Source organism: Vibrio sp. 2130-1 (assembly GCF_033339515.1).
On sequence record NZ_JAWOUT010000019.1, the window covers coordinates 1 to 57,671 of the forward strand.

A 57,671-nucleotide genomic window follows, 5' to 3' on the forward strand; every position below is an offset into this window, starting at 1 on the left:
TAGCATGAGTAGTTTTACAGGCAAAGCCGAAACGGATGATAACCACCTACTGAAGTAGGTGGTTTAGGGCTGAAAATTAAAAACCGCCCGAAGGCGGTTTGTGTTCATTCACGATTAGAATTCGTAGCCAACGTTGAGATAGTACGCTCGCTCTGCAGCAGGGTAACCTTTTGCCATCTCATACTCTTCATCAAGTAGATTATCGATACGAGCGCTAATAGAGGTCGACTTATTCGGATAGTAAGTCACTGCCGTATCAACCAACGAGTAAGAAGAAAGCGTGATATCTTGTGAAGGCCAAGTGCTGTAATCCACATCTGGACGCTTACCGACGTACTGATAGCTAACCGACCAATCCACTTTATCGAAGCTCACTAAAGCATTCCACTTATACATTTCTTTAGCGCGGCGCTGCAACTGATGCCCTTTATCGTCTTCAGCATCTTTGTAATCTGCACTCAACTGGTGCTGCACAATCCCTGTATCAAACTCAGCAACAAGCTCCACACCTTGGATATGTGTTTCACCATCGACATTCAAATATTTGTATGTGGTTGGATGGTAATCGATAAGATTCGTGATTTTATAGTCATAACCCGTTACGGACCAAAAAACGCCTTGGACATCACCGCTGAATGCTAGCTCCCAAGCATCTGACTCTTCCGGCTTAAGATCTTTCTCACCGTATGTTGGGTCATACTGTTGATATAGGTTTGGAGCCTTAAACGCAGTACCAAAAGAAGCTTTAACCCCAAACTCTGGCACAAACTGGTAACCAGCCGCTAAGCTGTAAGTGAACTCACTACCGTATTCTTCGTTATCATCAAGGCGAGCACTGCCCTCAAGCATTGCTTTATCAATACTGGTGGTTGCCATACCAAACAGAGCGCCATTGGTACGATCAAACGTTTTATTCGCACTCTTGTCTTTATAAGACTCGTTGCGCCAATCAATACCACCAGCCAACGTCGTATTGTTGTTTAGCAAGTAACTGTTGGTCCACTGGACATTTTGCTGCTCAAGTTCATCTTCAGTACCTGAGTGTTTGCCTTTTGCTTGCTCATAGTTCCAAGACTTCTGTTTCTGTGCCGTTACTTGTAGTTCTGACATCACATTATCAGACTGATACTTACCGCCCAGAGTGACAGAAAGATCATCTTTTTCTGCTTCGTAGTAACCGCGACTGCCGTAGCTGCTGTCATATTGATAAACATTTTCGTAAGCACGTAGGTTACCAAATGCAGACCACTGGTCATTGAAGTTATGCACGTAACCTAGCAGACCATTCTTTGTATCAAAGCCATGGCGATCACCGTCATTAACTCCCGGTACAGGACGAACGTTATAACCATCATCACTTTCACTACCAAGCGCGATATTTAGCTGGCCGCTCTCTGTGACTTTAATACCAGATGCCACACTCAATTCTTGATAATCTAAACTACCTAAACCCGCACTTAACTTCGTTCCTTCTTCGTCAGCACGCGCAATGGTGATGATATTGATCACGCCACCAATCGCTTCTGAGCCATAAAGTGACGCACGCGCACCACGTACGTACTCAATACGTTGAACGTAAGTAAGTGGGATTTGGTTAAAGTCCACAGCGCCCTTCGCTGCTCGTGCAAAACGTACGCCATCAACCAGTACTAAAACTTGGTCGGAACTGGTTCCACGAACAAATAAAGACGCTAACTGACCACGACCACCATTTTGTGAAACTTGAATCCCCGTAAGGCGACGCAATACATCTGGTAGGGTTTTCGCTTGAATGCGATCGATGTCTTGTCGAGTAACTACTTCGACATCTGCCAACGTACGGCTTTCGGCTTGCTCAAAACGGTTTGCAGTAACAACGATGGTTTCGTCAGTGGAGGTTTCTTGGGCCTGTAGATAAGAGACAGGTGAAAGCAGCGATGCCAAAGTGATCGCCAGTGCGGATTTTCTCATTGTATTGTCCTAAATCGCGTAATTCCTTCCGAGCCCTGTCATCATGACAGTCCAGTGCTGTGGCTCAGTTGTTGGCAGGTATTCGGACTCAAGAGCACGGGTGTACCGCCTACTTGCTCGACTTCCCACATAAACTAATGCAGTGTCTGATGAGCGTTCGTTCTCTTTTACCGCTGCGCGTCAGTTCTGGATTCACACCAGATTCCCATTTCAGCCATCTAGATTGCTAGATAGCACCAACTTGAGGCAAATATTATTCAGCTATTGATTATTTGTCCAGCCAATATTGCCCTTAGAAGTTGTAACGTTTTGATTGATTTTGCTTTCTACTCTGCCTGTACGCACTATCTTTAAATCAATTCCAGTACAAAACTGGACATCCTATTGAGATTGAATAAAATCTGCGCTCTTAAATTGAATGCACCATAAAAGGTAAGATCATGGCTACTCTTGATGTAAACCCACAACGCTACCAAGAACAACTGGCTGAAAAAGTCGAACGTCTCACGGATATGTTCGCGCCATACAACATGCCAGAACTGGAAGTGTTTGAATCACCAGAGCAGCACTACCGCATGCGTGCTGAGTTCCGTGTTTGGCATGAAGGCGAAGATCTTTACTACATCATGTTCAACCAAGAAACTCGTGAGAAGTACCGTGTTGACCAATTCCCTGCAGCAAGCCGTCTGATCAACGACCTGATGCCGCTATTGGTTGAAGCGATGAAAGACAACGACTCACTACGTCGTAAACTGTTCCAGGTGGATTTCCTGTCGACGCTAAGCGGTGAGATTCTGGTTTCACTCCTTTACCATCGCCAACTTGATGAAGAGTGGATTGAAAACGCGAAAGCCCTTAAACAGCGTTTAAATGATGAAGGCTTTAACCTAAACATCATTGGTCGCGCTCGTAAGATGAAGATTGTCCTAGACCGCGACTACGTGATCGAGAAGCTCGATGTAAATGGTCAAAGCTACATCTACCAACAAGTGGAGAACAGCTTCACTCAGCCGAACGGCAAAGTCGCAGAGAAGATGCTGGAATGGGCGGTCGACTGTACCCTAGAAAGCACTGGCGACCTACTAGAGCTTTACTGTGGTAACGGTAACTTCTCGCTGGCGTTGGCACAGAATTTCGACCGCGTACTGGCAACTGAGCTAGCGAAGCCATCTGTGGTATCTGCACAGTACAACATCGCCGCCAATAAGATTGATAACGTACAAATCTTACGTCTATCGGCAGAGGAATTTACTCAAGCGATCGAAGGTAAGCGTGAATTCCGTCGTCTACAAGATGCAGGTGTAGATCTGAAGAGCTACAACTGCAACACGATTTTTGTCGACCCACCACGTGCTGGGATGGATGTCGATACTTGTAAAATGGTGCAAGGTTACGAGCGCATCATGTACATCTCTTGTAACCCTGAGACTCTAAAAGAGAACTTGGACACTCTATGCGAAACACACAACGTAACGCGTTTTGCTCTGTTTGACCAATTCCCTTATACCCACCACATGGAAGCGGGTGTGCTTTTGGAGCGTATAAAATAAGGGAAAATCAGGATCTATAACATCAAAAAAATACCTTTGGGTACGGCCCTGGGTACGGATAGAGCTTAAGACTTTAAAACAAAAAGAGGATGCGCTTGGCATCCTCTTGTTAGTTCATACTAAAAGACATAGTTTAGATTAATACTCATATGGATTACGCTTTTCGTCTTGTTCAGCTTGTCGTTCATATCGCTCAGCAAACTCTCTCATTTCAGCCGCAAACCTCGTGTATCCGTTCGCATCTAAGGCCTCCGCTTTATCCCTATAACCTCTTGCTAGGTTACGTTCCTCTTGCCCATGCGTAAATCCATAAACTCCACGATCATTGAAAAGTTGATTGGTAAAGCCTGAGCGCATGTCTCCTGTATCACGATAATTTAAGACCGTCGCAACCGCTTTATGAATCCATAAACCATCAGGGTCTGGGGGAGCACAGGTTAATACATGGCCAACCTGAATCAGAGCAACTTCTGCATGTCCCGATTCTTCTGTTAATTTACGCACTTCACTAAACCAAGTATTAAATGATTCAGTAATAAACGTCCCATCCTCTTGGGTTCCAGGGCAACGCTTCCATTCAGTAAGAAGTTTATAAGCATTTTTTGCTAAGCTTTTTTTATGTTCATCGAATTGTTCATTATCTTCTTGATGAGACTTTTTCGAACGATAAACAAGCCCAACAACCTCCGCAAAGAAACCTGGTTCAGACGCCAATCGCTTTTCTAACGTAACTGGTGAGCCGGATGAGAAACGATCTAACCATGGAAGGAAATTCCATTCGATTTTGAACAAGGCATCCTGATCTGCGGTTTTAGATTTTTGAAGATGTGTTATCAACTCGACAGTTTGATGAGCATTCAGCTCCGAGATTCCACTACCTTTTTCAATAACATCTAACAAAGCTTGTATCGCTAGGGATTCATTAAATTGAGAACTTCGGTCAGCCATTCTAGAAACGCACGTTACTGCCGAACCTCCACGCCCGTATTTTAACAAATTTTCAATCGCTACAGTCAAATCTCGAGCTGGACCATATGGATTCACAACCACATTTTTCCAATACAGTGACTCTTGCTCATCTAAGAACGATGAAACCCTCTCCCATATATTCTCTTCAAAAGGAAGATGAGTTAAAAACTTAGCTTTTTGCTCAATAGTCCAAGCTCTTTGAAGGATTTCATCAACCCACTCTATTTGAAATTTCCAGTATCTAGACCAAACATAACCAGCAACAAGTCGAGCAGATATATCATCGTTACGTTCTAAAAAAGAAGGAAGAATCGACAGCTCCAAATTATCTGACGCAACAGTTCCTAGTACCCGTCCAACTTCATTGGGAACAGTAACGTTTGAAGCAAAGTGAAACACGGCATCACTATCGTCATCATTTATAATCTCTATGATAGCTCTTTCGCGTAATGAATCGAGTCGCTTTTGTTGCTCATCAAAATCTCCCTTTTCGTCATAAAGGTCAATATCTCTGCCACTAAAAAGGTGCCGATATTTTAGCTCAGGCAATGTAGGAGCAAGTATTTGTGCTGTATTCGCTATTTTGTTAACCGTATTTTCAGGTAACGCCCAATCGGCATCAGCGAACTTCCTGTGGTGCCGAACTAGCTCATCAACACACTCCCAAATAGGTAGACGCTCTACTTCTGGTAAGGACACAATTAAGTCGGAATTCAAATGTTCAAGTAAACTGTCGTGAGCAGGCTCTGGTAAGTCAGATAACCTCTTTATTAACTCACACAACTTCTCTGAATCACTTTTAGCTAAATTAACAGCGAGAACCGTAAATGCATCAATCTGCTCCCAATACTGACTTTTTAAAACGCCATCTTTCCAATCTCTAGGAATAAATTCACGCCAGACAGGGCGATGGCACCCACTTGTAAAGCCATGGTTGTGTGGCAAAAGTGCAAGAATAAGCTGCCATCCAACCACAGGGTGCTCCCTAATCACAGACTCAATAGCAGCTTTGCGTTTATCAAAAGTAGCCGTAGTCTGTACATGCCATGGTAAAAAAATGTCAGCTAAAGAATTAGAAGGACGATTTGACCATTGCCCGCCAGTATCAAATGAAGCAATATCAGCCAAGATAACTGATACACGAGACAAATATTCCGGACTCCAAGCCAATGTTTCCAACGCCCAGAGCAAGCCAACCATATAATTCTCGCCACCTAAGGCCCCACTTCCCTCTTCACTAAAAATTTTATGAAATGGTGTGTCTCGCAGATCCATAAGGACAGAATCTAATGCATCAAGGAACTCGTCAGGAGCAGCTTCTGCTAAAAGTGGCATGAGAGAGTCTAAACTTGCCCAACGTTTCCAGTCTGCTTTATTTAGTAACTCACGTACAACAATAACAGCCGTAGAAGTCGCTTTTCCGAAGGAGCATGAAGTCAATGCTTGAGGGCGACAACCAATTAAAGCTAGCGTTTCGGCAATACCCTTTCTAACTAGGGAAGAATGTGTAAGGACTTTTCCATGAACACTGGCAGCAAACCGATCTTCCTTAGCAAGTTCAAACTTAGGATCTTCCTCTCCTAATACAAAAAGGGCGGTCTTTTCAAACCTTTCTAGGTCATCATCAGTAACTCGCGATCCTAGAGCCCCCCAGGCTTCACCACGCGCGACAAATCTCCACTTCTCATCATGTTGAACTAGGGGAGAGTCCGAGCGAAGTGTGCCAGGCCTAAGAGTTTCGATCCACTCCCCGTAATCTTTTCCCAGCAGCATCTCAATTAAAGCTCGATCTGAAGGATTAGAACCGTCCCATTTTCCAACTAGCCCAGCCTGAGCCAGATGAGTTGCAGTGCCCCAGGTTGCATATGGTGGTAAGGCCCCATATCCTCTTAAGTAACGTCGAAGTGCAGAAAGCCTCTCACCACCGACTCTTGCAAGTTCTGTCGCTCTTCCTTCGGTATAACCAGATTCTTTTAGAACCGATTCAATTTGTGATTGTGAAGGGCTTCTTAGCTTTAAAATTTCTGGATTATCACCAGACCAAGCACCACATAGAGGAACAACGACAGCATGACCTTTACGACGAGCTAAAGCTTGGAGAGTAGCACCTTCATCTGTTTCTAAACCAAGGCGGGGATCTGCAACTAAAACATGTGGGGAACGAGTTTCAACGATGCTACGCCAAGCTTGTTCATCACTAATGTAGAGACAACGATTACTGTATGCTGCTGATGCTTCCGGCTCTAATTCTGCAATAAAAGCTGAGACGAAATCAGCTACATCATTCGGACTCTCCGCAAAAAGCATTAATACCGGTGTCCTTCCTTCAAATAGTGCCTGCAGCGCTTCACATGCACTATTTCTTCCTATAGTAAATAGCTTAGGCGGGAGAGCTTCACCATCCTCACACTCGGAGTTTACATTTTCCCAATGTTCAATCGCAGTCGCGATACCTCCTAAATTGGCAGTCAAGTTCAGCTTCTTGGCCATCCATTTTCCAATAGCTGGATATTCTCTTAACCAATCAGCAAGCTTAACTCCGTCTATTATGCGAATCAGTTTCCACCCTGTATCTTTTCGTGTCTCCAACCATTGAGTTTGTGCTGGCTCACTCCATCCACCAGCTCCTGATGATCGCGGAGTTACAAAAACAAAAGACGAGCTTGCACGTTCGACATCATCAATTTCCTCTGTTCGTTTTTTAAAATCATCTGTAGCCTTAGCTCTTGGATTAGAGTTTGTACCTATCTCCCAAAAAGATTTACCACTTGGAACAAATTCGAGAAAACCTTCCTCAACTTCAACCATACCATCCCAACCTGGTTGATTGACGGCATCACCATACGGAATTCGACATAAAACGAGATTGGAACAAGATTGGGTCACAAGCCAATAAATTAGTTCCGGAATAACTGACTGACTTTCTCTTGTTGGAGCAAATCGGTCTAGATCGCCAGCTTGGACTATATGAGTGTGATCCATGCTCATGCTTCCTTGATTGAAAAGTGCTTCATGTAGGTAGTTCTCATATTTGATATACTGATTACCATTGAGCTTCTATCCGACACCCGATAGGGATGTAGTCTGATTCATTAATATTTACTACATTGAAGTTCAATATTCAGAATGAATACCAGATTGCCATACCCAAATAACCTCTTGATATTTAAATCAAAAGCAATCCATTAACACTTTTCAGATCGAAGTACCCCTCCCCCCTGAAAAATGCACCAGATTGCTTAATAGATTAGCAAAACTAGCACTTAAGCGTATATAGGCATAAGACACAAATCGAAACCATAAATTCCTTTGCTCTTCGTTTCTACAACAGGGGCATCCTCTCATCTCAACCTCAGAACCTTCAGTATTCGTACAAATTCCATCTAAAGATGATAAACGTTGTTTCTGCGCACATTTAACCTCAACTGTTGCAAATTATCAGCACAGTGCCCCCTCGGCCATGTGGCGAGAGGTGCTTAAATCAAAAATTGAAGTGTTCCGTGATAAATATGATTGTTTACAAAACGTAGAAAAGCATTGAAGAAGATTACGAAAGTTATAACAAGTCAACACACAAACATCTCAACGTATAGAGAGCTACTAGAAGCCCTTATGCGGTAACATGCACAGATTCTCTGATAAAAGGTACTTTGTTTCTTGTTAACGAATAGCCATTCCAATGATGCTGCCCAGCTGCGGCAGCCAAGAATAGATGATGTTGCCTACAGTCCCCTCAAGTGGTCCCTTCAGTAGAGATAGGAACTCAACTGCAAGTTTTGGGTTATCCATATGGAGCTGTTTAACTATGCGCTCTAATTCTTCTTTTTGAATATCCGCTGCACGCTCATCGAGCTTCTTCGCTAAACCTAACAGTTCCAACTCAACATCACTATTACGGCCATATTTATCTATCAGCATCGACACCTGTTCTTGAGCAATCCGGTATGAAGTTATGCTCTCAGATAGCATGTGTTTAAGGTCTGCAACCTGCTCTTCCAGGCTAAAGATTCGCTGGTCATAGTTAGACTTGGTTAGCGCCAGAATACCCTGTTGATGTTTCACTTCCATAGCGGCCATATCTAGCTTATTTTGAAGAGCCATTAATTGAATCTGGTCTGTCATGAACTGATCTGGATGACGAGTACCATTGAGGACTTCACCATACTCATTAAGTAGAGTTTCAACCTTGTGCTCAGTACCTGTATCAGACTTAATCCTAAGTCTGACTTTCTCACCATCTTGTTCAATGGTAACTTTGCTATTTGCTTCAGAACACTTCTGTTTAAGCACTTCACTAAAGTAAGAAAGTAGCCCAACGCCAGCTTGTATCTGGTGAGGTTCAAATGTGATAGTTCTACGAATTACCTTGTCTGAATCGATAACCTCTATATCAGAGTAATCATAAGAGCAACCCAGAACCAGAAAGCTATTTCCTTCAACAATATCAAGGTACTGTATTCGCTGAACCACATAGTCGAAACTCATCCGGAAAGAACTGTTCTCTCCAACATCCAAGGGCATTATTAAGATCGGAATGAAGCCCAAAGAAGATACAGATTTAGATCTAAATGTTACCCAACTATCTAAGCTTGTAGGCATATTCATTCCAATATCGATCGCAACCTCACCTTTCAAAGCTCCCATTTGGATCATCTTCGGCTTAGATGGCGCTGCTTTGAACTCTTTGAAACTTGCTCGGCCTCCTGCCAAAAGCTTTTGACACCGCCACTCCATTTCGTTCAGGTTGCTTAAAACCCCATCTTTCATCTCTTTAATAGAGTCAACATACCCCAAGTTAGCTAAAGCTACTTGTAACTCTGACAACTCGATTGCGTTGTTTGCCCGCAACGCATCCCAAGCATCACCTACATTAAAAACTTTATTGATATACAAGCTAATATCCCATTTCATTTCATCCTTTCAAGCATGATAACCGACTGATTGAATAACTTGCTATCTAGGTCGGATGTATCGGCTCTAATTCACACTAAGGTTATGATGGTATGATGAAGCTTGCCGCAGTTTTTGTGGCTAATTTAGTTTAGCTCTTGCAGAAAGTACTGTATTTTGAAGTAGCTCGACCGTCTCAATTATATTCCTTCCACCAGCAACTAAACGGTGCAGCTCTTCAAAATCCACCTGCACATACTTGTTCTTCCTTGGATTAAAAATAATGCCATGTTTCCAAGTCACAACGTCAGGATTACCCAGTGAGAATGAAAAGTTTAAAAGCCAGTAAAGCAAAACCTGCCTGTAATCACTCGCTGAAAAGTTCTTATTGGTGCACTTAACCTCTATCAAGTAGCCTTCAAAGCAAAAATCTCCATAGCTAGAAGAAATCCACTCTAATCCCGCTATGCTAGGTGCAATGGTTATCGCCTTACCATTAGCTAACTCGGTCAATCCCGATGCTAGGTTACTAGCCACACTTTCAATTAACCTTTTGTCCTGCTCCGTTAACAGACTAGGGAGCTGCGCGTCAAAAAAACGAGACTGTCTTTTTAATGCTATTGCCAAGTAATCTTCCTCTATTAACTCTCTTCCATCGAGCAAAAACTCCGCCCTAACGCTAGCTATCTCATATAGCATAGCAGGAGCTAAACTCATCCTACTCAATGCGACTTCAGAAACAGCAGCGATACTTTCTAGCTCCATCCATGTTTGATTTAGCCCTGCGACCATACCTGGAACTAAGCCGGGGAATAAAATTTCAGAAACACCAGGAATGTCTCTAGCCAGGGTACGAGGATCAGTAAATGGGAGTCTTAAAAAGCGCATGAAGCCGACCAGTCCTTATATAACTCAGCGAAGGCTTTTGAACCTTCAATTTCAAAACCTAGAGACCAAGTATTTTCTATTTTCTTCTTAACTCGCCCTCTAAAATGTTTACCTTCATCCCCAAACTGATATGAAGCTAACCAGAACATTCTCTGTAACTCTCCATGGCTCACATCGTAACGATTACTTGCAGCTAAAAACTGTGAGCGACTTTTCCAGTGCCTCCAACAATCAACGCTTGCTCGCTTCACTGTTTCAAATTCAGAACTATTGAAAATACCCATCACAAATTGAGAGCGTGTTGGGGTTGCTTTAAATCTTATAGCTCTCATAAAGTGCAGGCAGTTAGCCTCAGGCAACAACAAGTGTTCACAACTCTGTATAACACCGTCCAAGCTACTGTCTATGCTAGAGTGAATTTGGGAGAATTCACTGTCTGCTCTAATCTTTGATATTCCCCGCATAATCTTAGACCACGATCCTCTAAAAGCATTTAAGTTACTAGGCTTGAGCAAGGTTTGACATAACTGAGCGGCTGCGTATGGGCTTTGAAACACCAATGTACGACTAATCTGGGCAACGAGATATGAATCGGGCTGACTTTTAAAGGTTTCCGCCTGTAGGAGGCTAACAACATCAATTTCATTGACCGCTTTCTGTAGCTCTTCATATTCTGCATGCGGATCATCGGTATACGGATCAAAGTACAAATCAATTTCCTTCAACTTCCCAGCCTGTTCATCATCAGAGCTAAGCTGAGCCGTAACGAAATTCTTGTAATGCAGTGAGGATAAAAAGGTAGTTTTAGTTCGATTAAGTGACAATCCATAATCAGCCAAGTATCTTGATAGAGTTGATAACGCTTTGTAAGCATCTGACTGACTCTTGGCAATCAAGGTGAAGTCATCTACATATCGATGCCAAATCAAACCAGATGAAGTCAGCAACTCATCAATAGCGTGCATAAGCACTTCAGCTAATACTCTGGAGCACTGCCCACCTACTGGGAGGCCAAATGATCTTCCAGCACTCATTTGATTGAGTATTCTATCTAGCTGAGCGGAAACGGTGGAATGTTCAGAGAATAAGTCTCCAATCAAGTTTTCCAAACGGTGGTGGTAAATATGCTCATAGAAGCCTGATACATCCGTTTGAACCACCACTGACTTGCTATCTGCCAACAAAGACTCTTCAATTGTTGCTGCTTTGTATGAGTACCAAGAGTGTTCACGTAAAAATAGTCGACTCTGTTCATCGGAGTGTCGGTAAGAGTGCGCACTATCAAATCTTTGAGGAGCTAACTTTTCAGAAATAGCAATTGCAAGCCCATTTATATAAACATTCCAAAACGGGTGTATCTTCGTCGTAATACGAAACCCACTCATCCCACTAGGTACAAGCAACCGTTCATGAAAAATCGACAGAGAATCGATTGTTTTTCTGGCTTCGTTTTTCCCTGACTCATCCAATACCTTAAACAACTCATAGGCAATCTCAGCAACGCCTTTGTGACACTCTGAAATAAAACGGTTATCCAAGTCAAAGGGGAGGGTGTCATTATCTCCATGAGCGCCAATTTCTCTAGCAGCTTTCTCAAAGTGCTCTAAAGTTACCTCTTTCGCCATCTCACTACCTGCAATCTAAATTTGAAGTGTGCGCAGTCCGACACACCTTTCATTGAAGTTATTGTTTATTTTCCGTGCACCTTTTGCTTTCCAGTAGTAGTGCTTAATTATTCTACACTAGGCGATTGATTTTTTAGCTATCAGTGTTGTTTTTGAGATGATGAGTATTAATGTTCAGAAATAGAGAAGGCCCCCTGTTGGGGGCCTTCGAAGAGATATTTAATTGGTCACTTCCACCACAGCAGGGGTGACAACCTCAGCCTCAATGATAGTTTGCACTTCGGTATACAAATCCACATCTACTTCAGGTACGGATAATGATACCACTAACGCATATCGGGCCTTGGAGTCATATCTCTCATGAGCTTTTCGAGTTTTCCACCAACCACTAGCGGGGTAAATAGCTATCTTTCCTCGAGCTGCGAGATCTGCAGCACTACCACGCCAAATGTCTTTGTGAATCGATCCCCTGTGACGTTGCTGCTTTCCTAACAACCAATTGCTGTCTTCTAATGATTCCGATTTTTCGCCTTCAGCTTTAGCATTGATTCTTCGCATGAATTGCTGATCTGACTCCCCTTGGTGCTTGACGTCAAATCTCAACTGATGACTGGCATAACTGTATTTATTTAATACATTGCGGCTTGATGGATTTGGCTCAACAAAGTATGACAGGGTAATTGTTAGCTCTACATCAGCTTCACCGATTTTTTGCAGCTCATCAACGGGCCAAGGTAGATCATGTAAATGCATATCCTTGGTCTTGGTATCTCTAGACTTTGGCTTTGTATAGGGCTGCAGTTCATCCTGAATCACCAGCGACAGAGAGTTACTTGCACTATTTAGAGCTTTCTCCAAGTCAGGAACACCAAAGCCAACTTTGCGTACCAGCTTGGCCATATCGGATTTTTTCGTATTGCCATCACTGCGTTCAGCAGAAATCAACGAATACATTTCATCCGTCCAGTCGGCGGAATGAACGGTTAATGCTCTGACAGTTTCAGGCCACAGCTCAGGGTACTTAGACTTAATCTGAGCAGTAAATCTGGCAGCTAAGGCAGTAGCAGCACTGGTAGCATTTGCACATCGAAAATGTCTTTGAGAGAAGTCATGATTGGTTGTTAGCAGTTCTAAATCTTGCATTCCAGCACAACCGACTTCATCTTGACCAACATTTCCCCCTTCAAACACAACCTCTGGCTTAATCGGAGTATTTTTCCTTTCCCATTCAAGGGAAGTGGTCGAATAAGGTGATAGGCCACCTTTTGGTGCTAATGGTTGATAGTCGCTTGACTCTGTAATGACATCCTTCTCGGTATATGCACCAACAGTTAACACATTCCAGGCTTGAGCAGGATCATGGACATCGCTTAGATAATTAAGCTCTGGGTACACTACACTCCCAACAGGCTCCGTATTCCCCGCACATACAGTGAACAATCGAGGAAACTCACCTTCACCAAGAAAGTCTACCGCAAGCATATCCATTGCACTTGACCACGATGACGGCCTACCTCTGTCCGTCCCTTTCCCTGATGACAATGACATCGAATAGATACGTGAACGCTCAGGTTTATAGTTTTCTATTTCTGAAACCGCATTTTCGGTCACTATCCCCAGGGGCTTACCAGCATTATCACCATTAAACCTAATGGTTTTAACTGACTCTAACCGGTGGGTAACCGTTTCAATATCTGTCGAGCTTAACCTATCGGCCAAATCTCCCCACATAGCTAAGCCAGCCATACTTGTACCATGACCTATCACATCAGTAGGATCACTATCATCTGTTATCGTTCTTTGGTCTCCTAAATCGGAAAAAGAGGACAGCAATGGATGATCTACGTTCACTCCGGAGTCGATTATGCAGATATATGGGGAATTATCTGTATACGTATGATTTAGGCGATGGAGAAGCTCATCAGACCATTCTCGTTGCTCAACAGGCTCCATTGCATCAAAAAATTCAGCCGTAACTTTCGGGTAACGAATCTCTGCCACCCTAAAAAGAAGAGTTGCATTTTCTTCAAGCTTTCTTTGGCTAGCCTTTACTTGAATAACGGTATGTTCAGGAAAGCGAAGCTTATGCTCAGACACTTCAATTTCAGCGAGATTCGCTAATCGAGAAAAATCTGAGAGTATTTCAAGGTAGTGGTTATGGGTTTGACGGCTCTTCCTCGGTGTCGCTAACCATACTTCCCACCAAACATCCGCTCCTTTGTCTTCAGGTAGAAGACTGATATCATCAGCCCAGATAGCAGAGAAAGCAGCACGCTTGATAGATTTAATTGAATCAATAAGTTTTTGATGATCAGCCGCATCACCATTCTGCTTTGTTTTGTATCCTTCGTAATCATTCAGCTTTTTTTGGTAGAAGCTTAACTTTCCTTCCGGCACAAAAGCTGTCGCAAGAGTCGTTTTCTGTCCATCCTGCTCCACTGTTTTCACATTGTGTAGCACAATTCCTTGAGGATCATTGGCAAGGCTCTGAACGGCCATTTCAACGTCAGGAAAACTTTCAAACTCAACTTGGATACCAACCCCCATCGTGAGCTCCGATACAGGAATGCTCTGCTTTAGATCCGTCAACTCAGTAGCAACATTTTGAATTTCTTGACGTAACTTACTGCTGTGAGAAGCTCTGTTTTTTGCAGGGATTACTATTTTAGATCCGCCACCTCGAGTAGGAGACGTAAATTCGTGAGAGCTGCCGGAAGAATTAAAAAAGAAGTGAGGTTTATTAAATTCGTTTCGAGCCATTCAAGTTCCTTCTTACTCCATAAAGTGCTGACTAATGCTTTTTCTATCCTCAATGGCCTGCTGAAGCATTGTGGTGGTAATCGAGTTATAGTCATGAATAAGCATTTCTTTAATTGCATCATTTGCAGCTAAAGTTATCTCTGCATTACTCAAGCCTTCTGCAATTGCAGGAAGTCGCTTCCAAGAAAAATTCTTCGCTACATACGGCTGTAATCGAGTGCGGAACAGCTTGATGATTTCATCTTCTGAAGGGAGCTCGTACTTAATTACATCATCAAAACGGCGAAACAGCGCATGGTCTAACGCTTCAATATGGTTCGTAGCACAGACGATGACACTATTGGAGTCATCTTGCTCGATCATTTGCAAAAAGCTATTGAGGATACGCCTAGCTTCTCCCACATCGTTTCCTGAACCACGGTGTGAGCCTAGAGCATCAAACTCATCAAAAAAGTACACCCCCCTAACTTCTCGGATGGTATCGAATATTTGGCGTAACTTAGCAGAAGACTCGCCAAGATACTTGGTAATAACAGCATCAAGGCGAACCTCAAATAAAGGGAAGTTTAGTTCACCAGCTAAAACCGACGCCGTGAACGTTTTTCCCGTACCGGGCTTTCCAGCCAATAAGAGCTTTCTACGTGGCGAGAGACCATGGTTTTTAAGTGTAGTAAGGTGCTTTTGCTCTTTCACCAATCTCTCTAGCCTACCTTTAACAGAACTAGATACGATTAAGTCAGCAAAACGCAAGCTCGGGTGAGTTGTAACCAATAAACCTGATGTGTCTTTAACGCCAGTTGCTATCGACACTGGTAGGTTTTTTACGCTGTTCTTCTTAGCCTTTTCAACTAACCCTTTGAGCTCTTGAGCAAGCTTCCCATGACCATTTCTCGCCTCATGAGCGGCAACCTGAAGCGCAACAGATAAGAACCTGTCGTCATCTTTATCGATATGTGATTGCATCAAAGCTTTAATTTGAGTCGAACTAGCCATGGGTAATTTCTAAAATTAGGTAAAGTGGTTACACGATAATCATACATTGAAACTTAAATTTCTTCTATCAATGAAAGTGTCATAGCTCACATCACGAAGTAGTACTTCTCTCCTCGAACACAATAGTTCAAAACCAAACATCAACCTTAAAACACTGTTTTTACTAACATACTACGCTCAATACCAGCTAACTATCAATGCTCTCCACCTTGCTCATCATCCAATCTTCAACATCACTCTCAAGCCACTCCTTACGCTTACCTGATACGGTGAAGTTTTTTGGAAACTCCCCATTTTTCATTAGCTCATAAATAGTGCTTTTACATAGTGTTGTTTTGGTTACAACTTGCTCTAAATTAAGAAAATTCAACATTTTAAAACCTTGTTATGTAGTTCAACTCATGACAAAGGCCGCTGCGTTATTTTTTACTTTTCCTATTCGCCTACTCTGAGGCTACAGCTAACAGCACCTGTATAGAGCAGCACATAAAGATGAATCACTTGCTGGTACTGCCAGCAAGTGATTCATTGTCATTACAACAGACGTTTCGTCGCCAGGACAGCGTATCTATAAGCGGCATCTTTTCCTGCGGAACAGGCAGCGACTTTTCTCACCTCAACACGCTTCTCCGCGCTTCTTTCATCCACCAGCCGCCAAAGATCTTCATTAGCTATCGGTTCTTTATTTGCCTTACACCAGTCTCGTCGCTTCCAGCCATCTAACCACTCATTAAAACCCTTGACGCAATAATCGCTGCTTGAATAAATAATATCGCCATCTCTCGCTCGCTTTAATCCAAAAGCAAGCGCTGACAGCTCTAGGTAAGCCTGGTCAGTAACATAGTCAACAGGATCCCAATCTTCATCATCAATACATCCATCAGCATCGAGTGCTATGTACGCAACACCACCAACAAGACGACCTCTTTGTTTTCTCACCATGGCCGCTTCTACATAAATTTCTATACTCATTCTCATACTCTCCAGAGACTAAAAAGCCGATACATTCTTTGATTCGGCTTGGTTGTTAATAACTTGCTTTACAGCGATTTCTACATAACAACGGCAAGTAAGTTATTTTTTACCTGTCTCTGGGCACGCTTGCTTTCTACCCTCCAGTTCCTAACAAGCCTGATTTAAAACACTTTCAGATATATTTCATCAGTACGCATAACCAAACAGAGACCCCAAGGAGCCCTTATGCGTACCCCAAATACTGACCATGACTACCCCTTTGAGACTTCAGAACTCAATGAGCTGCTAGAGCGTGCAGCCGAAGCTCTAGCTACGAAATACAAACGTGAAGGCACGTTTACTAACCCAACCAATGTCAAAGAGTACTTAAAGCTCAAATTAGGAGCACATGACCGAGAAGTGTTTGCTGTGATGTTTCTTGATAACCAACATCAATTGATCAGCTTCGAAGAGTTGTTCTTTGGCACGATTGACGCCGCTTCGATTTATCCCCGTGAAGTATTAAAAACGGCACTAAATCACAACGCTGCCGCCGTGATTTTTGCCCACAACCACCCTTCCGGCATTGCTGAGCCTAGCCAAGCCGACAAACGCATTACTCAGCGACTTATCGACGCTCTAAAGCTCGTGGATATCCGTGTCTTAGACCACATCGTTGTTGGTGAAGACTGTGTCTCATTTGCTGAAAAGGGATTGATATGAGTGAGTTTATTGTTTCCGGGCTTAATGATGAGCTCGTTACTCCAATGCATTGCTTTCTTGATGCCCTGCTATTGGACAGCACCATTCCTAATACAGTTGAACGATTAGCGTTAAACATACGCTCTCAAGAGACTGACCAACGATTTCAGCCCATTGAAATTCAATTAGAACGCACATCCAGTGATTCGCCCTGGCAGCTTCGCTTTATCGCAACCTTTGATGTTGTCGTCACAGGTACGCCACAAAAAGAGTTATCGCTGTATTTCAACTTCGCGGGTTGTTGGTTCTATCACCCTGAAATCAAGCAGTGCAGCTTACAAAGGCCAGAAGTACAAACCTTACTCGCCAGTTGGCTTAAAGCAGTCACTCGATCGCTCATCGCACACTCTGCAATCTCAATCGACATTACCCCCATTCGCTAATCTCCATTTCTCTCAAAGAGGTCACTATGAATCAAGCTGCTAACCTGGCTATGTTCGCATGCAAGCGAGCCAAGCCTTCACTCCAACTCAAAGACTTAATCAAACGCTCTATTCATGATGTTAATTACCGAGGACGGCTGACTATCCGTTTTAAGGACACCAGTTACCACCCGAAAGAAGGCGGGTTTCATCCTGTATCTATCACTATCGATATGAAAGACAGCCATATAGCCATTAGGGAGATAACGGACCGCGTTTATGTGGGTGACGTGACACCGGAACTGGTTCCCGACCTGACTTTTGATTTTGCTAACAACGTCGCTTTCGCTCGCTTTAGCGGCTGGCTGGGCATGCACCTGCAAGAAACAACCGAGCTATATGAAATGTGGGAGTGTAACTTTCTAGCTTATGTGGCAATGGACGCTTACAACCAAATTCAGATTAAGTGTGGTTATTAATCAGAGCCAATCCACTTACTACCCCAGAACACTCCCCTTCCCTTACCAAACATTCAACAAAACCACCCACATAGAGCTAAGCCGATGTCTGCTTCCCATATTGTTAAAACGGGAAGCTTCAATCCCTTATTGCACAAGAGGTTCTCGATATCGTCGGCTCTGTACTTCCCAAAACATCCTTATACAGACAAAAAAGGAAGCAGATTATGGCTGAGGTCCAAGCAATCAAAAACGATGACACCATACGCCTGATTGGTCATTTGCTGAGTATTCGTTGTCATCCACAAATGGCCGATGTATGGAATATCGGATTAAACCTGGCACTGAGGATTTCTGATTTGTTATCGATTCGCTTTGAAGACATTCATGGTGACCGACTTATTATTCGTGAAAGTAAAACTGGCAAACTGGCAAACATTCAGCTCAATACCAAAGCGCAGCAGCATATTGCTAGATTAAGGGAGCAACATCCCGACCACATCTATTTGTTTCAATCCCACCGATGCCAACAGTTGAAAAACAAACCACCGCAGCCAATCACGCGACGTGCTGTGTCCATGGCATTTCAACAAGTAGGCCAAGAGCTAAATATCGCGTTAGGTACTCACTCGATGAGAAAGACACGAGGCTACTTTCTTTACCAATCCACAAAAGATATAGGCCGTGTCATGAAAATGCTTCGTCACACATCTGAAGGCGTCACGCTTCGCTATATCGGTATCACTCAAGATGAAGTCGATAAAGACTTTGTTTCTCTTGAGCTTTAAGCCTAGTCATTTCGTGAGGGGGCGGGACCGCCAATCCCTTATAAACATTAGGCTCAGAGCCTTTTGAGTTTCGCCATTATTACATTTGAGAGCAAATAACATGAACCCATATAACGCGATAGGAAGCTTTCTAGTTGGCAGCTTATCGAAAAGTTTAATCCAAAACTTATTCTGGAATACCAATCACCCAGTCAGAGGTAGCATTGTGTATTGCGATCTCGCATTTGGATATGCTGAACATTCAGGTGTCTACGTGGGAGATGGACGTATCATCCACCGTAATGGCAAAGGTCTTATCGAAGCCGTATCAATTCATCAATTCCTAGCAGATACCACAGCCCTTTCCATTTACGTGAGTTGCAATGCGCAAGGTAGAGCCATGGGTAGTGAGTTTGCTGCTCAAATTGCAGAAGCCATGCTTGGTGTACAAACTGACTATTCCCTGCTAAATGAAAACTGCCATCAGTTCTGTAGCCACTGTCTAAGCGGTGATATCTTCTCTAACACTTTCACATTGACTCAGCTTAAAGGTGACGCTCGTACGCACCTTCAAGCCAGTCAGTGGCGTGTATGGGACTTAAGGCATCGTCATAAAGGATAAGCAAATCATCTTTCTCAGCTAAACAAGTCCGCTTGCTATATTCCATAGCAGACATTGTTTGTCACCGGTCTTCCAGCGCATAAAAAGGCTAGGTCTCCCTAGCCTCATTACATATCAACTCAAAATTACCTAACATTCACTGCGCTCTGCTAAGCGAGCTTCCATCCACTCATTTATCTCAGATTCCACCCATGCCACAGCTCTACCACCAAGAGGTACGCTTTTAGGGAATGAACCCTCAACCATAAAATTGTAAATGCTTGAACGCCCTAGACCTGTCATGTTAATCACTTCTTTTAATCTGATAAATCTCACTGGGAAATCTCCTATGTTCTTCTTCCTCGTAGGATTCCGTGTGATGTGATTATTTAATGGATTCTCTAGCCAACCCCATGATTAAGCTAAAAGCACAAGTACGACGATTGGTACGTGATTCCTAATAGGAGTTTAAGGCTTTCGTCTCGCAGAGCTCATTTATGGTTCTCTCTTGATCCTGCTACATCCAAATGAGCGTACCCCTTCTCCAAAATTCTTCGTCTCTCTTTTGGCCAAATAACACATTCGGAAAAGTAAGGCGTCATAGTTACTCTTTGTGTCATACCTATTTTGTACAACTCTGAATTTATTATTATTAGGGAAATGAACTAAGCCTCTCATACCACAATATGAATACCCTAGAGCGTCAGACCACGCTTCTTGAACCAATACCGCTAAGCTTTTTTGGGGCTCAGGGCTGGTAGAATAGTGCCCTAAAGATCGGAAGTTTTCATTACTCATTAGAATAAACATATGATAGTGATCATTATTGCCACGATCCCTTTCTCTGCACCAGATATTAAAAGCCTTATTTCCTTTCTTAACATGATGAACTCTAGTTTTTTCCTTTTTTTTCTCTTCCAAAGTAAAATCAATCTTCCTCTGAAATATCCTTCTAAACTTTGTTATATATGAAATATCTCTATCCTGCTCAAGATCTTGAGGAAATCGTAGAACAAAACTAAAAGCAATAACCCGATTGTGTTCAGTGGTGACATAATCAAGAAGTTCTTTCGACTTTATCAGGTAAGGCTCGTAGTATTCCCTTTTTGGATTAAGTTTTATATCGTAAAAGAACTCTCCCTGGTAAATTTTCGGTTCCCTTACTCTTACCCTTTTCTCTTTCTTCATTCTTACACCTATTAGATTATCTATCTCATAGGTTAGGTATATTGGTAATAATTTATTAGTTTTGTTAATACTGCTTAAGAATAAAACATATATAACTATATACCGACGGTTTATCAGCGACACTAAACTATATCAGGCTAGAGGCTTCGGTGCTTTATTAAGCCATAAGCTGCTCGGATACTCTGTCTAATTGTTTCCACATATAGTACAAGACAGTGTCACCTTTGAACCTCGCTAGACTCAATAAAAAGCAGCGCATATCCATACATAGTACCACCCACTAACAGACTTCCCCTTTTAAAAAGAAGACTTACCACAAGAAACAACTTCAATAAACCATTGTAAAAACAACTTTAAATCACGATAATAACCAATTAAAAACACATAGAAAACTCAATAATAACTCTGTGTAATTTTAACATTTATATAACAAGGAGTGAGTGATGGATAGCAAGTTATCAGTTGAACCACCCAAGGCCCAAAGTGACAGGGAAGCAAATTCATACATCTCTTTACTACTTAAAAAGAGAAAGTTACACCGATATCAAGCTAAAAACTTTATCGATTTAGATATAGAAAAAAAGAACTCCCTCGTAAGAAAAGCATTCAAAGGATTAGAAAAAAACGATGCGAAATTTTTGAAGGATGAATTAATCAAAGAATATAATGAAAATGACTTGCTAGAAAAAATAAGATGTAACTTTGACCAAAAAGATAGTAGAAAAATAAATTGGCTATGGGGATTTATTATCTATAACTGTAGATATATAGAAAAGGAATTCCTTGACGATGCTAAAAGTGAAACAAGTGTATTTGAAACATTAGCTGTAGATAAAGAAACAAAATATAATCAGGTAATTAATTACATAGATAAATTAAACATCACCCCTCATAACTCAGTTAATTTTTACAACGACTTAATAAAAGAGTGGAACTTTATAAGTAAAGACAACTCACTCAATAAGTTCTTAGAAAGAGATCAAGATAGATTAAATGAAAAGTCTACAGAATTAGTGAGGTTCATAAGTAAAAACCATAGATTATATCCTGAAATTAGAGTATTCAAAAATATTGAAAATACTCATCCTTATGACACTTGCTTAGCAGTGTACGACCTTATTAATGATGAGATAATTAAAGAAAACCTATTATTAAAATTTAGTAAGACATGGAGTCAGTATAAATACAGAACCAAAAATAGTGGTAAAAAGCAATACACTTTTATTCTTCCACCTGACGCCAAAAAGAAACTAGATAGAATAGTTGATCTTTCTGATAAAAACATAGGCGACACTCTAACTGATATCATTGAGAAAGCCTACCGAGAGCTTAGTTAGATATATCCGTTTTACAACTAAATCAAAGCAGTAGAGATGCAGTTCCTCGAATCATTAGAAAGAGGCTGCATCTTCCTTACAAGTTGGACTAAAACTCAAGCCGATTTCGTCGGTGATAAAGGAACAATATTCTCAACTGTCAAAGTCTGAAGCTTGTCGCCCCACGCCTGTAAAACGGCTAGTTGCTCATCAAGATAATCATGGTGATTATAAACTCGAAGCATACCCGGTAACTGGTGACCGACTGTCTTTTCAATCGCCACGATATCTAACCCCATTTCACTACAACGGCTGATAAAGGTACGACGCAAATCGTGGGGTGAAAAACGCTCTAGATCGGCTGGTAAGTTACGTTTGATCAATGCCCGTACTGCCGCAGGCTCTTGAGCTTTATCTACAGTGAGCTGAGGCCAAACCAACTTCCATTTACTTGGAACATTTTCACGTTGCTCTTGCAACAACTCAATAAGATAATCACTGAGCGGTACTTTGCGACTGTCCGGACTTTTAGTATGTCGCTCTGCTGAACTGGCTGGTAGAGTCCAGACCTTGTTTTCTAAATCTAACTCACCCCAGCACATTTCTAGGACAGCACTGATACGTTGACCGCATCCCAACAAGAAACGTATTAAACGCACGTTAGAAGGAGCTGTACGCCACTCTCCTAAGCTAATTAGCAATATCTTCAACTCAGAAAAGCTAAGGTTTCGTTTTGTTACTTTAGATCCCCCTCCAACATCCTTTGCTTTAAGTTGTGGGGCCGGATGAAAATCAAGCATATTGAGGGCTAAGGCATGGTTAATCACTTGATTGATGATTTTATGGCAAGCACCGATAGCACCAGCCATACGCTTACCGTCTTTATCAACCTTCGCATCAAAAACCTTATTGAGATCATATATGCTTAAATCCGCCAATTTAACATTACCGATAATTGGCTTTATATCTCGATTGTAAATGGTTCTCGACTGAACGCCTCGTAATTGCTTAGAAAGACGCTTCTCATCAAAACTTTCAAATGCATCGTGAAAGGTCTTTGCCTCATCTTGTGCACGTTTTTCTTTATCAAGTTCAACTTTTGGATTCTTATTGTTCTCCAACCAACTCCGATAACGACCAGCTTCCACTCTTGCCTGCTCTAATGTCATACCCCGCTCAGGTTTTGACTGAACATATCGCCCCATAGAGATTTTTTCGTGTTTCTTTCCAATCTGAAACCGAAATGTCCATGTCATTGTACCGGTAGGACGAACGCGTATATTTAGCCCTTCAATTTTTTTATCTGGGATTAAGTACTCTTTATCTTGTGGCTTCAGAGCTTGTAGCGTGGCATTGCTGTTTATTCGTTTTGTCATTATAAGCAACTCTCTAAAATTCTGGGTACGGCTCGGGGTACGGCAATGATGAGGTTTTTATTGTACCCATAAAGACTTTAATGGACAATGAATCTAAACAAACCAACATAAGCCATTGATTTATATAACAACAACAAACATTAGTGGACGTTAATGGAATTATGTCACCATATACCCACCACATGGAAGCGGGCGTGCTATTGGAACGCAAAGCGTAACCCACTGCGTCAAATACAAAAAAAGCGAGCTCAATGGCTCGCTTTTTTGTATTTGATTCGTTTTGCTTATTCCGCAGAAGTCTTCTTGCTGACAAAACCTAACTTCTTACCAATCCATGCGAGTAAGATCATTGAAACCATGATCGCAAAGAAGTTTGAGCCTGCTTCTGGGTATTGCGCCTTAATAAACGCAGAGTGGCCAAACGCACCTACGAAGAAACACGCCAAGCCAACTAATGGGATATCTTCTGATACCGGATTATTTAGGTACTCTTGGTAAAGAGCTTGTACAGCCAGTACGAGTGCAATCAATGGGAAGATTGAAAAAGACACTTCACTCATGGTCAACCATGACAACAAAGCATCACCACACATACCTGCAACCAGTGCCAAAATCAGCGTTTTCTTTTCAGATTTATTTCCATTCGACATTATTCTATCCCGCCTTTTAATCGGTTACGTTCACGTTCTTTGCGATACCAATAGGCCCCTTTGGCTATCATTCGCAATTGCATGATCAATCGCTCGGCGAGTTCATCGCGCTCACGTCGATCTAAATCTAAAGCTTCAGCCCCCGAACTGAAAACCAAAGTCACAGACGCTTCTGCTTGAGTATACGCCTCTTCTCTGGTCACGCCGGTGCTCATTAAATACTCGGTTAATTCTGCCGCAAAATGCTGGATTTCTCGAGCAACAGCGGTACGAAATTCAGCAGAAGTGCCGGAGCGCTCACGCAACAACAAACGAAAAACGTTCGGACTACTTTCAATGAATTCCATAAAGGTTTCGACCGAGGTACGAATTACGCTACCTTCTTTCACAATACGTTGACGCGCCTGACGCATCAGTTGGCGTAGTAGCAAACCGCCTTCATCAACCATGGTTAAGCCTAGCTCATCCATATCTTTGAAGTGACGATAAAAAGAAGTCGGTGCAATCCCTGCCTCTCGGGCGACTTCTCGCAAGCTAAGGCTGGAAAAGCTGCGATCCGCACTTAACTGACTAAATGCCGCATCGATCAATGATCGACGTGTCTTCTCTTTTTGCTGTGCGCGGATTCCCATCGATTTCATTCTTAACTTGCTCTTTTTCTATAGGGTACAAGAGCCTCAATATAACGCAATTTGCTCCTACGGAGAAAGATATGTTGCTTCGCTCGCTCTGAGCGCGGAGAACGTTACTATTGGCATGCATCTAATTGCAATGTTCTCGATGCAATTTATAGACATACAACATACCAAATCACCCTTTTGGTCGATTCTGCGTGATCACTTCCACTCTCTAACAGGCATTACGTGTACCAATAGAGTAAATGAGTTAAAATCGCGCTAAAGCAATGTTAAGCAAATATAACAAGGAAGGCATCATGGCGCATGTTAATCACTATGACGTGATCGTAATCGGTAGTGGCCCTGGCGGAGAAGGGGCTGCAATGGGATTAACCAAAGCGGGACTGAATGTTGCCATTGTCGAGAAAGAAAGCAGTGTCGGCGGCGGTTGTACTCACTGGGGAACTATTCCATCTAAAGCACTGCGTCATGCCGTTAGCCGCATCATCGAATTTAATAGCAACCCGCTATTTTGTCGAAACAACACTAGCGTTCATGCAACATTTTCTGACATTTTAGGTCATGCTAAATCGGTCATTGATAAGCAAACTCGACTTCGTCAGGGCTTTTATGACCGTAACTCATGCACACTTTTGTTCGGAACCGCGCGATTTATCGATAACTACTCAATTGCAGTGATGCAAAGCGACGGTACAGAAGAAATCTATTCAGCGGATAAGTTTGTCATCGCGACGGGTTCTCGCCCGTATCAGCCTGACGACGTAGATTTCTTGCATGAGCGCATCTACGACAGTGATTCCATTTTGAGCCTGAAACACGACCCTCGCCATATCATCATTTACGGTGCGGGCGTTATCGGTTGTGAATACGCTTCTATCTTCCGCGGCCTTGGAGTGAAAACCGACCTTATCAATACCCGCGACCGCTTGTTGGAGTTTTTGGATAACGAAGTGTCAGATGCGCTGTCTTACCACTTCTGGAACAGTGGTGTGGTAATTCGTAATGATGAGACCTATGAAAAAATCGAAGGCACGGAAGATGGCGTGATTATTCACCTACAATCTGGCAAGAAGATGAAGGCAGACTGCTTGTTGTATGCGAATGGTCGAACAGGTAACACCGATAAGTTGAATTTGGGTGCAGTGGGTCTGGAAGCGGACTCTCGCGGACAACTAAAAGTAAACCGTAACTACCAAACCGATATCGAACACATTTACGCTGTAGGCGATGTCATCGGTTACCCTAGCCTTGCAAGCGCCGCTTATGACCAAGGGCGATTTGTCGCACAAGCCATTACGAAAGGTCAGGCAGAAAACTACCTGATTGATGATATTCCAACGGGTATCTACACCATCCCAGAGATTAGCTCTGTGGGTAAAACCGAGCAAGAGCTAACAGCTGCGAAAGTACCGTATGAAGTAGGACGCTCTTCGTTCAAGCATCTAGCTCGTGCACAGATCGCAGGAAAAGACATCGGTAGCTTGAAGATATTGTTCCATCGTGAAACCAAAGAAATTTTAGGGATTCACTGTTTTGGCGAACGTGCCGCGGAAATTATCCACATCGGTCAAGCCATTATGGAGCAAAAAGGCTCAGCGAATACCATCGAGTATTTCGTCAATACCACCTTCAACTATCCAACAATGGCCGAAGCGTATCGTGTCGCTGCGTTGAATGGTTTGAACCGCTTGTTCTAATCGATGCTTCTTGATAGCAGACAGAAAAACAGCAGGCTTGGACCTGCTGTTTTTATATCAACATTGTGTTAGGAAGGTATCCTTGTGCCATTGGTAGAGAAAGATAACCCCTAAACCAATACCCCGCATCAACATAAAGCTCGTCATTGCAAACCACAGCGCGTGATTTTCCCACTCGGCAAACAAGTAAAAGACAACGAAGAAACTGCTGGTCGCGACAAACATACTATTGCGCATGTCTTTGCCTTTGGTTGCACCGACAAAAATGCCATCCAATAGAAAGCACCACATCGACGCAAGTGGCATCACCACCAGCCAAGGTAGATACACCGCTGCTTGCTGTTGTACCGCCTCAATTGAAGTGATCATGGCGATCAACTGCGATCCCGCCAAACCAAAGAGCGCGGTCAGTCCTAAACAAATAACCAAACTCCAAAAGAAAGTGCCGACAAGCGATTCACTCAATTGTTGCCTATCTTTGGCACCAATCGCCTTCCCGACCATGGCCTCCATTGCGTAAGCAAAGCCATCCATGCCATACGAGATAATCATCAGGAAGCTCATCAGAACCGCATTTGCAGCGACAACCTCATCACCAAAGCTCGCACCTTGGAACGTCATAAAGCTAAAAGCCGCTTGCAGACACAAAGAGCGCAAGAAAATATCGCGATTCAATTTCACGAAGCGCCCTAAACCGTGTTGAGTGCTGGCTAGCAACTTTTGAGGTGATGGTAATTGTCTCTCTCGCCAGGTTTTCCAGACACACATGAGACCAAAACCCATGCCTGAGTAGTCAGCAATCACTGATGCCAGCGCAGCGCCTTCTACTTTCCACCCCAAACCAATCACAAACAACAAATCGAGGGCAATATTAGTCACGTTGGTGATGATCACCATCCACATTGGTGCTTTGGAATTTTGCGTTCCGAGCAGCCACCCCAACAACACAAAGTTCATTAGCGCTGCGGGGGCACTCCACACACGGATAGAGAAATATTGCATGCCGTAGTGTTTTACCTCTGCGCTGGCGTCACTCCAGCCAAAGATCAAATCAGCAATCGGGTTATGGGCAATAAGGAAGACTAACGCAAACAGCAGCGCCATAAGTGAGCCTTGCATAAACACCAAGGCAAGTTGCTTTCGGTCTTCACCGCCATAGGACTGCGCCGCCAACCCAGTAGTCGACATACGCAAAAAACCAAGCAGCCAAAACGTCACGCTGATCATGGTGCTGCCCAACGCAACACCACCCAAATACCAAGCGTGGTCTAGATGACCAATCACCGCAGCATCGACCAAACCGAGCAATGGAACAGTAATATTCGACAGCACCATAGGTATCGCTAAAGCTAAGACTTGGCGATGAACTTTTGGGTTAGATAAAGGAGAGAAGATTGAATTTGTCACAGGCACCTCATCAGTAAGATCGACGAGTGTACCTGAGCGCTTAACGACTAGCCAATTACCACTTGATGTGAACGAGGACTGGCGTGAGGCGATGCTTCAACATTGGAATCTTATTAAGCCAACGCTGCCAAGCTTTCCAACGAGAACAGAATCTATCGAATGGCGAGAAAGCTTTCACCCACTGTGCCCATGGTAACCATTGCAATATCTGTGCTGCAGGCGCTTCAAAGCCATGAGCATAACGATCAGAGCCAAGCTTTTGCCCCCACTTGGTTTCCGTTAAATCTCCTGCCAGCACCATACATAGTTCAGCAGAAACAAAATGTCGACCCAAGGTTTGAATAAATTTCGCGACTTGACGCTCTGTGCAATCGAGCAGTGCCATTTCACATAAAATGAGCACCGGTGCTTGCTCTGGAATGGCTAACGTCTCTAGCCACGACATTTTATCCACACTGCCACAGCGATGTTCATAGCGTTCATTTTTGTGGAACAAGCGCTGACGCCATACCAAATTTTCCGTCACATCCAGCTCTATCCAATGGCAGCGTCCATTATCCAAGCGATAAAAGCGGGTATCCAGCCCCGCTCCGACATTGATTATCCAAGCATCGGGATACTGCTGTAAGAAGTGACTAACCTGCTGGTCACAAAGCTGAGTCAGCGTCACGTGCAGCAATTGCTTCTGCGCAATATCACCACTCAAACAATCCGGCGCCATCTTACAGCTCAAACACGCTTTAGCAGCTATCGGATCGTACACCAAGCCATTGTCGACCATGCTTTCACGGCTACGCAATAACAGTGGCTTTAATAAATGGTTAGGAACTTGATGTTTAGACTGAGACATGGGCATTTCCTGCGCCAGAGAGAAAACATAGACATTGAAATAGATGATAATGAATATCAATTACATTATCAAGCTTATAAATTGGTCAAAACAAACAAGGTCAAGATGATGATCAAGCTTTTGGAGGAAGTAGAAAAAGAGAAAAGAAGAGAAAAGACAGCCCAGATCAACTGGGCTGCTTAAACACACTTACATCCAATCGGTATTGCGAATAATACCAACGGCTAAGCCTTCAATCGTAAGGTGCTGAGACGTTAAGTCCACTTGAATTGGGGCAAACTCTTCATTCTCAGCATGCAGTAATATGGTTGAACCTTTGCGCTCCAAACGCTTCACAGTCACATCATCATCAACACGCGCAACGACAACTTGACCGTCTCTCACGTCTTGGGTTTTATGCACCGCGAGCAAATCGCCATCCATAATCCCGATGTCTTTCATACTCTCGCCATTTACACGAAGTAAGAAATCCGCTTGCGGTTTGAACATCGCAGGATCGACTTGGTAGTGCGCCTCTACGTGCTCTTGAGCCAAGATTGGCTCACCCGCTGCGACTTGACCAATCAAAGGCAAACCCTGCTCATCATTGGCTGCGTCTTCAAGCAGGATACGAATCCCACGAGAAGCGCCTGGAATAATTTCAATTGCTTGCTTACGAGCAAGCGCTTTTAGGTGTTCCTCTGCGGCATTCGCAGAGCGGAAGCCAAGCTCACGCGCAATCTCTGCACGAGTTGGTGGCATTCCGGTGTCATCGATTTTACTTTTAATCAAATCGAAGACTTGTTGTTGGCGTGGCGTTAACGGCTTCATGTCTCACCTGTCTTTTTATACAGTTAACTGTGAGTATATCCAGTAAATGCTCAAATGAAAACCCAATTGGTTGTTTTTTAATTTATTTGTGGGGAGCTTTCAGCTTACCGATTAAGTTCATTCTTTATTCGTTTAAAACACCGACTTTTCAGTTAATCAAGTCAAAGCAATAACTTAGGGGTTCGACTAATTTACAGCCAATAAAATTAAAAGGTTTGACCAGTTTCTGGTATCCTTGCAGCGCTTAAATTTTATCGCCTAGGCTTATTTCTATTGCCGTACTCATCTCTTTTTATAGAGAAGACATGCAAAGCGGAAACTGAAATAAGGTTAGGCCTGTTTGAATACCTATTGAGGCTGTGAACTTTATGTCTTCTGGACAATCATTTTCACGTTCATTACTAAAACTACCTTTATCGGTACTGGTAAAGGGCACCACAATCCCGTCGAACCCGATTGAAGATCTGAACATCGACCTAACTAAACCGATTGTATATGCCCTGCCGTTCCGCTCGAACGTGGATTTGCTGACACTGCAAAAACAAGCCATGAGCCTTGGTCTACCCGACCCGCTCAGCCCGCTGGAAATCAATGGCAAAACGCTGAACCGTTTCGTCTTTATCGCTGCGCGTCCAACTGTGATGAACAACGATAATGATGTCCCAACAGATTCTGTCTCTCTGTTCACTGACTTACTGGAACTGCACAAGCTGGATAGTGAGTTGGATGTTCAAATGATCCCTGCAACCGTGCTTTGGGGTCGTAAGCCAGGTAAAGAAGAGAACCAAAAGCCTTACCTTCAACCGATGAATGGTCCGCAAAAAGCCAAAGCGGTAATGGCGGCGGGACGCGACTGCTTAGTTCGCTTTAGTCCTGTGGTATCTCTGCGTTATATGGCAGACTCTCACGGTACCGACAGCGCAATTGCGCACAAACTGGCTCGCGTGGCGCGTATCCACTTCTCACGCCAGAAACTGGCTGCTTCAGGCCCAAACCTGCCACAACGACAAGTGTTGTTTGCTCGTTTACTAAAATCTCCAGCTATTGAACTGGCGATTGCTGACGAAGCCAAGAGCAAAAACATCTCGATTGATAAGGCACGTAAAGAAGCCCACGACATCATGGATGAAATCGCCGCCGACTTCTCCTACAGTCTGGTGAAAAACGGCGACCGCATCCTGAGTTGGTTATGGACAAAACTATACCAAGGTTTGCACATCAATAACGCCTCGACTGTGCGTCGTTTAGCGCAAGACGGCCACGAAATTGTGTACGTTCCGTGTCACCGTAGTCACATGGACTACCTGCTGTTGTCTTATGTTTTATACCATGAAGGCATGGTGCCTCCGCACATTGCGGCAGGCATTAACTTGAACTTCTTCCCGGCCGGTCCGCTTTTCCGTCGTGGTGGGGCGTTCTTTATTCGTCGTAGTTTTAAAGGCAACAAACTGTACTCAACCATTTTCCGTGAGTATCTAGCTGAGCTGTTTGCCAAAGGCTATTCAGTCGAGTACTTCAGTGAGGGTGGTCGTTCACGTACAGGTCGCTTACTGCAAGCGAAAACGGGTATGCTGGCTATGACCATCCAAGCAATGCTACGTGGTCTAAACCGCCCAGTAACACTAGTGCCGGTCTACATCGGTTACGAGCACGTAATGGAAGTAGGCACTTACGCGAAAGAGCTGCGTGGCAAACGCAAAGAGAAAGAAAACGCAGGGCTTGTACTGCGTACTCTGCGTAAACTGCGTAACTTTGGTTTGGGCTATGTGAACTTCGGTGAGCCAATTCAGCTCAACCAATACTTGAACGAGCATGCTCCTGAGTGGACGAAAGACATCGACAGCATGGGTGGTAACAAACCACAATGGATGAATCCTGTGGTGAACGACCTCGCTAATAAGATGATGACGCACATCAATGATGCGGCGGCGGCAAACGCGTTGACCTTGTGTGCAACCGCACTGCTTGCTTCTCGTCAACGTGCACTTTCTCGTGACTCGCTGATCAACCAGATCGAGTGTTACTTAAAGCTACTCAAAAATAATCCGTACTCAAGCACCTCCACTATCCCTACCGAAAGTGCTGAGGAGTTGGTCGATCATGCAATTTCGCTTGATAAGTTCGTGATTGAAACCGATAGCATGGGTGACATCATTTCGCTGGACCGTAGCCAATCGATCCTGATGACTTACTATCGCAACAACATCATTCACTTGTTCGCTCTGCCGTCATTAATTGCCCAAATGCTCATTCGTCAGCGCAACCTTTCGGTAGCCAAGATTCAAGCTAATGTCGCGCAAATCTACCCATTCTTGAAGAAAGAGCTGTTCTTAAGTTACCAAGAAGACGAGTTGGATGAATTGGTCGTTAAAACACTGCATGAATTTGCCGATCAGAAAATGATTAGTCTTGATGGTGATAAGCTGGAAATCAATCAATCGAACAACCAGCCTTTGGTTCTGTTAGGTCGTACGATAACTGAAACGCTGCAACGCTACTCTATCGCGATGAACTTGCTTGTTGCTTACCCTGAGCTGGGTAAATCGGACCTAGAGCAGAAGAGCCAAGATATTGCTCAGCGCCTAGGGCGTCTGCACGGTATTAATGCGCCAGAATTCTTCGATAAAGGTGTGTTTACCGCGATGTTCAATACGCTCAAACAGCAAAAATACCTCGATAACGATGGTAACTGTGACACGAAGAAAACGCAGCAATTTGCACGGCTACTGTTCACTCTGCTTTATCCAGAAGTGAAACTGACGATCGAAGAGAGTATTCACCAACTTCGGTCGTAACCGTTTTATCTTCTTTCAATAAGAAAAAGGCATCCAATCGGATGCCTTTTTCTATTTCTTCGCTTACCAAAATGCGACCAGTAACCCTATCGCTATCACCATGCCAACATAATTGTTGTTAAGGAAAGCCTTAAAGCACAACTCACGCTCACGGTGACGAATTAAGTGCTGCTGATAAACAAACAACGACGCTGCAATCAAAAGGGTCCAGTAGTAACTTTGTCCCAATTGATAGAACTGCCCTAACCAAACCAACATCGCGAGTGTAATCAGTTGCAACACACCAATAATAAGCTTGTCATGACGACCAAACAGAATTGCCGTCGATTTAATGCCAATCTTTAGATCATCATCTCGGTCTACCATCGCATATTGAGTGTCGTACGCAATGGTCCACAAAGCGTTAATGAGGAACAAAAACCAAACAATCAATGGTAATTCCCCAGTTTGTGCAGCCCAAGCCATTGGAATCGCCCAGCTAAAAGCCAAGCCTAAAAATAGCTGTGGAATATGAGTGTAACGCTTCATAAATGGATAGATGAACGCCAACACAATACCAGCGAAGGATAGCTGAATCGTCAGCGGGTTCATGGTCAGCACTAACAAAAACGAGCTGATACCCAAAACCAAAAATAATCCAATCGCTTCTTTTGCTGTCACTTTCCCTGATGGCAGTGGACGTTGCTTAGTACGCTTTACATGGCCGTCGACTTTGCGATCTGCAAAATCATTAATCACGCACCCCGCACTACGCATTAGGAATACACCCAATACAAACACGATAAATACATCCCAACTCGGCATCCCTTGGGCTGAGATAATTAGCGCCCAAATAGTTGGCCACATCAGTAACAGTGAACCGATCGGGCGATCCATGCGCATCAGTTGCCAATATGCTTTGGCTTTTTCTGCGGACATTTACACTGTCTCCTTAGCGTAAACTGGTGAATTAGATAAGAATAACTCGGCGACTAGCATCGGTTTGTGATTCATCCACAACCTTGAGCGTCGCGCTAACAAACGTCCTTCTGGTACGGCTACCCATCCCATTTGCAAAGAGTCTCGCTCAACGTTGTCTGCGCTAAACACAGTTAGTCCTAGTGGGATATCCCCTTGTTGAGCCAAATCATACTGCTGATCAACTAAGGTTGAGCGAGGAATTAATGTCCGTCCGATAACCCAGTTATCATTGTCACCACACAAAATTACCTCTCGCAGTAAGCAATCTTGTTCGGACAATAACTGGCTTTCGTCCTGTTTTAACGTCGCCGCAGTGACGATCTGATTTTGTAGCAATTCTACCGTTAATGCTTGGCAGTGTTGCTTTAAACGACGTGACAAAGACCCTTGCTCTTCAAGCCAGTGCTTGGCAAATTCATTTGGAAATTCGAATTCGTCGGGGTTTTGCCACTCTACTTCCAATAAAGAAGCAAGATAGAGTGATGTTGGCTGATTCATACTAGTATTCAATTGGAGGCTTTATGCGTACAATAAAGCAACAACTTACCGTCCATAGTAATGTATGTAACCGTAAGTTCCGTTATTTGTTATAGACGGCCCATTGTATCAAGACTGAAGCGATTCGAATATCGCGATCCAGAGAAAGAAAAGTTAGAAATATGTACAAACGTTATATAGCCCAAATTATTTTTGCGTTAACCATACTATTCGCCGCACCAAGTTGGGCTGAAACGGAAGAAGCTGGACCTAAGTTGGCATACTTTACCCTAGAGCCTGATCTCACTACTAACTTTTACACCAAAGGCAAAAAGTTAGGTTATGTGCAAGTGCGCATCGACATCATGGTAATGAGTCAACAAGATTTATCAGTTGTTGAGCATCACCAACCTTTGATTCGCGATGCAGTGATTGAATTATTGGGTAAGCAAACAGAAGATACGATTAAGTCCCTTTCTGGCCGAGAAGATCTGCGCAAAACTTTAGTGACGACCCTCAACGAAACGCTTTTGCCTGAAACAGGTAAAACCATCATTGCCGATTTGTTGTTTACAAAATACCTTTATCAATAAACCCAAATCCGTTTTGAACATAAAAAAGACCGCTCTTGAGCGGTCTTTTCATTTCATCTGCTTTAGGCTTGCTGTTGGTATTTCATCTTGCCTGAATCAAACAGCGCAATCGCCATCCCCGACAGTAGCCCAACTAAGTGAGCGGTGTTTGCAATCGCCATAAATGGCTGCACAAAACCAAGAACTAACCATACCAACATAAAGACGATGATTGGCTTGGGTAGCGTAAGGCCTAAATGTGGCAAGCGGTAACCCAGTATCCACAAATAACCAAGCAGTGCATAGACCACGCCAGACAAGCCGCCGAAGTTAGCCCCTTCAACATAGAACTGGCCTGCCCCTGAAAGCGCTGCCGACACCACAAAGAGTTGCAATAGCTTACCGGAACCGAGACGACGTTCGATGTCGCCACCCAACTGCCACCACCATAGTAAGTTAAACACGATGTGAGTTACTGAAAAGTGCAGTAACGCATGACTTAGCCATCGCCACACTTGCCATTGTTGCCCCTCAAAAGCCGGGAAGTGCAACAACTTAAGCACGCCATTGCCAAAGCCAAACATTTGTAACAAGTAGATGATGATACAGACTGTCATGATCAGCAAAGTCATGGGGCCAGCTTTCGCTTTGACCATGCTTATGATACTCGGGCTGGAATAATGAAATGTGCTCTTACGAGTATCGGCAACGTCCCACGAGGCGGCGCTGTATTTTGAATCAGACGGATTAGCAAGGAACTGCTTAAGTTCGGCTTCCGCTTCTATTTCATGCTGGCTATCAGTCAGCCACAGCGCAAACTGCCCATCTCCTTCTGGCATCATTTCGATGTCAATTTGGCGAGAGGCCATATAATCAATAAAGGCTTGCGCCATACGTGGATTATTTAACGTTACCAATCTCTTCATTAACTTCTCACTATCGGTAGTTCTGCTCGATGCCAGGCTTCAAAGCCACCATCTACACTGTACACCTGTTCAAAGCCTTGGTTAACCAAATATTGCGCTGCACCTTGGCTACTAATGCCGTGGTAACACATCACTAGAATAGGTTGTTCGAACTCCACTTCATCCATAAACGCAACGATCGTATCGTTAGTTAAATGATACGCGGACTCCGCATGCGCAACGGCAAACGATTGAGGGTCACGGATATCTACAAGCTTCGCATCACCCTGCTCGAGCAGCGCTTGCGCACCTTGTACATCGATATGCTTAAACTGATCCATTTACTTTCTCATTGTCTTATTAATATACCCAAGCAACCTCGAACCTAACGTACTAATCAGCACCCGTGGTACAGCATAAAATCCATATTTGAAGTTGCTTGGGTATACTGCCGCTATTGTAACCTATCCAACGGCAAACTTAGACACATGGATAATCAGGGTTTTCAAAAGTGTACACATTCCAACCATTTGTGGATAAAGCTGTGAATTGCGTTGATAAAGTGTATTTGGATCTTTTGATCCACAATATGTAGTGATGATCCTGATCTAACTGTGTGTATATCTATAACTATCCCCAGATGGAAAAGTGCTTGAATCCCTTACTTTGTCCGGGTTTCGAACAGTTGATAAATAATTACTTCACAGAGTTATACACAGGTAGCACATAAAATCCGGATCGCAAACGCTATCGATTTTCGATCGACAATAAAAAAGCCGAGATCACATGATCTCGGCTTTCTATGAAAATCTTACTTTCAATTAGCAGTGGAAATTAAAATTCACCCACGGCCAATTTTAGTTTCTTCATTGCATTTTTTTCTAGCTGGCGAATACGCTCGGCAGAAACACCGAACTCATCAGCTAAGTCTTGCAATGTTGCTTTCTCATCATCTAACCAACGAGAACGCACGATGCGCTGACTACGCTCATCCAAACTCGCTAATGCATGACCCAAGCGATTGTTGGTGTGCATTTCCCAGTTGGCGGCTTCAATGTTGTCGGCCACATCAGACGATTTGTCTTCTAGGTATAGCATCGGCGCTGTGTAAGCGTTTGAACTGTCGTCTTCATCAGTTGGCATATCAAAGGTTGAATCCACCGCCGCTAAGCGTGATTCCATCTCGCGAACTTCAGAAGGCTCAACACCTAACTCGCGCGCAACGGTTTCCACTTCACCGTTGTTAAACCAACCCAAGCGCTTTTTCGACTTACGCAGGTTGAAGAACAATTTACGTTGCGCTTTAGTGGTCGCAATTTTCACGATACGCCAGTTACGTAGCACGTATTCGTGGATCTCTGCTTTGATCCAGTGGACAGCAAAAGAAACCAAGCGAACCCCTACTTCTGGGTTAAAACGCTTAACGGCTTTCATTAGACCGATGTTACCCTCTTGCACAAGATCCGCCATCGGCAAACCGTAGCCAGAGTAACCACGAGCAACGTGAACAACGAATCGTAGGTGCGAAAGAATTAGACCTTTTGCAGCCTCAATCTCACCTTTATAGTGTAATCGTTCTGCCAGCTCACGCTCTTCGTCTGCAGTCAGCATTGGGTAGCTGTTTACTGAGCGAATATAGCTATCAAGGCTATCTTGCGTGACTAGAGCCATCGGATACGCTTCTTTTGTCATTCAATTCCTCATCAATCTCTGATCTGGAGCATTACATTGCAATTTAGCTTCGATATCTTGAACTCAAAATGAACAAGTTTCAAGAAGGGGAAGCAATTATCCATAAACATTTGGTCTAAGCAAGGGTTCAAAATTAGCTAGTGCTAATAAAATCCAAGTAATAAGACCGCCATCACTTAAACTGGTTCAATTTCTTTTAAATGTCGTTGCGCAGAAAAACGCGCCGCAATACATCCCAAAAGACTCCCAATGATGATTAATAACAAAGATTCATCCCAACTTAGACCAATCAGGCGGAACTGGCTATCGTACAACGCAGCAAGGTCTTCCACCGCACTATTCATGACAATGGTCACTAAAGCCGTTACCAACCACGCAATAGTGGCACCTAACACGCCAAACCACATGCCTGTGTACAAGTAAGGGCGCAGAATAAAACTGTCCGTCGCACCGATCAGTTTCATGGTTTGAATCTCTTCTTTATTCGCCAGCACATTAAATCGCAATGTATTGCCAACGATTAAAAATACCGCACCGAGCATCAGTACTGTCAGGGTAATGACAATAATACTCGCGAGAGTTTTGATGGCATCAAGACGCGCCAGCCAGTCTTCGTCAAGTCTCACGTCGGTCACATCTTGTTGCTCTCGAACGTCTTTGGCTAATGACTGAATATCACTTTTTAGCTCCGAATCTGGCGTAATCACCAACACACCAGGTAGCGCATAGCCACTTAAAAGACTGATAGCTTGGTCGAACCCTGCATATTGGCTTAAATCAGATAGACCTTGTTGCGGTGAAATATATTCTACCTCTTTTACCAAAGGCCAAGTTTCAATTTGATCTTTGAGAACCATCACTCGCGCATCCGGCATGCCTTCAACTAAGTAAGCACTAACTTGTGAAGGAGAAGCGACATCTTCCGCTGCCCCCGCAACGTTTTTCCCCAATAGATACAAACAAGCTGGCATGGCAAGTGCCATGGAGATGACCGCTAGGGTCAGAATGTTGCCTAGTGGTCGTTGCCATAAGGCGCTAAAAGAGGATTTAGCTTGTTTTGCATGGACAGAGAAAAAACCATCGGTATTCGCACGCTTGGCACTGCGGCCTTTCCCCTTCTTTTGGGAGTGCTTGTTACCTGCCATAGTCTTCTACCTCACTTAGGAAGCCTTGGTTCAATTCAAAATGACGATACTGTGGGCGAGTGTTTACTAACCCCACATCGTGCGTGGCAAGTAAGATTGTCACGCCCGCACGGTTAAATTCTTCGAATAGACGCAACACACGGTTGGATAATTCTGGGTCAAGGTTACCCGTCGGCTCATCAGCCACCAGCAACGTTGGTCGATTAACCACAGCACGGGCAATACCGACGCGCTGTTGCTCACCACCAGAAAGTTGACTAGGTAGACAACGAGCTTTATCGAGTAAGCCTGTTTTATCTAACGCCGCAGAAACACGGCGTTTGATTTCGTTTTCAGAAATCGATTCGATACGCATTGGCAGAGCGACATTGTCGTACACACTGCGATCCATCAATAGGCGATGATCTTGAAAAACAATCCCAATATTGCGGCGCAAAAAAGGGATGTCTTTGCCTGGAATACGCGTAATGTCGTGGCCATTAAAATGGATTTTGCCATCGGTTGGTCGCTCTATCGCGCAGATCAATTTCAGCAAGGTACTTTTACCAGCCCCGGAATGTCCGCCTAAAAACGCCATTTCACCGCGCCTCAGGTGAAAATCGACTTTTTGCAGTGCTTGTCGACCACCTCGGTAAGCTTTGCTTACTTGCTGAAATTTGATCACCGTTGATTTCCTCTAACTCTTTTTATTCTTCACGACTAAACAGTGCGTCAATAAACTCTTGAGTTTCAAATGGACGCAAGTCTTCGATACCTTCACCCACACCAATGTAACGAATTGGAATACCGAACTGATCAGCAATAGCGAAAATTACGCCGCCCTTGGCTGTACCATCCAGCTTAGTCAAAGTAATCCCGGTTAGAGGGGCAACATCACTGAAAAGTTTCGCTTGGCTAATGGCATTTTGTCCTGTACCTGCATCAAGCGTTAGCATGATCTCATGTGGTGCAGAGTCATCAATTTTCTTCATCACACGTACAATCTTACGCAGCTCTTCCATTAAGTTCGCTTTGTTCTGTAGACGACCTGCTGTATCAGCAATCACCACATCCACACCACGTGCTTTTGCCGCTTCAATCGCATCATAGATAACAGAGGCACTGTCTGCGCCAGTATGTTGAGCAATCACAGGAACATTATTACGTTCACCCCACACTTGTAGCTGCTCAACCGCTGCGGCACGGAAAGTATCGCCCGCTGCAAGCATCACTTTTTTGCCTTGAGTTTGGAACTGCTTCGCTAGCTTACCGATGGTCGTGGTTTTACCCACGCCATTTACACCCACCATCAAGATGACGTAAGGCGTTTTGTTGCTATCGATTTCTAGTGGCTGTTCGACTTTAGAAAGAATCTCAGCCATTTCTTCTTTCAACAAACCATAAAGGGCTTCGCCGTCTTTCAGATCGCCACGTGTGGCTTTTTCTGTCAGGTTGTTGATAATTTTTGTTGTGGTATTCATGCCCACATCAGCAATAAGCAGTTGCTCTTCTAGCTCTTCAAATAAGTCCTCATCGATTTTCTTACCGCTGAACAGACCGAAGAAGCCAGCACCAATATTTGCTTTTGTTCGGCTTAGGCTGCGTTTCAGACGAGCAAAAAAGCTTTCTGTTGGCTTTTCTTGTTCTTGAATACGAGGCGCGGCCGATACGACTTCTGGCTCCTCTGCTTCTGCTTCTGCTTCTGCTTCTGCTTCTGCTTCTGCTTCTGCTTCTGCTTCTGCTGGGGCAGCCTCTGATTGTTTCTCTTCTTCTTCAAGTTCTGGCGTTGCTTCCGCTTGCTCAGCAACCGCTTCGGTTTGCTGCTCTTCAGAAGGCGCTTCCACTGCTTCTTCTTTTACTGTTTCTTCAGTTTTTGGTTTTGGGCTTTGTTCTTCGTCACCAAAACCTAGCCACGAAAGTAATCCGCGCTTCTTTTTTTCCGTCATCTGGGGCTATCCTAGATTGTTCTTTTATCTATTAATGACTCTTTTTTGACAAGATTATTATCTGTCTAAAAAAGGCTAATGACAAAGTTCTGAAAACTTTCCGATTAGGTAATTCTAATCTTATTAGTGTTACACTCTGTCATCTTGAATATTCTGGGCTGTATCCAAACTCCAAGCTCATTGCTTGGGCGATTAGATATAGTATCACTTTATTAGCGGTCAAAAAATCTATGGTAAGACGTCGCCAGCAAAACTCATCACAAAAAAAGCCAACAACGGGCTTTGTTCGCATTATTAGTGGCTTATGGAGAGGCAGAAAACTTCCTGTACACGATGCTGAAGGCTTACGCCCCACGACCGATCGCGTCAAAGAAACGCTGTTTAACTGGTTAGCTCAAGATGTACCACAGGCAAAATGTCTCGACTTGTTTGCTGGCTCTGGCGGCTTGGGATTTGAGTCAGCTTCGCGCCAAGCAGAGCAAGTGACCATGGTTGAGCTAAACCCACAAGCTTTCCAACAGTTACAAAAGAATATTGCCTCTCTTAACGCGAACAACATCCAAGTGGTAAATACCGACGCACTGAGTTTTTTGAAGCAACCGGGTTCTGCTCATCATGTGGTGTTTATTGACCCACCGTTTCGCAAAGGTCTATTGGATGAGACCGTGGCTCTGCTAGAACAAAATGGCTGGCTCGCGGAAGATGCGATGATTTATATTGAAACAGAAAAAGAACTCAATATTGCCGACTTACCAGAAAACTGGCAATTACATCGAGAAAAAACAGCAGGCCAAGTGAGCTATCGTCTGTACGAACGTACCTCCGCATAACGCCTCGATTTAAAAGGATACTTAAATGAAAGCACTAATTATGCTGGCCAAAGCGGCTATCGCCTTTGTTTGGTTAGTATTAATCCTAAATATTTTTATGCCCTTTCCCGGCAATGCCGCGATTGCGCTTTACATCATGACCGCTTTTTTGTTCATCATGCACGGTTTACAAATGGCCATCTTCATTGGTGCATTTGGCGACAAAATAAAAATGAGCAGTTGGGAAAAATATTCAATCCTGATTTTTGGTATTTTTGCCCTACTCGATATTCGTCGTAAACACATGATGTAATCGCTCAGATACGAAAAAGCCGCTCTTGTGAGCGGCTTTTTTTCTGCGTTTTGTTCGTCACCCAATGTAACTTTTTACACCATCCAAGAACATTTGAGTGGAGATCATCACCAGTAACAAGCCCATTAAGCGTTCTACCGCCTTCAAGCCACGTTCACCCAACAAGCGATTAAAGAAGCCATAAAACATCAGTATAAAAAATGTTGCGCCCCACGCAATTACGACTGATGCTGACATTTCCAACATTTTCTCTGGATGTTGCGAAGACAGTAAAAGCAAGGCTGCAATCACTGAAGGGCCCGCGATCATAGGAATGGCCATCGGAACAATAAAGGGCTCCTCGCCTGCTGCCAGTCCAGTGATGCTGCCAGCACTCGGGAAAATCATCTTAATCGCAATAATGAAGAGAATAATGCCACCTGAAATGCTGAGCGTTTCTGGCTGGACATGCAAAAAACTTAAGATGCTTTGTCCTGCAAACAGAAACAGCATCAAGATCAGTAAGGCAAACAGTAGTTCACGAATCAATACCTTACGACGACGCTTGGGATCGATATGTTTGAGAATAGACAACACAATCGGCAAGTTACCGAGGGGGTCCATGATTAGAAACAGCATGGTCGCTGCAGAAAGAATGTCCATATTCTGGCCTCACCTAAAAAATGGCGGCCAGTGTATAGCAAACTGACAACATGAGTATATGACTGAGGGCGAAAACACCATATTCACCCTCGATCTTAGCCGCCGTTTAGTGATTGCAAACTCGCGCCATATTGACCACAAACTTACCTTCAAGCTCACGAATTTTGTCGCGCTTGAGCAAAAATGCTAGTAATGCATCTAAGTCTAGATCATTCAGTTTACAGGTGTGAAAGCGAACGCTAGCGCCAAAGTGCTGTGTGAGGGCTTCGCGATCCATTGGTGTTTCTCTAAGTAGGTTTAGCAGCTCGTGAGCATGGATTTCACTCATTATTGACTCCAGTTATCAAGAACAATGCGTTCAGTTTACTGAAATCCTCAAGAGCTGCTTTGACTTAAATTAGTAAATGATTGAGGCAACAATGAGGGCATGAGCAAAAAAGTAACTACCACTCACCCACAAATAGGCGTGTTTCATCGGTTTTCGATAACCGTGTATCGCGTATGCCAGCGCCGAATAGATCAGAACTAAGGTTCCGCTAAAGCCGATAGCATTGGCGTAACTCGGCACTTGTAACCAAACTTCACCGGCTGCCCAAGCAAGTTGAACCAGCATCATCCCCATGATCACAACAGGGAATACCAGAGAGTCGAGTTGAGGCAGCAACAAAAAGAACGCCACGATACTCGCTGCAAGCAGCAGGGCCAACAGCCACCAGACAATCTCACCATTAAGCTGCACCCAAAATGACTTGCTGTAGCATACCTGGGCAACCAGATAAGCCGTAAAATAGATTAGCTTACGAGTTTTAAACGAGTGCAGCGTATCTGCCACCATAGACACAATAAGCCCACCCGCAATCCAGTAGGTATATGTTGCGGATGCACCTTGAGTTAACACCAACACAAGAAGAAGTAGCAGAGTAAAGATTTTAAACACGAGGGATTGTGTCGGGTTAGCTTGCTTTGCTCCCAACACGGAATACACACCTGATAGCCCTATCGCCAGCCAACTCCACATGCAGTATACACCTTTTACTTAAACTCGCCGCTAGTCTAGGTAGACCAGTTTTGATGTAAAGACACAATCTACGAAAGTTGGATCTCGCTAGCGATTCGAAACATTTTGTAACCCTCAGCCTACGTAATAATAAAGCCGATGAGCCAGAATGATGCCACTAAACATTGGGGCCAAGCTTTGCTCATCAGCCGAACCCATCAAATCACACGACACAATAACCAACGCTTTCTAAAACTATTTAACTGAAAAACAGATAAGTGCTCCAGGTAAGCCGCCATTTCACAAACTGACGATTAAACCACCAGGATGTATGTAATGCAGGCAACAAGAATAAATAACAGACACAAAATAGAAAATAGTCTTGGTAGCGCCCTAAGAGAGGATAAACTACTGATGACTAGGGGTAAAAACTAAGAAAACCGACCTTAATTCAGTAAAAAAAACATCAGACAAGAAAAGTAAGTCAATGATAAATAAAACCATAATTTCAATAACAGATAAAAGTGCGGACTTCATAAACCATAAAATCACTAAACACTTTTGAAGCCCATATTTTCTCATAAGGTAAGAAAATCTCACTCCATGCTTTCGATTTGACGATGCAACCTCATAGCACATTTTTTAATTTTCTCAATTTTTGAGAAATACAGACAAAATAAACACCCAACATACCATTCGAAACAAAAAACAATTACAAAGCCAACATCACAAACCATTTAGTATTATAAAATCATACACTTAAAACAAAAAAGAATAGAAATAAAACAATGTGAACACTTTAAATACAGCACAAAAAACATAGTTTCATTAGTCAGAATCACGTAAAACCAGACAAGTTAAGTGTGGTTTTTGAAAAGATTAACTAGCATATGTTGATCAAACCCCAAAAACAGTGCTATATTAAATTCATCGAGTTCATCAAAGATTAAGGGGTAGTGTTATGATTTCATCTTCTCAAAAACAAGGGCTGGTTATGATTGCAGTGGTTGTGGGTTTAATGACACTGCCAATGATGTACTAACCCAATGATTTAAAATAAAAAAGGACGCAAATGCGTCCTTTTTTATTTATCTGTATAGCTCTACTGAATGTGCTTAGACAAAATATCCCAGTGCATATAGTAGAAACCAAGAGCGGCCAGCGTAATCAACGTCATTAGCAAAATTGCTGTACGCCAAATAAAGCGAGAGCTTCTTGGTGTCAGCTCTTTTTCACAAGCATCACATGCCGCCATAAAGCCTTTACGATCATCCAGCTTGTAATCGTCTTCGTGCACCACTTTGTTACGCACGGTTGCGATGAATCGAAGCTTTGCTATCACGTCATGCGGTAAACGTTCTTCACAACTATTAATAAGTTGGTGCAACCCTTTCCCTTCTGCATGGTACTGAGTACGCAAAAGTTTTTCGATCGTTCGGGTACGCATGACTACTTTTTCAATATCTGACATCGTAACCCTCCTTACCAGACCCTTCCTATGTTCATTATTTTTATTCTTCTATAAATTTAGAGCTTTTTCGAGCCGTTAAGTGCAATTTTACTTTCAATTTGTGCCCTTGAGCTCATATAGCCTAACAAGTGAAAGCCGCTTCGTTCAGCTTTAGTGACTTCGCTTGCAGATGAAGCGACGATTTCATCGTGCATCATTAAGATAAATCGTGAAGTGCGCCGAATAATCTCCATATCCCTTTCATTAGATTATGAATAAGTTACCTCAACTCATCGTTTCGTCAGCGAGTTCTGTAGAATGGGACCCGATAAAACATTGGAGGTTAATATGCCAATCTCACTTATTGTCGCCCTATTCGCCCTTATTGCCTTGGGCGCGTGGGTGTTTTTCCGTTTTTATAGTAAGCACTATGTGGGCGAAGACGCTCCAGAGCAAAGCGCGCAGGTAACGGTTCTAGATAAACAAGCGATAGACATCCCAAACGCACCACCAGGTCAAGACGATCAAGAGTATTGGATTTACGTTCAACGTGGTTCTATCGGTCCAAAGCGTGAATTCCAAATTGGAGTGCATTACTACCATGCACTCAACCCTGGAGATAAGGGAACACTGACCTATCGCGGCAACAAGTTCCTTCACTTCGCTATCAAACGTTAAGGCAGTAACCAACGGGTCTTGGCAGAACGAGAAAAGAGATAGCTCATCGCCAAGGCTCCAGCTCCACTTAGAACGATCCAGACTGGAATCACCCACGCAGGATGTCCTGTGTACCAACCGAACTCTTTCATCGGCCATAAGAAAATAGGGTGAAGTAAGTAAATCCCCAAGCTGTGCTGACTGATCACACTTACCACTTTTTGTACTTTTGTTGATAAGCCTTCACCAAAGTAACGCCCGATCATAAAAATCATCGAAGCCGCTAGAATCACATTCAGTGTTTTATAAGAGAGCCAGCGCCCAACCGTATACTTCTCCGCCTCTAAGCTATTTGTCACAACCATAGTAAAAGTCACTGCCAACGCCACGAGTCCTAGCCCAACAAATAAGGTCACCATAGAGCGATTCAAAGGTACCTTTTGAAATAAAACATACCCCAGTGGAAGGTAACCCATATAAAGCCACATCTGATTACTCCAAGGGCCATCAATCTTGAACAAGAACAGAGTGCTGGTGAAAAGCCAAAATGCGAGATAGGTATACAAGACGTTGTCATCCACGTTGCGTACCATCCATTGAAACAGCGGAATCACAAAATACAGTGGTATAAAGTAATAGAAAAAGCCGAGATGGTAATACGTTGCGTGGAATGGGCTATTGCTTAATACCTCTTTTACGGTTTCAAAATCAAAGCCTTGAGAAGTCCAACCTGAAAGGTATGCATAAAACATCGACCAAATAAGAAATGGAACTAAAACTTTGCCCAAACGCCTTTTGATATAATACTTACCGTCAAATGGTCGAGTGTCACTGAGCATTAGCGCTCCGGTGATCAAAATAAAAACTGGCACTGCCCAGCGGGTTACGCTATTCACGCCTACCGCTGTCAGCCATTGGTCAAATGGAATCACTCCTAACTCATTTCGATACGGTGCCAAGACGTGAATGGCGATCACTGCTACCGCTGCGAAGCAGCGCAATAAATCAAAAAACAGAACCCTTTCTCTCATACCTTTCCCTACTTTGAGTCGCTTATCGTTTATAGCATAGGGTAAATCTCAACCAGTGAAATAGTTAACAATCTGTTTTTGCTTATTTTTAACTCAACAATGACCTACAACGGGGATTTCATCACCACTCTAATCACTTAACGAGAACCAAAAACCAAGCATCAGTATTCACTCTCGATGCCAAACCGAAACAATCTGATTACAGCAAACGGCGCATAAGAAACAAAAATGGCTCCGATTTGGAGCCATTTATACCATCTACAGATAGCGATACTGGGGGTAGTTACGCAGTAGCAACATTAGCTTTTGGCAACTTAATTGAAATCAGCGTCGTCAGTGCCAAGAAAGCAAAAGAAACCCATAAGCACGCTGCAAGACCAGCCTCTTGGTAGATCCAACCCGATAATACCGTGCCAATCAAACGTCCCATCGCATTGGCCATGTAGTAAAAACCGACATCCAACGAGACGCCATCGCCTTTAGCGTAGCTCACTATCAAGTACGAGTGCAGCGAAGAGTTAATGGCAAACACAGCGCCAAAAATCATCAAACCTACCACAATCACCAGTTCAGGCTGCCAACCGATTTGCACACCATAAGCAATACCAGCCGTAATTAACGCTAGGATTCCTGCCCACACCAATGCTGCACTACCATCAGGCACACGACCTTGCGCTTTGCCAGTAATACGCGGCGCAAAGCCTTGCACAAACCCATAAGCAATGACCCACGCTGCGAGAAAGCTACCAACCCACAAGTGATCCCAGCCAAACACGCTACCAAGATAAATAGGCAGAGCAACGACAAACCACACATCACGAGCACCAAACAAGAACATGCGTGCTGCGGATAAAATGTTTATCGATTCAGACTTGGAGAATATTTGGCGAAACTTAGGTTTACTCTTTGCTTTACCCATGTCCGCTTCTAGCCAGATCATGCTGCAAACAAACACTAATGTAAGTACACCCGCCATAATAAACATCGAGTTTTGAAAACCCACCCAAGACAGCAGCAAGCCACCAACAAAAAAGCCCGCTCCTTTGAGTGCATTCTTCGAGCCAGTCAAAATCGCTACCCATTTGTAGAGCGCACCTTGCTGTTCGTCTGGTACTAGCGTTTTAATCGCGCTCTTAGCACTCATTTTGTTCAGATCTTTGGCAATCCCCGACAGAGCTTGCGCTGCCATCACCCAAGGAATGGTCAGCCATGCATTTGGTACTGCGAGCATCAGCAACGCAAACACTTGCATCGCTAAACCAATGTTCATGGTTTTATTTAGGCCTAACCTTGCGCCCAACCAACCACCAACCAGGTTTGTCACCACACCAAAAAATTCATAGAAAAGAAACAGTGAGGCAATAGCTAACGTGGAATAACCTAAGTCATGAAAATAGAGCACCACCAGCATACGCAGTGCGCCATCGGTCACCGTAAAGTTCCAATAGTTAAACGTCACTAACATGTACTGACGAATACTTTTGCTTAATTGAGAAATCATATTGACCTCATATGTACAGCGATAGAAGCATTTAGATCATCATGTTCTAAATACTTCCTAACCTGTACAGCAACATTGACCAATACAATGTTGCTGTGATTTTCAAAAAATGCCCCAACATCAATAGAAAGCAAAATACACCTTAAAAACAATGTATTAGTTAATATTAATGGCTTTTTTTGTAAACAGTCGTATCCTGAAGAAGCTCGAATTTAGCTTTTGGATCATAATGAACCAAAAGCTATTTAAGCTGATCAAGCGTCTTGAGCCACGCGTTCGATGTACTCAACTTGCACAGGTTTTGTAAATGCACCAGGGCGCAATGCCTGTACTTCTCGCACGATATCTTCTAACTGCCATTCCTTTTCTAGGAGTAGGTGAGCAGCGAACAAACCTGTGCGCCCCGAACCACCCATGCAATGCATCGCAACTTTGCCACCTTGAGCAAGAATCGCGTGCAGTTCCGGACTGGCTTGTTGCCACTTCGTCGCAAATTCTTCATTTGGTGCGCAGTCGTCTTCAATCTCGATCTGGAACCATTTCATTCCCAGTTGCTGAGTGGCTTCACCCAATGCAGAGACATTCTTCGCAGCTAATTCACTATCATCTAGTGCAGTAACGACCGCTTGAACACCCTGCTCTTTCAACTGTTCTAACGACGCATGCAAATCGACACCTTTCGTTCCTGGGCACGGTGTTAAGATTAAAGCACCGGAGTCCAAATCTAATTGCCATGTAGGATGAGACATTGTGACCCCCTTTTAAGCCAAACCAACGTTACGAACCAGCTCTGCTGTGCGCGTTGCATAACCCATTTCGTTATCGTACCAAGCGTAAATCTTAACCATACGAGAACCCACAACCATGGTTGATTGCGCATCAACGATGGTTGAACGTTGGTCGCCTTTATAATCGATAGAAACTAAAGGACGCTCTTCGAAGCCAAGGATGCCTTTCAAATCACCTTCAGATGCTTCTTTTAACAGTGCATTCACTTCTTCTGCCGTGGTATCACGCTTCACATCAAAAATGATGTCTGTTAACGATGCGTTTGCTAGAGGTACGCGAACCGCATGACCATTAATTTTGTCTTTTAATTCTGGGAAAATTTCGACAATCGCCTTCGCGCTACCCGTAGTGGTTGGGATAAGGCTCATGCCGCATGCTCTTGCACGGCGTAGATCTTTGTGTGGCGCATCCAAAATAGTTTGCGTATTCGTCAGGTCGTGAATGGTCGTAAAAGAAGATTGTTCGATACCCAATTTCTCATGAATGACTTTAACCACAGGTGCGATACAGTTAGTCGTACATGAAGCTGCTGTCACGATACGATGTTTTTCAGGGTCGAAAATATGGTCGTTCACGCCCACCACAATGTTCGCAATACCTTCTTCTTTCACAGGTGCGCTTACCACGACACGTTTCACGCCTTGCTCTAGGTATTTGTTTAGGAATGATGTTTTGCGATGTACGCCTGTCGCTTCAATCACAACATCACAATCAGACCAGTTCACCGCATCGATATCGCGTTGTTGAGTCGTGGCAACACGCTTGCCGTTGATGACGAGCTCACTGCCTTCGACCTGAACTCCATGATGCCAACGACCTTGCACTGAATCGAATTCTAATAAGTGACCAAGCGTAGCTGCATCACCTGCGACATCGTTGATTAACACAAACTCCAATTCTGGCCAATCAAATGCCGCTCGCAGCGCTAAGCGACCAATTCGGCCAAAGCCATTAATTCCTACTTTAATTGTCATAGTTTTACCCTCTAATCTTCTACCTTGAATCTCTATTCGCTGTTAACAGCAAGCCTCACGACTTTTATCGTGTAAGCGTGTGATGTCGTCTTGGTATTCCTGCTTCAAACAGTTTGATGCCACTAAGTCTTCAATTAACTTTCGCATCCAACCTGGTAATTGCTGTGATAACTCGTAATACACCCATTGCCCTTGGCGTTTATCCACCAAGATGCCACTGGATCGTAACTGAGCAAGATGACGAGAAACTTTCGGCTGGCTCTCTTGTAGAGCAAACGCCAAATCGCCAACGCAAGTTTCACCTTCACGGGCCACGAGCATTAAACAACGTACGCGTGTTTCATCGGATAACAGCTTAAAAAACTGATGTGGAAGCATAATGAACATACCTATATATGGATATGCGCATATATTTATTTAATTAAGGTATATCGTCAAGAGGAAACCGTCCATCGTCATAAAAGTTTCACATCTAACGAACAGCTTGATTGTAAAGAGAGAGATTCAAAGAGATAAAAGATAAGACCAGAAATTATGCAGTCGCGATGCTTTGACTCCAGCGAACCGCTTCACCTAAGGAGAGCTTCACTTCCTCTAAAGGCAACCCCAATTGCATCGTGATTTTTTCAACCCCTGACCAATCGGCACGCTCGTAGCACTCTTCAAGGGAAATAAGTGCGCCATAAACCCCTTTGCGATGTAATAGCGCTTGTTGTACTGAATGACTAAGCGGTAACTGCCTAACTAAAGATTCCACCGAAAGATCCAGCAACGCATCTAGAATCGACAGCAAACCAACCATGAAACCTTGTTCGTTGAGAAGAGAGAATGGCTGATAGCGCGACATCAATTGGCAAAATTGAGCTCGTTGCAATGAAAGGTGATACAGCTCTCGAGGCTTGTTACTGGAGATATACGATGCCACAACCAAAGAGACAAACTGCTTAAGGTTATCCTGGCCAAGATAAATCAATGCCTGACGAAAAGAGCTGATTTCGACAGCCAAATTCGGCGCTTGCGTATTTACAAAACGCAATAATTTATACGAAAGCGCGACATCTTGCGTAATGATGGACTCGATACGAGTAAAGTCAGGCTCAGGAGCACAAACTTCACGAAACAGTTGCAATGCCAACACTTGCTCAGGACTGACGTATTTAGTCTGCGAGACGAGTGGCTTGCTAAAAAAATAACCTTGGAAAAATTTAAAGCCAGCCGCTTTCGCTTGCTCAAACTCTTCTGCGGTTTCAACACGTTCTGCTAAAAAGTGGTATTTGACGCGTTTGGCAAGGTGTGTTTTGACCAGTTCACAGGCCTTTTCAAGCCCCATCGCCATAATGTCGAGCTTCACAATATGCACATATGGCAAAAAACGGCGCCATTCTGGTGTTAGGGTGAAGTCATCCAAAGCGATCAAGTAACCTTCTCGATAAAACTCACGAATCGCATCAAGAAGCTCATCCGTAGGTTGGCACGTTTCCAACACTTCGATGACAATTTTGTTTTTCGGCAAACTGCGCGGCAAACGTCGCACCAAGCTTTGATGAGGAAAGTTAATAAAGCATCTAGAAGAGGCAATCACTGGGTTAGTACCCAGCGATAGGAAGTTTTCGACAATCAGTCGGTATGTCGCTCGATTTGAATCAATATGTGAAGGGTATGCGTTACTCTCCCCGTCTCGAAACAACAATTCATAACCCAGCGTCTGTCTTTTTCGGTTAAAGATCGGCTGGCGAGCGACATACGTTGTATTCATGCTAAAGAAGGACCTATAAATGGCTTATGACTTTGCAGCTGCTAATAATGCACCACAACCCATGAACATTGAACCGAATACTTTGTTTATTTTTCCCATGATTTTATCGGAGCGAATAAAGCGTCCCATTTGTGCTGCCAAGCTCGTGTAACCCAACATTACACACGCATCAATCACGACCGTAGTGACGCCAAGCACCAACAGTTGCGTGATTTGGTCTTTTGCCGGGTCAATAAACTGCGGGAACAACGCCACCAGAAAAACAATCGATTTAGGGTTGGTGAGGTTAATTAACACTGCCTTGTACAACAGCGCCGTGCCTGACATCTCGTTGTGGTTTTCAGCTGCGACTAAGCTTGATGTATCGCGCCATTTCTGAATCCCCAACCAAACCAGATAAGCGGCACCAACCCATTTAATGACAGAAAATGCGGTTGCTGACTGCGCGACAAGCGCACCAATACCCGCCCCCACCAGCGCGATGTGGATAACTAAACCAATTTGTAAGCCAATAATGGCACCCAGTGATTTACGGGTACCGTAACTCAAACCATTACTGATTGAGTTCACCGTGCCAGAGCCCGGAGCCAAACTAAAAACGATTGCTGTTACTACATAAGCTAACCAGACATGGGTATCCATTGCATTTCCTCACTAATTCTTCGATGATACATCGCGTAAACAACGTATCTTCAGGTAATCAACTAATGGCGACTAACCATTCACCTTTGACTTATACTCAAGAGACATTATTTGAGCAAGCAATTGGTGGTCCGATCGCAGCACTTTGGCAAACTCGCCAAGAGGGCTTTGTTAAAGGGACTGAGAAAAAGAACATTTACTGGTGCAAGCTAACCAACCCAGAGCATAAAAAAGCCGTGCTCATCGTAAATGGACGCATTGAGTCTTCCTGGAAATACCAAGAGCTGTTTTACGATCTCTACCGCCAAGGTTTCGATGTCTATTCCTTTGACCACCGCGGTCAAGGTTTATCAGATCGTTTGTTATCTGACTCAGATATGGGTCACGTCTATGACTTTACTGATTATATTGATGATATGGACATCGTCGTAAAAAAACACGACCTTAGCGAATATCAACAATGCTTCATCATCGCGCACTCTATGGGTGGCGCGATCGCCACACGTTACCTGCAAACTCACCCAGAACACCCTTTTACTGGTTTGATTCTAAGTGCGCCCATGTTTGGCATTAACCTGCCATGGTACCTATCACCAATAGCGATTCCGGTCACACAAATTATGTCAGCGGTATCGACTTTGCCACGCTATGCACCAGGACATCAGGCCTACTTCCCTAAGCCCTTTGAAGATAACCCACTTAGCCAAAGTTACGGCCGCTACCAATGGTTCCGAAACCTATATACGGAAAAACCGGAACTGCAAGTCGGTGGGCCAAGCACTCGCTGGGTTTGGCAAGGGCTCATGGCCGCTAAGCAGTGCTTTTTATTAACTCGCCAAGTCAAAATACCAGTAATCCTAATCCAAGCCGGAAACGATCGGATTGTTAGCAACCTCGCGCAAAAGCGTTTTATTGATAAATTGCGGAAAACCAACCCGCACGCGGAGCTGCTTTCCATCGAAGGCGCACAGCATGAAATCTTATTCGAGACCGACAAGTATCGTAATCAAGCGCTCGATGCGATTTTCCGCTTTATGAATGACCCTAAATCGCCATCAAACGAACAAGCACAATAAGAACTCTAGGCGACCATTTCACGACTAAGATTAAAGAGGAAATGTTTACACACCGATTTACCCTCTTTTTCATCCTCATTTTGGCGTACACTGCTTGAACTTGGCTACTTTGACACAGTGTTTAACCGCATAGTGCTACGGGCCCAAGTTCCCCCGCATTCGGAGCAGTACGATCTAGTCAGTCTGCTGTACTCCGTTTGCAATTCACCTGTTCCACACTATCCAAACCGTTTACGAGGACTTCATGAGCACATCGCTACCTTGCAAAGAGATCACCAAAATCGTTGCCTCTGATCTGGATGGCACGTTACTCGCACCAAACCATCAGCTCAGTGCTTACTCAAAAGAGACGCTAAAAGCGCTGCATGAAAAGGGTTATACCTTTGTCTTTGCAACCGGCCGTCACCACGTAGACGTTGCGAGCATCCGTCGCCAAGTTGGCATTCCAGCTTATATGATCACGTCGAATGGTGCCCGAGTACATGACCAGGAAGATCAGCTAATGTACAGCGAGAATGTCCCTGCGGAACTGGTACAAGGCGTGATCGACACGATCAAACATGATCAAGAAATACTTATTCACATGTATCAAAATGATAGCTGGTTGATGAACAAGGATGATGAAACGTTACGTGACTTCCACGATGAATTCACTTACGTCTTATTTGATGAAGACCACGCCCCAACTGACGGTATTGCGAAAGTTTTCTTCACGCATCCAGGAGAAGACCACGAACGTTTGGTCGTATTTGAAAACAAACTACGTGAGCAGTTTGGTGATAAGCTGAACATCGCATTTTCAACGCCTTGGTGTTTGGAAGTAATGAGCGCTGGCGTGTCTAAAGGTCATGCTCTTGAAGCGGTAGCGAAAAAACTCGACCTCACGTTAGAAAACTGCGTAGCATTTGGTGATGGCATGAATGACGTAGAAATGCTGTCGATGGCAGGTAAAGGGCTAGTTATGGGTACATCACACGAAAAAGTGATGAAAGCTCTACCAAATAATGAAGTAATTGGCAGCAATGCAGAAGATGCGGTTGCACACTACCTACAAGAACACTTGCTGTAAGCTTCAATACTCCAAATAATGAAGGGCTGCACATTCGCAGCCCTTTTCTTTTATCGCTGACTTGGCAGCTTCTCTTTGCCAAGAATCGCGTCCCATTCTTCTTCTGTCACGGGCATAATCGACAAGCGATTTCCACGTTTCACCAACGGCATGTTCTCAAGTTCTGGCATCGCTTTCATCACCGACAACGGAATCACTCGCGCCGTTTTACGTACAAACTCTACATCCACCATAATCCAACGCGGGTTGTCTGGGTCTGACTTTGGATCGTAATAATCGCTTTCGGGATCGAATTGGAAATGATCGGGATAGGCTTCTCTCACAACTTTAGCAATACCTGCCACGCCAACATGTTTACAAGAAGAGTGGTAAATCAGGACTAAATCGCCCACCTTCACTTGGTCACGCATCATATTGCGCGCCTGATAATTACGAACTCCCTCCCAACATGAAACCTTTTGGGTTCGAAGCGTGTCAATAGAAAAGGTATCTGGTTCAGTTTTAAATAACCAATATGCCATAATGCCATCCGATGCCGATTGAGTAACAATAATGAGGAAGATATAACATGAAGGCTTTGAAAAACCCAGTGGCGCTTGCCACCCTGCTGGTTCTGCAAGCATGTAGTTCACAGTCGCCACAATCTGGTGCCGCTGACCTAACCTCTCCACCAGCAACCTTAGATAAGCCTGAAACCATTCAACCTCAAACTTTTATGCTGCGCGGAAAAGTGATCGTCGGTCACGAGAGCCAATACATCATGCCTTGTGGCAGCGACAAGCAATATTGGTTGCAACTGTCACCACAGCAAATGCAACGAGCAATTCAGTTAAATAACGAGCCTTACCAGACTATGTATGGCGAGGTTATCGGCCACCTCAACCCACCGGGCATCGATGGGTTTTCTGCTGATTTCGATGCTAACTTTGTCGTGGAACAAGTGAACTTCCTCACAACGGAAAATCCAAACCGTTGTCAGCAACCAAACAAACCAACTCGCGTGTTTGGTAATGAGCCTTCTTGGTCGGCAAGCTTTGAGGCTAATGGACTAACATTCCAGCAAATCGGCAAACAAACCACAAAATTAGCGATTAAAAGCAGTCAGCTTCAACCTCGCCAGCGCACTTATCAACTACAAGATGGTGAGCTTCGCTTAACAGAAAACCTCTGCTCAGACACAATGAGCGATTCTTTGTATGGCTGGAAAGCAACACTAAAACATGATGGCGAGACGTATCAAGGTTGTGGTATGGCTGCAAACGTCGATGCAACGCTTGGCTGGGCTAATACCTATGTCGCGACCTCAACTCAATCACAAGGTTTTGAAGTACAAATGACCTTAAACCCAGACCATAGCGCCACAACAAAATACCGTTACGCCAATGGACAAGCACCATTAATCGAGCGTGGTTACTGGCAACAGTTAAGTCCGTCTCAGGTTCAAGTTGTCATGACGCATCATCAACAGCAAAGGCTAATGTCAGAGCGACTGTTTACTCGAGAAGGCAATCAGCTCAAAGCGACCAAAGAAAAAGTCGGTAACTTAGTATACCCAATCGCCGATGGTGGTTTAGTCCTTTATCCTGCCACCGTTCGTGATGAAGGCATCATGCAACCAGCCGAAAAACGCACCAACAACCCCATCGGTAGTGCTGACTTCCCTTCTAGTGCAGAGTTTGATTCAAAAGTAGATGCCGCGGTGCGCAACTACTTCTTTATCCATCAAACCACCCCCAACAATAACCAATACCGTTGGCTAACTTACGACCTCAACAGCGATGGTAACGAAGAACTATTGGTACAGTTGGATTGGTGTGGTTCCGGAGGCTGTACATTGCTGATATTTGAACATCACGAAAAGGAATGGCGATTTAATAGCCGCATTACACTAGTGCAAAGCCCGATTATGCTCGGCCAACAAACCTCTCATGGTTGGCGAGATCTGATTTTTAATGTCAGCGGTGGCGGAGCTAAAGCGGCTCAACACGTGATGCAATACACTGGGGTTAGCTACCCACTCAACCCAAGCATGGCGCCAACGGCAACGCCGAACCAAGTCAGTGGCGTGCGTCTGTTCTCTGATGGGATAAGCCCGGTGCGAGAAGGAGTTCGTCTGTAATGTCACAACCGTGTCCAACCTGCGGTTTTCAATTCAATTGTATGTGCTCGCTAATACCGAAACTTAACAGTGAGCACAACATCCTGCTGTTAATGCATCCGAATGAACTGAAGCGTGATACTAATACCGGCCAGCTACTAGAGCAGTGCCAACTCAGCATTGAGCGAGTAATCTGGGATCGCAAACAGCCACCAGCAGAATTGCTCACTCTATTAGCTGATCCGTCGCGGTATCCGGTGTTGCTCTTCCCCTGTGAAGAAAGTATCACACTCGAACATGTGGTACTCCAAAGCCAGCAACAAACCAAAACTCCGCTGTTTATTATTTTAGATGCCACCTGGCAAGAGGCGCGCAAGATGATCAATAAGAGCCGTTGGTTAGAAGGTATCCCTACTATGGGATTGTCTGCGTCGGCGGACTCACAATATCAGCTGCGACGCAACCAACAACAAGGTAATTTGTGTACGTTTGAAGTCGCTGCACATTTGCTCGGGCAACTTGGAGAACAAAACAACCAACAACAAATGCAGCGCTTTTTTGCCCATTACCTCGCTCTGTTCCAAGCTGAAAAGAGTGGACACGCTCTTAAGCGTTAACCATTAAGCTCAGTAGAAGAACCAAACAAAAAACGCAGCCTACGCTGCGTTTTTTACGACAAGAAGTTTCACGTGAAACATCATTAAAACAGTCGAGTCGGCTCGCCAAGATAGTAACCCTGCAAATAATCCACCCCCATGTCTTGTGCAATGGTACACACCTCCTGATTGTGGACGAACTCCGCCACCGTCTCCGCGTTAAACACCTGGCACAAACGCACCAACTGGGAAGCGATCTTGCGCTGTTTTAAGTCTTTATCAATATCACGAATCAAGCTGCCATCGAGCTTTATGACTTCTGGCTCCAACTTTAGGATTTCATCGATATTCGAATAACCGGACCCAAAGTCATCAACAATGATACGCGCCCCTAAGCTTCTAAAATGACTGCACACTTCTATCATTCGGCCGTAGTCTTTGATCTGCTCAGATTCCAGCACTTCTAAACCAATTCGCCTTGGGTCATTTAGCTGGCTAATTTCATGCTCTAAAAGCATTAAAGTTTTATCACTGAGCAAATCTTGCGGCGATAAGTTTATAGAAAAGTCACCTTGCTTATCTCGCATATAATGCAACGTAGAATGAATCATGTGCCGACTTAGTCGAGTGTAAAGATGCGTATCAGAGATAATTGGCAGAAAACGCCCTGGCGCAATCACCGTTCCATCGGCTTCCAGAATACGAACCAAACATTCTTGGCTTGCCAATTTGTGGCTACCCGCATGCACAATAGGTTGGCTATAAGTGATGATATTCTGTTTGAGAATGGCTCTACTGACGCAACTTAGCCATCCAAGTTGCTCTTTACGCACATCCTCACTGACTTCAATATCTTTCGCATTACAGATATGGGTATTACTGCGTACACCGGAGCGCCTCGCTTCGATGCCTTTGAGTAAGAGCTCATCTACTGAAGCGGATGGAAAGTCTCGACGACTAACTAAGCCGCCGCATAGCGAGATAGAAAGATAATCTATTTCACGTAGGCCAATTGGCTCAAAATTAGTTTGTTCTACCGCGTCAGCAAAACGCGTAAAGTGCTGTTTGATGGTTTCGCTGCTTTGGTCAGCTTTAAATATGAATGCCCACTCACCAACCCCAATACTATAAAGCTGCAAAGCCGTTGGCATGCCAAAACGCTTTCGTAGTCGATTCGTAAAGTGCATTGAGAGATCTTTGAGTAATTGATCTCCCACTCGGTAGCCGTATTTTTCGTTGATATGACTAAAGTTAAGTAGCTTTAGAGTCAACAAATGCTCATCCAAATCGATGTTACTCAGCCGCTCTTGCAATGCGACCCGGTTTTGTAACCCCGTGC

At 43.9% G+C, this 57,671-nt stretch carries 56 protein-coding genes and 1 riboswitch (1 of these 57 running past the window's edge); of the genes, 18 read left to right on the forward strand and 38 right to left on the reverse strand.

Translation table 11 applies throughout. The annotated features are described in order from the left end of the window. Nucleotides 1-114: 114 nt before the first annotated feature. Nucleotides 115-1,950, reverse strand: a complete 1,836-nt coding sequence (gene btuB / locus R7Q09_RS21050; protein WP_318071189.1) for a TonB-dependent vitamin B12 receptor — start codon at nt 1,948-1,950, stop codon at nt 115-117. Between the two features lie 55 nt (nt 1,951-2,005). Beyond that, a riboswitch (cobalamin riboswitch) is annotated at nt 2,006-2,206 on the reverse strand. Nucleotides 2,207-2,390: 184 nt separating this feature from the next. On the opposite strand from btuB, the gene trmA reads away from it, so the two are divergent. Further along, entirely contained in the window at nt 2,391-3,500 is a 1,110-nt protein-coding gene (gene trmA / locus R7Q09_RS21055) for a tRNA (uridine(54)-C5)-methyltransferase TrmA (protein ID WP_318071188.1), read from the forward strand. A gap of 138 nt (nt 3,501-3,638) precedes the next feature. Here trmA and R7Q09_RS21060 read toward each other — a convergent pair whose 3' ends face one another. From R7Q09_RS21060 to R7Q09_RS21095, 8 genes are all read right to left on the reverse strand, one after another. Then, entirely contained in the window at nt 3,639-7,451 is a 3,813-nt protein-coding gene (locus tag R7Q09_RS21060; protein WP_318071187.1) for a hypothetical protein, read from the reverse strand. Between the two features lie 678 nt (nt 7,452-8,129). Beyond that, the gene (locus R7Q09_RS21065; protein ID WP_318071186.1) at nt 8,130-9,380 is read right to left on the reverse strand and encodes a hypothetical protein; all 1,251 of its coding nucleotides are present in this window, start codon (nt 9,378-9,380) and stop codon (nt 8,130-8,132) included. 120 nt (nt 9,381-9,500) lie between these two features. Further along, on the reverse strand, nt 9,501-10,247 hold the full coding sequence (locus R7Q09_RS21070; RefSeq protein WP_140132241.1) for a hypothetical protein: 747 nt from the start codon (nt 10,245-10,247) through the stop codon (nt 9,501-9,503). Further along, nucleotides 10,235-11,872, reverse strand: a complete 1,638-nt coding sequence (locus tag R7Q09_RS21075) for an RNA-directed DNA polymerase (RefSeq protein ID WP_318071185.1) — start codon at nt 11,870-11,872, stop codon at nt 10,235-10,237. Before R7Q09_RS21075 ends, R7Q09_RS21070 begins: the two co-directional genes overlap by 13 nt. 219 nt (nt 11,873-12,091) lie before the next feature. After that, nucleotides 12,092-14,632, reverse strand: a complete 2,541-nt coding sequence (locus tag R7Q09_RS21080; protein WP_318071184.1) for a S8 family peptidase — start codon at nt 14,630-14,632, stop codon at nt 12,092-12,094. 12 nt (nt 14,633-14,644) lie between these two features. Then, nucleotides 14,645-15,625, reverse strand: coding sequence for an ATP-binding protein (locus tag R7Q09_RS21085; protein WP_318071183.1), 981 nt, complete (start codon nt 15,623-15,625; stop codon nt 14,645-14,647). Nucleotides 15,626-15,812: 187 nt separating this feature from the next. After that, nucleotides 15,813-15,998, reverse strand: a complete 186-nt coding sequence (locus R7Q09_RS21090) for a helix-turn-helix transcriptional regulator (protein WP_140131787.1) — start codon at nt 15,996-15,998, stop codon at nt 15,813-15,815. 161 nt (nt 15,999-16,159) lie between these two features. After that, the gene (locus tag R7Q09_RS21095; protein WP_140131785.1) at nt 16,160-16,597 is read right to left on the reverse strand and encodes an RNase H family protein; all 438 of its coding nucleotides are present in this window, start codon (nt 16,595-16,597) and stop codon (nt 16,160-16,162) included. A 228-nt stretch (nt 16,598-16,825) separates the two neighbouring features. On the opposite strand from R7Q09_RS21095, the gene radC reads away from it, so the two are divergent. The 5 genes from radC to R7Q09_RS21120 all read left to right on the forward strand — a co-directional run bounded on the left by radC (nt 16,826) and on the right by R7Q09_RS21120 (nt 19,550). After that, the gene (radC, locus tag R7Q09_RS21100; protein ID WP_140131783.1) at nt 16,826-17,302 is read left to right on the forward strand and encodes a RadC family protein; all 477 of its coding nucleotides are present in this window, start codon (nt 16,826-16,828) and stop codon (nt 17,300-17,302) included. Further along, nucleotides 17,299-17,724 (forward strand): DUF2787 family protein, encoded by a 426-nt coding sequence (locus R7Q09_RS21105; protein WP_031855498.1) that lies wholly within the window; start codon nt 17,299-17,301, stop codon nt 17,722-17,724. Before radC ends, R7Q09_RS21105 begins: the two co-directional genes overlap by 4 nt. 26 nt (nt 17,725-17,750) lie before the next feature. Continuing rightward, a complete protein-coding gene (locus tag R7Q09_RS21110) occupies nt 17,751-18,182 on the forward strand; it encodes a DUF2787 family protein (RefSeq protein ID WP_140131781.1) in 432 nt (143 codons plus the stop codon). A 206-nt stretch (nt 18,183-18,388) separates the two neighbouring features. Beyond that, nucleotides 18,389-18,949 (forward strand): tyrosine-type recombinase/integrase, encoded by a 561-nt coding sequence (locus R7Q09_RS21115; protein ID WP_025503359.1) that lies wholly within the window; start codon nt 18,389-18,391, stop codon nt 18,947-18,949. Nucleotides 18,950-19,049: 100 nt separating this feature from the next. Continuing rightward, a complete protein-coding gene (locus R7Q09_RS21120; protein ID WP_140131779.1) occupies nt 19,050-19,550 on the forward strand; it encodes a lecithin retinol acyltransferase family protein in 501 nt (166 codons plus the stop codon). A 129-nt stretch (nt 19,551-19,679) separates the two neighbouring features. Here the strand turns inward: R7Q09_RS21120 and R7Q09_RS21125 are convergent, their stop codons facing one another. Together R7Q09_RS21125 and R7Q09_RS21130 are read right to left on the reverse strand one after the other, a co-directional pair. Then, entirely contained in the window at nt 19,680-19,865 is a 186-nt protein-coding gene (locus R7Q09_RS21125; RefSeq protein ID WP_031851691.1) for an AlpA family transcriptional regulator, read from the reverse strand. A gap of 159 nt (nt 19,866-20,024) precedes the next feature. Then, a complete protein-coding gene (locus R7Q09_RS21130) occupies nt 20,025-20,717 on the reverse strand; it encodes an inovirus Gp2 family protein (protein ID WP_258666562.1) in 693 nt (230 codons plus the stop codon). 443 nt (nt 20,718-21,160) lie between these two features. Here R7Q09_RS21130 and R7Q09_RS21135 point away from each other — a divergent pair, with 443 nt between their 5' ends. Then, nucleotides 21,161-22,054 carry a hypothetical protein gene (locus R7Q09_RS21135; protein WP_318071182.1) on the forward strand — a complete coding sequence of 298 codons (894 nt, stop codon included), beginning with the start codon at nt 21,161-21,163 and terminating at the stop codon, nt 22,052-22,054. Nucleotides 22,055-22,149: 95 nt separating this feature from the next. Here the strand turns inward: R7Q09_RS21135 and R7Q09_RS21140 are convergent, their stop codons facing one another. The 3 genes from R7Q09_RS21140 to fabR form a co-directional block, all read right to left on the reverse strand. Next, nucleotides 22,150-23,409: a tyrosine-type recombinase/integrase gene (locus tag R7Q09_RS21140; RefSeq protein WP_318071181.1), complete on the reverse strand. Its 1,260-nt coding sequence runs from the start codon at nt 23,407-23,409 to the stop codon at nt 22,150-22,152. A 284-nt stretch (nt 23,410-23,693) separates the two neighbouring features. After that, nucleotides 23,694-24,059 (reverse strand): YijD family membrane protein, encoded by a 366-nt coding sequence (locus tag R7Q09_RS21145; RefSeq protein ID WP_005378634.1) that lies wholly within the window; start codon nt 24,057-24,059, stop codon nt 23,694-23,696. Further along, nucleotides 24,059-24,700 carry an HTH-type transcriptional repressor FabR gene (fabR, locus tag R7Q09_RS21150; RefSeq protein ID WP_005378632.1) on the reverse strand — a complete coding sequence of 214 codons (642 nt, stop codon included), beginning with the start codon at nt 24,698-24,700 and terminating at the stop codon, nt 24,059-24,061. Before fabR ends, R7Q09_RS21145 begins: the two co-directional genes overlap by 1 nt. A gap of 263 nt (nt 24,701-24,963) precedes the next feature. Here fabR and sthA point away from each other — a divergent pair, with 263 nt between their 5' ends. After that, entirely contained in the window at nt 24,964-26,394 is a 1,431-nt protein-coding gene (gene sthA / locus R7Q09_RS21155) for a Si-specific NAD(P)(+) transhydrogenase (protein WP_132937312.1), read from the forward strand. 57 nt (nt 26,395-26,451) lie between these two features. Here sthA and dinF read toward each other — a convergent pair whose 3' ends face one another. Both dinF and R7Q09_RS21165 read right to left on the reverse strand, forming a co-directional pair. Next, entirely contained in the window at nt 26,452-27,801 is a 1,350-nt protein-coding gene (gene dinF, locus R7Q09_RS21160) for an MATE family efflux transporter DinF (protein WP_053304468.1), read from the reverse strand. A 55-nt stretch (nt 27,802-27,856) separates the two neighbouring features. Next, nucleotides 27,857-28,651 carry a class I SAM-dependent methyltransferase gene (locus R7Q09_RS21165; protein WP_318071180.1) on the reverse strand — a complete coding sequence of 265 codons (795 nt, stop codon included), beginning with the start codon at nt 28,649-28,651 and terminating at the stop codon, nt 27,857-27,859. Here R7Q09_RS21165 and R7Q09_RS21170 point away from each other — a divergent pair. Further along, complete coding sequence (locus R7Q09_RS21170) at nt 28,634-28,834, forward strand: hypothetical protein (RefSeq protein ID WP_318071179.1); 201 nt, start codon at nt 28,634-28,636, stop codon at nt 28,832-28,834. The two genes, R7Q09_RS21165 and R7Q09_RS21170, sit on opposite strands and share 18 nt — an antisense overlap. Before the next feature lie 6 nt (nt 28,835-28,840). Here the strand turns inward: R7Q09_RS21170 and lexA are convergent, their stop codons facing one another. Then, nucleotides 28,841-29,461, reverse strand: coding sequence for a transcriptional repressor LexA (gene lexA, locus R7Q09_RS21175; protein WP_005378682.1), 621 nt, complete (start codon nt 29,459-29,461; stop codon nt 28,841-28,843). Between the two features lie 368 nt (nt 29,462-29,829). Here lexA and plsB point away from each other — a divergent pair, with 368 nt between their 5' ends. Continuing rightward, nucleotides 29,830-32,256, forward strand: a complete 2,427-nt coding sequence (plsB, locus tag R7Q09_RS21180) for a glycerol-3-phosphate 1-O-acyltransferase PlsB (protein WP_053307422.1) — start codon at nt 29,830-29,832, stop codon at nt 32,254-32,256. A gap of 63 nt (nt 32,257-32,319) precedes the next feature. On the opposite strand, the gene ubiA is transcribed toward plsB, so the two are convergent. Together ubiA and R7Q09_RS21190 are read right to left on the reverse strand one after the other, a co-directional pair. Further along, entirely contained in the window at nt 32,320-33,174 is an 855-nt protein-coding gene (ubiA, locus tag R7Q09_RS21185) for a 4-hydroxybenzoate octaprenyltransferase (protein WP_005378684.1), read from the reverse strand. Beyond that, nucleotides 33,175-33,714: a chorismate lyase gene (locus R7Q09_RS21190; RefSeq protein ID WP_080955994.1), complete on the reverse strand. Its 540-nt coding sequence runs from the start codon at nt 33,712-33,714 to the stop codon at nt 33,175-33,177. Between the two features lie 161 nt (nt 33,715-33,875). Between R7Q09_RS21190 and R7Q09_RS21195 the strand changes: the two genes are divergently transcribed. Beyond that, entirely contained in the window at nt 33,876-34,286 is a 411-nt protein-coding gene (locus tag R7Q09_RS21195; RefSeq protein ID WP_005378687.1) for a flagellar basal body-associated protein FliL, read from the forward strand. A gap of 62 nt (nt 34,287-34,348) precedes the next feature. Here the strand turns inward: R7Q09_RS21195 and glpG are convergent, their stop codons facing one another. The 6 genes from glpG to ftsY all read right to left on the reverse strand — a co-directional run bounded on the left by glpG (nt 34,349) and on the right by ftsY (nt 39,932). Further along, nucleotides 34,349-35,191 carry a rhomboid family intramembrane serine protease GlpG gene (gene glpG / locus R7Q09_RS21200; protein ID WP_318071177.1) on the reverse strand — a complete coding sequence of 281 codons (843 nt, stop codon included), beginning with the start codon at nt 35,189-35,191 and terminating at the stop codon, nt 34,349-34,351. Then, nucleotides 35,191-35,511 carry a thiosulfate sulfurtransferase GlpE gene (gene glpE / locus R7Q09_RS21205; RefSeq protein ID WP_005378691.1) on the reverse strand — a complete coding sequence of 107 codons (321 nt, stop codon included), beginning with the start codon at nt 35,509-35,511 and terminating at the stop codon, nt 35,191-35,193. The genes glpG and glpE overlap by 1 nt, the downstream gene beginning before the upstream one ends. 493 nt (nt 35,512-36,004) lie before the next feature. Beyond that, nucleotides 36,005-36,862, reverse strand: a complete 858-nt coding sequence (gene rpoH / locus R7Q09_RS21210; protein WP_005378693.1) for an RNA polymerase sigma factor RpoH — start codon at nt 36,860-36,862, stop codon at nt 36,005-36,007. Between the two features lie 176 nt (nt 36,863-37,038). Then, complete coding sequence (ftsX, locus tag R7Q09_RS21215) at nt 37,039-38,007, reverse strand: permease-like cell division protein FtsX (RefSeq protein ID WP_005378695.1); 969 nt, start codon at nt 38,005-38,007, stop codon at nt 37,039-37,041. Then, nucleotides 37,997-38,671 carry a cell division ATP-binding protein FtsE gene (gene ftsE, locus R7Q09_RS21220; RefSeq protein WP_005378697.1) on the reverse strand — a complete coding sequence of 225 codons (675 nt, stop codon included), beginning with the start codon at nt 38,669-38,671 and terminating at the stop codon, nt 37,997-37,999. The genes ftsX and ftsE overlap by 11 nt, the downstream gene beginning before the upstream one ends. A 22-nt stretch (nt 38,672-38,693) precedes the next feature. Further along, complete coding sequence (ftsY, locus tag R7Q09_RS21225) at nt 38,694-39,932, reverse strand: signal recognition particle-docking protein FtsY (RefSeq protein ID WP_262643799.1); 1,239 nt, start codon at nt 39,930-39,932, stop codon at nt 38,694-38,696. A 230-nt stretch (nt 39,933-40,162) separates the two neighbouring features. Here ftsY and rsmD point away from each other — a divergent pair, with 230 nt between their 5' ends. Continuing rightward, nucleotides 40,163-40,762, forward strand: a complete 600-nt coding sequence (gene rsmD, locus R7Q09_RS21230) for a 16S rRNA (guanine(966)-N(2))-methyltransferase RsmD (RefSeq protein WP_213877895.1) — start codon at nt 40,163-40,165, stop codon at nt 40,760-40,762. Between the two features lie 25 nt (nt 40,763-40,787). Beyond that, nucleotides 40,788-41,054: a DUF1145 domain-containing protein gene (locus R7Q09_RS21235; protein ID WP_005378704.1), complete on the forward strand. Its 267-nt coding sequence runs from the start codon at nt 40,788-40,790 to the stop codon at nt 41,052-41,054. Between the two features lie 57 nt (nt 41,055-41,111). Here R7Q09_RS21235 and R7Q09_RS21240 read toward each other — a convergent pair whose 3' ends face one another. From R7Q09_RS21240 to R7Q09_RS21255, 4 genes are all read right to left on the reverse strand, one after another. Beyond that, the gene (locus R7Q09_RS21240) at nt 41,112-41,696 is read right to left on the reverse strand and encodes a YhgN family NAAT transporter (RefSeq protein WP_005389671.1); all 585 of its coding nucleotides are present in this window, start codon (nt 41,694-41,696) and stop codon (nt 41,112-41,114) included. Nucleotides 41,697-41,802: 106 nt separating this feature from the next. Further along, nucleotides 41,803-42,024 carry a YecH family metal-binding protein gene (locus tag R7Q09_RS21245; protein WP_005378711.1) on the reverse strand — a complete coding sequence of 74 codons (222 nt, stop codon included), beginning with the start codon at nt 42,022-42,024 and terminating at the stop codon, nt 41,803-41,805. Between the two features lie 69 nt (nt 42,025-42,093). After that, the gene (locus R7Q09_RS21250) at nt 42,094-42,714 is read right to left on the reverse strand and encodes a lysoplasmalogenase (protein WP_005389670.1); all 621 of its coding nucleotides are present in this window, start codon (nt 42,712-42,714) and stop codon (nt 42,094-42,096) included. A gap of 1,081 nt (nt 42,715-43,795) precedes the next feature. Beyond that, nucleotides 43,796-44,164, reverse strand: a complete 369-nt coding sequence (locus tag R7Q09_RS21255; protein ID WP_005378717.1) for a hypothetical protein — start codon at nt 44,162-44,164, stop codon at nt 43,796-43,798. Between the two features lie 327 nt (nt 44,165-44,491). Between R7Q09_RS21255 and R7Q09_RS21260 the strand changes: the two genes are divergently transcribed. Next, a complete protein-coding gene (locus R7Q09_RS21260; RefSeq protein ID WP_005389668.1) occupies nt 44,492-44,821 on the forward strand; it encodes a DUF2500 domain-containing protein in 330 nt (109 codons plus the stop codon). On the opposite strand, the gene R7Q09_RS21265 is transcribed toward R7Q09_RS21260, so the two are convergent. The 7 genes from R7Q09_RS21265 to rhtB form a co-directional block, all read right to left on the reverse strand. Continuing rightward, complete coding sequence (locus R7Q09_RS21265) at nt 44,818-45,831, reverse strand: acyltransferase (RefSeq protein ID WP_213967236.1); 1,014 nt, start codon at nt 45,829-45,831, stop codon at nt 44,818-44,820. The two genes, R7Q09_RS21260 and R7Q09_RS21265, sit on opposite strands and share 4 nt — an antisense overlap. Nucleotides 45,832-46,114: 283 nt before the next feature. Next, on the reverse strand, nt 46,115-47,332 hold the full coding sequence (gene arsJ / locus R7Q09_RS21270) for an organoarsenical effux MFS transporter ArsJ (RefSeq protein WP_005378722.1): 1,218 nt from the start codon (nt 47,330-47,332) through the stop codon (nt 46,115-46,117). Between the two features lie 254 nt (nt 47,333-47,586). Further along, nucleotides 47,587-48,081 carry a cyclin-dependent kinase inhibitor 3 family protein gene (locus tag R7Q09_RS21275; protein WP_005383629.1) on the reverse strand — a complete coding sequence of 165 codons (495 nt, stop codon included), beginning with the start codon at nt 48,079-48,081 and terminating at the stop codon, nt 47,587-47,589. A 12-nt stretch (nt 48,082-48,093) separates the two neighbouring features. Further along, nucleotides 48,094-49,095: an ArsJ-associated glyceraldehyde-3-phosphate dehydrogenase gene (locus R7Q09_RS21280; protein WP_005383630.1), complete on the reverse strand. Its 1,002-nt coding sequence runs from the start codon at nt 49,093-49,095 to the stop codon at nt 48,094-48,096. A 42-nt stretch (nt 49,096-49,137) separates the two neighbouring features. Next, a complete protein-coding gene (locus R7Q09_RS21285; RefSeq protein ID WP_005378730.1) occupies nt 49,138-49,473 on the reverse strand; it encodes a metalloregulator ArsR/SmtB family transcription factor in 336 nt (111 codons plus the stop codon). 154 nt (nt 49,474-49,627) lie between these two features. Continuing rightward, complete coding sequence (locus R7Q09_RS21290; RefSeq protein ID WP_239932634.1) at nt 49,628-50,851, reverse strand: EAL and HDOD domain-containing protein; 1,224 nt, start codon at nt 50,849-50,851, stop codon at nt 49,628-49,630. 24 nt (nt 50,852-50,875) lie between these two features. Further along, nucleotides 50,876-51,493, reverse strand: coding sequence for a homoserine/homoserine lactone efflux protein (gene rhtB, locus R7Q09_RS21295; RefSeq protein WP_005378732.1), 618 nt, complete (start codon nt 51,491-51,493; stop codon nt 50,876-50,878). 65 nt (nt 51,494-51,558) lie between these two features. Between rhtB and R7Q09_RS21300 the strand changes: the two genes are divergently transcribed. After that, nucleotides 51,559-52,569 (forward strand): alpha/beta fold hydrolase, encoded by a 1,011-nt coding sequence (locus tag R7Q09_RS21300; protein ID WP_005378733.1) that lies wholly within the window; start codon nt 51,559-51,561, stop codon nt 52,567-52,569. A gap of 244 nt (nt 52,570-52,813) precedes the next feature. Then, complete coding sequence (locus R7Q09_RS21305; protein WP_017636084.1) at nt 52,814-53,638, forward strand: Cof-type HAD-IIB family hydrolase; 825 nt, start codon at nt 52,814-52,816, stop codon at nt 53,636-53,638. Between the two features lie 50 nt (nt 53,639-53,688). Here R7Q09_RS21305 and R7Q09_RS21310 read toward each other — a convergent pair whose 3' ends face one another. Beyond that, nucleotides 53,689-54,159 (reverse strand): EVE domain-containing protein, encoded by a 471-nt coding sequence (locus R7Q09_RS21310; RefSeq protein WP_005378735.1) that lies wholly within the window; start codon nt 54,157-54,159, stop codon nt 53,689-53,691. Nucleotides 54,160-54,206: 47 nt separating this feature from the next. Between R7Q09_RS21310 and R7Q09_RS21315 the strand changes: the two genes are divergently transcribed. Continuing rightward, complete coding sequence (locus R7Q09_RS21315; protein ID WP_318071173.1) at nt 54,207-55,757, forward strand: hypothetical protein; 1,551 nt, start codon at nt 54,207-54,209, stop codon at nt 55,755-55,757. Beyond that, nucleotides 55,757-56,353, forward strand: a complete 597-nt coding sequence (locus R7Q09_RS21320; protein WP_213964550.1) for a tRNA-uridine aminocarboxypropyltransferase — start codon at nt 55,757-55,759, stop codon at nt 56,351-56,353. Before R7Q09_RS21315 ends, R7Q09_RS21320 begins: the two co-directional genes overlap by 1 nt. Before the next feature lie 83 nt (nt 56,354-56,436). On the opposite strand, the gene R7Q09_RS21325 is transcribed toward R7Q09_RS21320, so the two are convergent. After that, on the reverse strand, nt 56,437-57,671 hold the 3' portion of the coding sequence (locus R7Q09_RS21325; protein WP_318071171.1) for an EAL domain-containing protein. Its footprint extends 1,252 nt past the window's final position; the window shows 1,235 of its 2,487 coding nt (coding positions 1,253-2,487); its start codon lies off the right edge, out of view; it ends in the stop codon at nt 56,437-56,439.

What these genes read in the sequence shown, in the direction of transcription:
- R7Q09_RS21265 (WP_213967236.1), bottom strand. Translation starts at nt 45,831, where the DNA reads ATGAGAGAAAGGGTTCTGTTTTTTGATTTATTGCGCTGCTTCGCAGCG.
- R7Q09_RS21075 (WP_318071185.1), bottom strand. Translation starts at nt 11,872, where the DNA reads ATGGCGAAAGAGGTAACTTTAGAGCACTTTGAGAAAGCTGCTAGAGAA.
- fabR (WP_005378632.1), bottom strand. Translation starts at nt 24,700, where the DNA reads ATGAAATCGATGGGAATCCGCGCACAGCAAAAAGAGAAGACACGTCGA.
- R7Q09_RS21115 (WP_025503359.1), top strand. Translation starts at nt 18,389, where the DNA reads ATGGCTGAGGTCCAAGCAATCAAAAACGATGACACCATACGCCTGATT.
- glpG (WP_318071177.1), bottom strand. Translation starts at nt 35,191, where the DNA reads ATGAAGAGATTGGTAACGTTAAATAATCCACGTATGGCGCAAGCCTTT.
- R7Q09_RS21240 (WP_005389671.1), bottom strand. Translation starts at nt 41,696, where the DNA reads ATGGACATTCTTTCTGCAGCGACCATGCTGTTTCTAATCATGGACCCC.
- R7Q09_RS21070 (WP_140132241.1), bottom strand. Translation starts at nt 10,247, where the DNA reads ATGCGCTTTTTAAGACTCCCATTTACTGATCCTCGTACCCTGGCTAGA.
- R7Q09_RS21135 (WP_318071182.1), top strand. Translation starts at nt 21,161, where the DNA reads ATGGATAGCAAGTTATCAGTTGAACCACCCAAGGCCCAAAGTGACAGG.
- R7Q09_RS21235 (WP_005378704.1), top strand. Translation starts at nt 40,788, where the DNA reads ATGAAAGCACTAATTATGCTGGCCAAAGCGGCTATCGCCTTTGTTTGG.
- btuB (WP_318071189.1), bottom strand. Translation starts at nt 1,950, where the DNA reads ATGAGAAAATCCGCACTGGCGATCACTTTGGCATCGCTGCTTTCACCT.
- R7Q09_RS21190 (WP_080955994.1), bottom strand. Translation starts at nt 33,714, where the DNA reads ATGAATCAGCCAACATCACTCTATCTTGCTTCTTTATTGGAAGTAGAG.
- R7Q09_RS21250 (WP_005389670.1), bottom strand. Translation starts at nt 42,714, where the DNA reads ATGTGGAGTTGGCTGGCGATAGGGCTATCAGGTGTGTATTCCGTGTTG.
- R7Q09_RS21060 (WP_318071187.1), bottom strand. Translation starts at nt 7,451, where the DNA reads ATGGATCACACTCATATAGTCCAAGCTGGCGATCTAGACCGATTTGCT.
- R7Q09_RS21140 (WP_318071181.1), bottom strand. Translation starts at nt 23,409, where the DNA reads ATGACAAAACGAATAAACAGCAATGCCACGCTACAAGCTCTGAAGCCA.
- rhtB (WP_005378732.1), bottom strand. Translation starts at nt 51,493, where the DNA reads ATGGATACCCATGTCTGGTTAGCTTATGTAGTAACAGCAATCGTTTTT.
- ubiA (WP_005378684.1), bottom strand. Translation starts at nt 33,174, where the DNA reads ATGTCCGCAGAAAAAGCCAAAGCATATTGGCAACTGATGCGCATGGAT.
- R7Q09_RS21095 (WP_140131785.1), bottom strand. Translation starts at nt 16,597, where the DNA reads ATGAGTATAGAAATTTATGTAGAAGCGGCCATGGTGAGAAAACAAAGA.
- sthA (WP_132937312.1), top strand. Translation starts at nt 24,964, where the DNA reads ATGTTAAGCAAATATAACAAGGAAGGCATCATGGCGCATGTTAATCAC.
- R7Q09_RS21260 (WP_005389668.1), top strand. Translation starts at nt 44,492, where the DNA reads ATGCCAATCTCACTTATTGTCGCCCTATTCGCCCTTATTGCCTTGGGC.
- rpoH (WP_005378693.1), bottom strand. Translation starts at nt 36,862, where the DNA reads ATGACAAAAGAAGCGTATCCGATGGCTCTAGTCACGCAAGATAGCCTT.
- R7Q09_RS21165 (WP_318071180.1), bottom strand. Translation starts at nt 28,651, where the DNA reads ATGTCTCAGTCTAAACATCAAGTTCCTAACCATTTATTAAAGCCACTG.
- R7Q09_RS21080 (WP_318071184.1), bottom strand. Translation starts at nt 14,632, where the DNA reads ATGGCTCGAAACGAATTTAATAAACCTCACTTCTTTTTTAATTCTTCC.
- R7Q09_RS21255 (WP_005378717.1), bottom strand. Translation starts at nt 44,164, where the DNA reads ATGTCAGATATTGAAAAAGTAGTCATGCGTACCCGAACGATCGAAAAA.
- R7Q09_RS21085 (WP_318071183.1), bottom strand. Translation starts at nt 15,625, where the DNA reads ATGGCTAGTTCGACTCAAATTAAAGCTTTGATGCAATCACATATCGAT.
- R7Q09_RS21305 (WP_017636084.1), top strand. Translation starts at nt 52,814, where the DNA reads ATGAGCACATCGCTACCTTGCAAAGAGATCACCAAAATCGTTGCCTCT.
- R7Q09_RS21320 (WP_213964550.1), top strand. Translation starts at nt 55,757, where the DNA reads ATGTCACAACCGTGTCCAACCTGCGGTTTTCAATTCAATTGTATGTGC.
- R7Q09_RS21130 (WP_258666562.1), bottom strand. Translation starts at nt 20,717, where the DNA reads ATGAAGAAAGAGAAAAGGGTAAGAGTAAGGGAACCGAAAATTTACCAG.
- R7Q09_RS21280 (WP_005383630.1), bottom strand. Translation starts at nt 49,095, where the DNA reads ATGACAATTAAAGTAGGAATTAATGGCTTTGGCCGAATTGGTCGCTTA.
- arsJ (WP_005378722.1), bottom strand. Translation starts at nt 47,332, where the DNA reads ATGATTTCTCAATTAAGCAAAAGTATTCGTCAGTACATGTTAGTGACG.
- R7Q09_RS21105 (WP_031855498.1), top strand. Translation starts at nt 17,299, where the DNA reads ATGAGTGAGTTTATTGTTTCCGGGCTTAATGATGAGCTCGTTACTCCA.
- lexA (WP_005378682.1), bottom strand. Translation starts at nt 29,461, where the DNA reads ATGAAGCCGTTAACGCCACGCCAACAACAAGTCTTCGATTTGATTAAA.
- R7Q09_RS21195 (WP_005378687.1), top strand. Translation starts at nt 33,876, where the DNA reads ATGTACAAACGTTATATAGCCCAAATTATTTTTGCGTTAACCATACTA.
- R7Q09_RS21290 (WP_239932634.1), bottom strand. Translation starts at nt 50,851, where the DNA reads ATGAATACAACGTATGTCGCTCGCCAGCCGATCTTTAACCGAAAAAGA.
- R7Q09_RS21170 (WP_318071179.1), top strand. Translation starts at nt 28,634, where the DNA reads ATGTTTAGACTGAGACATGGGCATTTCCTGCGCCAGAGAGAAAACATA.
- trmA (WP_318071188.1), top strand. Translation starts at nt 2,391, where the DNA reads ATGGCTACTCTTGATGTAAACCCACAACGCTACCAAGAACAACTGGCT.
- R7Q09_RS21145 (WP_005378634.1), bottom strand. Translation starts at nt 24,059, where the DNA reads ATGTCGAATGGAAATAAATCTGAAAAGAAAACGCTGATTTTGGCACTG.
- R7Q09_RS21285 (WP_005378730.1), bottom strand. Translation starts at nt 49,473, where the DNA reads ATGCTTCCACATCAGTTTTTTAAGCTGTTATCCGATGAAACACGCGTA.
- plsB (WP_053307422.1), top strand. Translation starts at nt 29,830, where the DNA reads ATGTCTTCTGGACAATCATTTTCACGTTCATTACTAAAACTACCTTTA.
- radC (WP_140131783.1), top strand. Translation starts at nt 16,826, where the DNA reads ATGCGTACCCCAAATACTGACCATGACTACCCCTTTGAGACTTCAGAA.
- R7Q09_RS21315 (WP_318071173.1), top strand. Translation starts at nt 54,207, where the DNA reads ATGAAGGCTTTGAAAAACCCAGTGGCGCTTGCCACCCTGCTGGTTCTG.
- R7Q09_RS21245 (WP_005378711.1), bottom strand. Translation starts at nt 42,024, where the DNA reads ATGAGTGAAATCCATGCTCACGAGCTGCTAAACCTACTTAGAGAAACA.
- R7Q09_RS21275 (WP_005383629.1), bottom strand. Translation starts at nt 48,081, where the DNA reads ATGTCTCATCCTACATGGCAATTAGATTTGGACTCCGGTGCTTTAATC.
- R7Q09_RS21065 (WP_318071186.1), bottom strand. Translation starts at nt 9,380, where the DNA reads ATGAAATGGGATATTAGCTTGTATATCAATAAAGTTTTTAATGTAGGT.
- rsmD (WP_213877895.1), top strand. Translation starts at nt 40,163, where the DNA reads ATGGTAAGACGTCGCCAGCAAAACTCATCACAAAAAAAGCCAACAACG.
- R7Q09_RS21120 (WP_140131779.1), top strand. Translation starts at nt 19,050, where the DNA reads ATGAACCCATATAACGCGATAGGAAGCTTTCTAGTTGGCAGCTTATCG.
- R7Q09_RS21090 (WP_140131787.1), bottom strand. Translation starts at nt 15,998, where the DNA reads ATGTTGAATTTTCTTAATTTAGAGCAAGTTGTAACCAAAACAACACTA.
- R7Q09_RS21110 (WP_140131781.1), top strand. Translation starts at nt 17,751, where the DNA reads ATGAATCAAGCTGCTAACCTGGCTATGTTCGCATGCAAGCGAGCCAAG.
- ftsX (WP_005378695.1), bottom strand. Translation starts at nt 38,007, where the DNA reads ATGGCAGGTAACAAGCACTCCCAAAAGAAGGGGAAAGGCCGCAGTGCC.
- R7Q09_RS21300 (WP_005378733.1), top strand. Translation starts at nt 51,559, where the DNA reads ATGGCGACTAACCATTCACCTTTGACTTATACTCAAGAGACATTATTT.
- glpE (WP_005378691.1), bottom strand. Translation starts at nt 35,511, where the DNA reads ATGGATCAGTTTAAGCATATCGATGTACAAGGTGCGCAAGCGCTGCTC.
- ftsY (WP_262643799.1), bottom strand. Translation starts at nt 39,932, where the DNA reads ATGACGGAAAAAAAGAAGCGCGGATTACTTTCGTGGCTAGGTTTTGGT.
- R7Q09_RS21310 (WP_005378735.1), bottom strand. Translation starts at nt 54,159, where the DNA reads ATGGCATATTGGTTATTTAAAACTGAACCAGATACCTTTTCTATTGAC.